This window comes from Synechococcus sp. M16.1, from assembly GCF_014279895.1.
Lineage (GTDB): Bacteria > Cyanobacteriota > Cyanobacteriia > PCC-6307 > Cyanobiaceae > Parasynechococcus.
Map to the genome: position 1 here is coordinate 653,064 of NZ_CP047954.1, position 54,168 is coordinate 707,231.

Sequence of the window (54,168 nt, forward strand, 5' to 3'; positions counted from 1 at the left end):
CCCGTCGCCAGGGGCCGTTGTCGAGCAAGCCGTGCAGGTAGGTGCCCACCACGCTCGAACCCTTGGGCCCGGGAGCCCACCACCCCAAGCCAGGGTCGCTGCTTAGCGGCTGAAGACCGGGATCAGGGGTGGTGGTGCCGTAGTGCAGTTCAAAACCGTTCAGCGGTGTTTCCATGGGCCAGAGGCCATCGATGCTGCGCTGGCTCAGCCTTTTCGTGCCGCTGAAGGTGGTTTCCAGGGGCAGGAGGCCCAAGCCGCTCTGGGGTCCCCGCTGATCGGTGCCCTCCAGTCCCTCCGGATCGTCCAACGTTTTGCCCAGCATCTGCATGCCGCCGCAGATGCCCAGGACGGACCCCCCAGCCTGGGCATAGGCCCTGAGTTGATCGGCCAGTCCACAGCTGTTCAACGCTTCGAGATCCCGCAGCGTCTGCTTGCTTCCCGGAAGAATCACCGCATCCGGCTCACCCAGGGGTTCCCCGGGTTGAATCCAGCGCAGCTTCAGGCTGGCTTCGGCTTCGAGCGGATCGAGATCGGAGAAGTTGCTCAAGGAGGGCAACCGCAGCACAGCGATCTCCAGATCGGTGGCCCCGCGGGTGGGTTTGCGTTCCAGCAGATCGAGGGAATCTTCGGGTGGAAACAGCTCGTTGAGCCAGGGCATCACCCCCAGCACCGGTACCCCGGTGTTGGCTTCCAGCCATTGGCGACCCTCATCAAACAGCTCCCGACGGCCGCGGAAGCGGTTGATCAGGATGCCTTTGATCAGCGGGCGCTCCACCGGGCGCAGCAAAGCGAGCGTCCCAACGATCTGGGCGAAGACACCGCCGCGCTCAATGTCGGCCACCAGCAGGCAGTTGGCCCGCAGGTACTGGGCCAGGCGCAGGTTGGTGAGGTCGCGGCGTTGCAGGTTCACTTCCACCGGGCTTCCCGCCCCCTCCAGCACCAGCCGGCCTTGGGGCCATTGCTGCTGGAGCTGCATCAGGCCGGTGCGGATCGCCTGCCAACCGGGGCGGAACCAGTCGCGGTAGTAGTGCTCGGCGCGGGCGATCCCCACGCTCTGGCCCCCATGGATCACCTCACTGGTGCTGTCTCCCCGGGGTTTCAGCAGCACGGGATTCATGGCGCAGCAGGGCTCAAGGCCCGCCGCCCAGGCCTGCATGGCCTGGGAGTAGGCCATCTCGCCGCCATCGGCATCCACCCAGGCGTTGTTGCTCATGTTCTGCCCCTTGAAGGGCAGCGCCTGTTCCCCACGGCGTTGGAGAACCCGGCACAGCGCCGCCGTCATCAGCGATTTGCCGGCACCGCTGGAGGTGCCCAGCACCATCAGCGGTCGCGGCGTGGTGCCGGTCACAGCGGCCAGTGCCGACGCAGGCCGTGACGCAGACGCTCCAACACCGGAATCGAACGCTGCAGGAGTGCGGGGTCGTCATCGAGCAGCTGGCGACCCAGGGGCGTGAGCCTGAAGCGGCTGGTCAGCCCTTGCCCATCCACTTCCCGGCGCAGCACGCCCACGCTGATCAGCCAACGCAGGTCGTCTTCGAGGGCTTCGCTGTTGCGGAACCAGCGTGTTTTGCGGCCGTAGCGGCTGGGTTCGCTCCAGAGGTCGCCGGCATCCAAGCCTTGCTGCTGAAGATCCCGATAGAGCGCTTCAGAGAAGGGCAGGCATCCCATGGCCCGGCAGGCCCGGTCACGGCTGCGTCGATCCAGCAGGTCGGTGGGGTGAGCGATGGCGAAGCCTTCCGTCCCTGGCAGCCTACGGAGCGTTGTTCTGCGGTGTGTTCCCGTGCTCATGCTTGCTTCCGCCTCGCCGGCGCGTCGCCGTTTGCTGGAGCAAGCGGGAATCCCGCATCAGGTGCGCGTCAGCGGTGTGGATGAAGATCAGATCCAGCATGCGGAGCCCGCCGAGCTGGTGAAACTGCTGGCTCAGGCCAAGGCCACAGCTGTCGCCCAGACGCTTGATCGGGTGGGCGATGCCGAGATCACTGCTGTGCTGGGCTGTGATTCGGTGCTTAGTGTTGAAGGGCAGGTGTTCGGCAAGCCCTCAGGGCCAGCCGAAGCGATCGAGCGTTGGCAGCGGATGGCTGGCGGCTGCGGATCTCTGCTGACGGGCCATTGCCTGATCCGTCGCGGACAACCTGAGCTGTTGGCTTGCGTGGAAACGGTGGTGCGCTTTGCCCCGCTCAGCCAGGCCGAGATCGAGGCCTATGTGGCCAGTGGAGAACCGCTGCAATGCGCTGGTGGTTTTGCCCTCGAGGGCCGCGGCGGCCTCTGCATCGATGGCTTGGATGGCTGTTATTCCAACGTGATCGGCCTGAGCCTTCCCTGGTTGCGTCAGCAGCTTTCAGCGTTGGCTTAGTGCAGCAGCAGATTTCGCGTTCCCGAGATCGCTTGCATGGCCAGCAGCAAAGCCACCAGCAGATTGCTGCTGATGTGAATGCGCCTGGCCTGCACGGAATGACCAATCAAGGGCTGCAGCGCCGTTGAGCTCAGCAACAGGGCGGTGAGCAACAGTCCCATCCAGAAATGGGACTGCCAGAACAGGGGGCTCCAGGGAACATCGCTGAACCGCTCCACGGCCGGATGCAGCCCCAGCAGAAGCAGGCCGCAGGCACTGGCGATAGCCCAGAGAAAGCGCTGCCAGACCAGCCGGGTCGTTAGCAGGCGCCCGAAGCTGAACAGCACAGCGCTGCCGGTAACGATCAGACCCAGGGGATGGCTGCTCCAGAGGCTGTGGCCTAGGCCGATCAGCACCGCCACCAGCACTCCGCCGGTCACCCAGGCCCCATGCTGCGCATGCTCCACCGGCACCGTGTCGGCGATTGGGTTGATCTTGAGCCGCTTTTCCCGCGCCAGGATTCCCAGCCGGATCGTGGCGCCCACCACCGGGTAGACGAACAAGATCATCAGCACGGGGTGGATCAATCCCAGCCAGTCGTGGCCGGTGAGCGACTGCAGTGCCTGGGGATCAGCCAAAAAAAACGCAACCCTGAACCCAGGGTTGCGCATCGTGGGGTTGTGAACTGCGGATCTGGATCAGACCTTGCGGGAGTAGTACTCCACCACCAGCAGTTCGTTGATCTCCAGGGCAACCCACTCGCGTTCGCAACGGGCGGTGACCTTGGCGCTCAGCTTGGACTTGTCCAGCTCGAGGTGGCTGGGCACGTTGGCCAGACCGGGGAACTCGAGGTTGGCTTCAGCCAGCTTCTTGCTGCACTTGCGCTCGCGGATGGCGATCACATCGCCAGGCTTGCACTGGTAGCTGGCGATGTCGGTCACACGACCGTTCACGGTGACGTGGCCGTGGTTCACCAGTTGACGGGCGCCGGGCACGGTGGGACCGAAGCCGAGGCGGAAACAAACATTGTCGAGACGGTTCTCGAGCAGCTTGAGCAGGTTGGTTCCGGTGGAACCTTCCTGGGCGCGCGCTTTCTTCACGTAGCGCACGAGCTGACGCTCGGAGACGCCGTAGTTGAAGCGAAGCTTCTGCTTCTCTTCGAGACGGATCGCGTATTCAGAGCGCTTGCGACGGGCTTGGCCGTGCTGACCGGGGGGATAGGACCGTTTGGCGGCCTTCCGGGTGAGACCGGGGAGGTCTCCCAAGCGCCGCGTGATCCTCAGGCGAGGGCCGCGGTAACGAGACATAGGTGGGAAGGTGTGTGTTGAGTTCGTGCTGTTGTTGGCCATGCTGGAACCGAAACAGCTCCAGGCATCTGCAGCGATGCACGAATCTGCCATTGTATCTGGCGGCCCGATGGCCAAGCTGCGACAGGCGTTGAACCAGGCTCTGGCGGCTGTTCTCCTGGCAGGGATTGGGTTTTATCGGCGTTTCATCTCCCCGATGATCGGGCCTCGCTGCCGCTTCACGCCCACCTGCAGCGCCTATGGCCTGGAGGCCATCCAGAAGCATGGACCGTGGAAAGGGGGCTGGCTCACCGTGAAACGGCTGCTGCGCTGTCATCCCTTCACGCCCTGCGGATGTGACCCGGTGCCCGATTGATGAAGCAGCTCACCCTCTACAGCCGCTCTGGTTGCTGCCTCTGTGAAGGTTTGGAATCCCGCTTGCGCGACCTCGATCTGTTGGGGCTTTCGATCGAGCTGGCGGTGATTGATATCGATGCGCAAGGCACCCCCCAGGAGCTGAAGGCGCGCTACGACCTCGAGGTGCCCGTACTCGCGCTCGATGGGTCTGAGCTTCCGCGGGTTTCCCCGCGTCTCACGGGTGAGGGACTGTTGAATTGGTTGCAACGCTGTCTGTCCGCGGCGCTCTGAACGGCTTAAAACTCCCCCAAGCACAGGGGTGATGGGATGACGCAGGCGTTGCATGCCCTGTTGATTGACGCAGGCATCGCAGTGCCGCCGGGCCTGGTGAACCCTGGGTTGGAGGCCATCACCACCGATTCCCGTCGCGTCGGCCCTGGAACCTTGTTTCTCGGTCTCCCGGGCGAACGGGTGGATGGAGGCAGCTTCTGGTCTCAAGCCCTTGAGGCTGGGGCCGCCGCTGCCGTGATTGGAGCTGAAGCCGCAGCTGCGCTACCGCCAGCTGCTGACGACCCCGTGGTGGTGATCCAAGAGCCGGTGGCGCGTCGGATTGGTGAGATCGCAGCGGCGTACTGGGATCACCCCTGCAGGCGCATGGCCCTGATTGGTGTGACCGGCACCAATGGCAAAACCACCACCACCCATTTGATCGAGCATCTGGCCGCTTCGGCCGGCCAATCGGTGGGCTTGTTCGGCACGTTGGTGAACCGCTGGCCGGGCCACAGCATCACGGCCACCCACACCACGGCCTTTGCTGATCTCCTGCAGGGCCAACTCGCTGAGGCTGCCTCCGCAGGTTGCGGCCTGGCGGCGATGGAGGTGAGTTCCCACGCCCTGGCGCAGCAGCGGGTGGCGGGCTGCCGCTTCGCAGGGGCCGTGTTCACCAACCTCACCCAGGACCACCTCGATTACCACGCCTCAATGGAGGACTACTTCGAGGCCAAGGCGTCGCTGTTTTCAGATCCTCTGTTGCTTGCTGACGGCGTGCGATCGGTGGTCAACAGCGATGACCCCTGGGGGGTGCGCCTGGCCGAACGGCTTGGGGCCGCCTGTTGGCGCAGCTCCCTTGAGGATCCCTCGGCCGAGTTGCACATGAGCGACCTGCAGATGACGGCTGCTGGGGTGGAGGGTCGCTTGATCAGTCCTGTGGGCGAGGGTCGTTTCCGTTCGCCCCTGTTGGGTCGCTTCAACCTGATGAACCTGCTGCAGGCGGTGGGGGTGCTGCTTCAGCAGCAGCTGCCTTTGCCGGTGTTGCTGGAGGCCATCGGCCGTTTCGGTGGCGTGCCCGGCCGCATGGAGCGGGTGATCCTGAACGGGGTGGATGCAGCGAATTTGCCCCCGGTGCTGGTGGATTACGCCCACACTCCCGATGGTCTGGACAATGCGCTTTCGGCAGCGCGTCCGTTCTGCACCGGGCGGCTGATCTGCGTGTTCGGTTGCGGTGGTGATCGGGATCGGGGCAAGCGTCCGCAGATGGCGGCGATTGCGGCACGCCTGGCGGACCGCGTGGTGGTCACCTCCGACAACCCCCGAACCGAGGATCCTCAGCAGATCCTGGATGACGTGGTGGCGGGGATCCCTGCCGATAGCGATTTGCTTGTGGAGGGTGATCGAGCCAAGGCGATTGCCTCAGCCATTGCCGAAGCAGAGCCGAACGATCTGGTGCTGGTGGCCGGTAAGGGGCACGAGGATTACCAGATTCTGGGAACTGAAAAGGTCCACTTCGACGATCGCGAGGAAGCGGAACGTGCCCTGCGTTTGAGGTTGTCTTGAAGCAAGGTGCTCTGAAGCGGTTGATATGAGCCTCAAAGGATGCTGATCGCGGCCACCAAAGCGCTGATGTCGTCGTCTGTGGTGGTGAGGTGTGTGCAGGCCCTCAAGCAACTGGGGTCTGCCAGGTTGCGAATCCACAGCCCCTGGGTCCCCAGCTGCTTCACATGCTCTGCAGGGGACACATCGCCAATGATCTGAAAACTCACCAGTCCGCTGGCGGGCGGCACATCCAGCAGGGGCTTGACGGCCTCCAGCCCCTGGAGTGCTTGCCAGAGCTTGCCGCTGAGGGCTCGGATGTGGTCCCAGCGTTGCTGGGCCGATCCCGCGTTCTCCAGCAGTTGCAGTGAACAGCGCAGGCCGGCCATCAGGGGAACGCAGCTGGTGGCCACTTCGAAGCGGCGGCTGTCGTGATGAAACAGATCAGTGCTGCTCAGATCCACCTTGCTTTCATCACGCAGGCTGCGCCAACCGATCACTGTTGGAGACGCCTCGGCCACCACACGCTCTGAAAGCGCCACGCCCCCCAGGCCTTCCGGTCCACAGGCCCACTTGTGCCCAGTGAAGGCGTAGATGTCTGCCGCGGCAGCGGCTTCGTCGACGGGGATCTGCCCGAAGCTTTGGGCGGCATCCACCAACAGAAAAGGTTGTTGGGGGTGCTGATGGAGTTGCTTGGCGACGGCGGCTATCGGCATCACCTGGCCGGTGTTCCAGAGCAGATGGCTCAGCACCACCAGACGGGTTCGGGGGGTGAGGGTTCGCTCAATCGCCTCGACCACGGCGGCATCGCATTGGGTCTGATCACCCCGCAAGTGCTTCACCGGCAGCACATCGATGGCGAGGTTCTGGCGCCGGGCCAGTTCCACACAGGCACTCACAACACCGGGGTGTTCGCAGTCGCCGATCAGCAGCCGCTCCCCTTCGGTAAAGGGCAACCCCCAGAGCGGCAGCACGCAGCCGCTGGTGACGTTTTCAGTGAGGGCAAGCCGATGGGGCGGAACACCGCAACACTGGGCCAGAAGGCGGCGGGTGCTGTTCACCTCCTTGGCGATGTAGGGCCAAACATCTGCTGTGAATGGCCCCAACTCCTGAATGCGCGCCCAGCTTGCGGTGATCGCCTCCAGGGAAGGATTGGGCAAAGGCCCTTGGCCGCCGTAATTGAAGTAGGTCTTGTTCTGTAGGGCAGGACACAGTGATCGCAACTTGTTTGTGTCCATCTGGCTTTTGGCTGACTAGGGTGTGACTAAAGCTGTGACTAAAGGTGCCGTTTCGGAAGCATCCGACATACGTGCGTAAGGCCCGTAATGGGTACCAGTTGCAGCGTGGCGTTCCTAAAGACGTTCAGCCAGTCATAGGCAAAACGATTTGGGTGGAAGGTGCGGGTGCGACTTATCGCGTCGCCCAGCGTCTCTCGCCAGCTTTTGCGGCCAAGACCGACCGGCTCATTGCTGAGGCTCGAAATGAGGTGTTGCTCACGGGGGATGAGCTGATTGATTCGCTGCCTCAACGGTTTGACCTCAAAAATTTTGAAATTGTCGATCTGTTGCTTGAAGGCTCTGGTGTCGCCGTCGAGGAAGGTCTGATCACTCCCCAGCAAGAGAGCAGGTACAGAGCTGTTCTGAGGGGAGAGGAGCCGCCTCGACAACATCTCTCGAAGGACGAGTTGATCCAGCAGGCCAAAGCCCTTAAGTCGCCTGCAGCGCGGACCGAGATGAGTTGGAGGAGTGCTTTAGACGGTTTCTTGGAACACGCAGGAGTCACTCACCCAACCACTGCCACTAAGCAACATGCCATTGCCTATCGATCCTGGTTGCTGGAACGCCTCAATCCTTCAACTGTCAAAACGCAACTCGCCTTTTTGGGCGGTCTTTGGTCAGTTCTTTGTGAGTTGCAGCCTGATTCCACTCATATCTTCCGAGGACTTAATAAACGAATCAAGGTCGTCAAGGCCAGAAAGCCTGATATCACCATCATCGATCCATCGCAGTGGAAGGGAGCAGGAGAGCGGATTGAGATTTTTCAGTTCCTGTTTTTCACAGGTGCACGTCTTGCCGAAATTGCTGGCTTGCAAGCGGAGGACTTGCTGGAAGACCGGATTCTTATCCGGCCTAATGAGTTAAGGCCTCTTAAAACCTCATCCTCTGAGCGGTCTATTCCGATTCATCCAAGGCTTAAGTCTTTGGCTGTAGAGCTACGCGAGAAGGAGGGACTTTTATGGCCAGCTCAGTATCAGGAGTCCAATCAGCGTTGGGGTGTCAACCTTTCAAAGCCATGCAGGAAAATAGTTGGAATTACTCCTAAAGTATTTAGAGACCGTGCTGCAACGGTATTACGGTCCAATAATATGAATGAAGCTGTTGTCGTTGCATTGCTTGGGCATACACCCAATTCAATTTCAATGTTGTATGGCGCTGTGCCATGGAATGAGCTGAAACGTGCCGTAAAGCTCCTCTAAGGTCTGCGTTTCTGGCTAAATGATTAATCCATCACGCAGCACTTATCTCCTGTTGTAGCGTCTTCTAGATGCTTCTGGGTAATGGTGCAGTAAAACAGGGGGACAGCCAAAGGCTTCCCACCATCATCAAAGAAAAGATGATCAAAAACTCGTGGTTTGGAAGCCACGTAAAAGAAAGGGGTGACTCTGAATGCCTTCGGGAGTAGGTCGTCATCCGCGTTGTCAGACGCCAGGGAGAACAAGCCTTCAGGCAGCTTGTAGTAGTACCCGTTATCTGATCCCGTCAGCGTGACGCCCTAACACAGCGGCACCACCATGAACTCAAGTGAAATCGTCCTCTACGGGGTATTCATTTGATTAGTGTTTGCGGAGTGAGTGCTACAGGCGGAGCCTGCGGCAACACCTCCCAAACCGATTCTAAGTGAATTCATAGATCAATATTGTTATGGATACTTGGAAGTGGGAGGCTAATCTTTTTTTTCAGGTAGACAACTTAAGTTGCTCATCAAAGATCAAGTAAGCCCCGACAAAGATCATTTGAGAGCAGCTTTACTCAGACCATGGGTCCGATTTGGATTCCTCTTGGGCTGCCTCACGTGCCGCGATGATTTCCTTTGCCTCTTGCTTCCAGGCCAATCCAATCGGATCGCCTTCCATTTTCAGGAGATATTCAGCCTGGCTAGCGAAGTAATCCTCTTTCGTGATCCGTCCAGCCTTGATCAGGATTAAGGCTCGGACGACATGGCCGTGGCAGTCATAAGGAGCTCCTTCCTCGATGAAGCCCCCTCCATTTTTTCGGCTGAACTCGCGGGAGTCGGAAATCAAGTCGATGGTCTTGCCTGCAATTACCTCTGCAGCACGCGCACGTAACCAACGGTCAGCCCCGTCGGGCATGTTCCCTTTCTGGAGCCACTCATCCCAGACGTAGTCGCGGTATGCATCAATCTGCTGTTCGCGCGTCCACTCTGGTTTCTTTTTCTCGAAGAAGTTGCCTACAGGTGATTGTTCACGGCTGATGAAGTAGCGCCGTGCCAGATCGGGCCGCTGGGGCGATCTTGTTCCACGGTTTCCTTTTGGTGTAGTTGCACCAACCCAGTCAGAGCGAGTATCCGTTCTCCCCATAACTGCGATGGGGTCAATCTCGTCGTCATCAGTTTCATCCCACGCTGATGAACTACCAACGACAGCCTCGGCAATCCAGGACAGCATTTCTTTGCTGTTCGTTCGCCAGTCCCATTTTTTGGCCCTACTACTCGTCATCGGCGTTTTCGGATCACTTTGTCATAACTCATTCTGGACCTCCTCTTGGCCAGCAGGATCAATTGGTTCTGTAGAAGCGCCCATTTCTCCATCTATTGATTGATCTTCTCTGGCTTGCGGATGCAGAGCTGCGTCTCCGGCCAGTGTTGTAGACGCGATTCACGATTCATTGCTATGAATGCAAGTGAGACGAGATGGCCAGGAAAATGGCGGTCTTGGCTCAGGTGATCTGCTCTATGAGCTGCAGCGGATCACCTTGACATGAATTGGGCGGGACAGAATCAGGCTGTAGACCCTGATGTCTATCCATTGCTCGTACACCGTTGCTGTGTTCGACACAAGGTGACATAGCTTTTTCTTATACTCGGAGTTCAGCCGCTCTTCACCCCTTGGCATTGAATGGCGCTTAGTGAAAGTTGCGATCCTTTTTCGGCCTAGGATATTGCAAGCCATATTGAACTGTGGTTCGAGGGTTTTACGTGAAACGACTGCCGGTTCTCCTTTCTGTTCTGCTCATTTCGGCTCCCTCAGCTTTTGCTTGGGAGAGGTTTGACAGCGACGAAGGATATAAAAACTGCGTCGATGTGGCTTTAAGAGAATGGTTAGACCAGGGGAGATGGAGATCATTGAGCAGGGTCGAGAAGAGCGCCTACAAGTCTTTGGCGCATCAGCGCTGCAGTTCGCCAGCCCAGCAACATCACTTGAGTGATGTGGTGAAATAATATTTAATCCCGTTTGGGTTTAGTAGTCGAGATCTGAAGGTTGATGAGAAAGGCGCTCGGCAGCTTTCTTCACTTGGCTCATTGGCGTTCCATAACTTCCCATTTCGGTGTCTTCCAATCAGCTGCGCTTGGCGTCTCTATGGGAGTAGCTTTTCAATAGAGGAACAATCACGATGCCCTCGCTCCAACCTTTCCTTGTGTCCCTGCTGATTGGCACAGCGGCTACGCCTCTCGTTGGCGTTTTAGGTGTAGAAGCCCAAACCGTTTCCCAGCCTGGTTATTCGCGTAGTACGAAGTGTTTTCGGGACGAGTACAGGGAGGAATACGTACCTGGTACAAAAGACAGGCCTGGATACGTACGGAATTGGACTGAAAAGGTAGAGATTGCCTGCTCTGGCAGCTCGACTCAGGCCTCTACGCAGAAATCCCAAGAAGTCGATATCGACAACAACGACTGCAGCCAAGGGAGTGTGATTGGTGGATTGCTTGGAGCAGGATTAGGCGCGGCTCTTTCCAGGGACAAAGGCCGTTGGGTGGGAGTCCCTGTTGGAGCTGCAGCAGGAGCAATGGTCGGCTGTCAGGTAGATGGTGGTTAATGCTCTCTGAACACGCATGAGTCCTCTTCTCCTGCTGGTCGGATAGGGCTCGGCGGTTATCTCGCCGTATGGCGCAACAAGCGAGCCTTAAAAGCCAAAGTGCGACGCAGGCCTTAGCTGTCCTCAGCCAGCTCAATCACGTGCCGCAGCGTCACCCACTGCATGTTGAATCCCAGCTTTTGACAAGCGAAACCACCGCCTACACAGAGGTGATATCGCCGCTCTCAGAGGTGCAAATCAACTGGAGCACCTAAGTCATAACTTTGGAGACCCAGCACCCTGCGTATCACTTGCTACTTAAATTGAGTTTTGCTCTTCTCAATGACCGCTTAAGTGAATGGGGTAGAGGTAGCACCGCGTAAAAGCCACTAATCCCGACCAAACAGATTTCAAACGGTCGTGCCTAGGCAAACAACGCGACTTCGGGTGACCCGAAAGCATTTCTATGCAAAGGACCCCTTATAAGCCTTCAGAACGTCTTTTAACTGATTTTTGAATAGATTTAGTGACTGCATTGCTGTCCCCATCAGTAGCAAAAAGATAGTTAGGAGCATTCAGAGATGCGCATCCAGCCCTATCAAGCTCTTTGCGAAAAGAAGCCACAAAAGAGCTGCCCAAGCTTTGACCTTTCCAATCAATTCCTGGATCCCATGAATCCATCTCGACATTGTATGCGACAAGATATTCATTAAATATCAAATCTAGAGCTTGATCTACCTCAATCATTCCTTTCTTATATGCGTGACAAATCACTCCTGCACCGGCTTGCGAAGCCCCAGACCAAAACGAATTGAAAGTATCGTTTTCACTTGTTTTTTGTTCTGATTGAACTGATATGGGTGTGAATGCTGAAATCCCAAATACGGCAAATAAAGTTAGAAAAATTTTCATCGCAACAACATGGCTTTCTAGTCTCAGTGGAAGGTAGCGATTCAGGGCACGAAGGTAAAGCCCGAGGGGTCTGCATCCCCCCGGCTCCATCTGCACCAGAGCTGGCACAGGTCGCGGTTATGTGATTTCGTCATGCATCGCAGCAAAGAGGACAAGGAGGGAGGCCGCCCCTCCCAGGTGTATGAGATGTGGATGGTTTGCGAAAAGCACGAGCAAGCTGGTCATAAGGGTCACCACGAATTCACTCGCGTAGTGGGCTACGCCCGTGAGGCGAGCCCACGAAGGAGAAGTACAAGCTCTGGGCTCCGTCGTAGCAAAAGCAGATGGGCTGGGTTCCTGAGGTGGGATGAGCCCTCGCAATAAAAAGGCAGGGATCTCACCCCCTGCCTCATCCGTCTTTTTCTCCTGATGATGCAGTCCAGAGAATCCGCAGCTCTGCTGGACAAGACCCTAGTGATGTCTGATTAATTGCGTGATGTCAGTCCCCTCTATCGGCGGGGCTGACTTCCAACAGCCGTTGCCGAATTAAAGATGCGGGACTACGGAACCGCGAGGAGAAAGATGTTCGCCCCGAGCGATGCGATCCGTTCCCTAACGCTGGCGAGCAGTTGTGCAATCAAGTGCAATGCACTGAATCTTTCCCGTTATTGGAAGACGGGGTTAAGCGCAGAAAGCCAGCCCCATCCACAGTTGCCGTGGGATGGGGGCTGGATTGTCTGCCAGCCACGGGTCGCTCTCCCGTGCTGCTGCGATGGCTCACTCAGCCGTAAGAGGAGATGTCGCAGGAACCATTGATAGGGAGTCTCCAGTGGAGTTGCACACCATTTTTCGGAGAGCTTTGGGATCAAGGATTTCTTCCGTGAAGGTCTGATAAGCAGGTCGCGATGGCTACAGAAAGTCGTCGTATGTCCTTCTAACGCCTACTGGCCCAATGCCACACGCGAAACTGAGATAAGGAATCAGCTTTGTATGGAAGACCGCTTGAAGGTCGCAATGAGTGCGGTGCTCATTGCGGCAATGTTTGTAACCGCTGCTGGCGGTAACTGGTTGACGTTCCTTTTCTTCGCTGCCATGGCTGTCATCGTGACTTGGGAGACTAGCTAAACAGGCTTCATTAACTGGGTTAACACTGACCTCGTTACCCGCATTGTTCCAAGAGCCTGAACTCTGGGCTCCTCTGGCGGGTTGACGTCAAAATTGAGATTGAGGTGATGTACGGGGCGAGGTTGAGTCAGAAGCTGGAGACTGTTCTGAAGGGCTCTCCTCAGTACTTGTCTCAGAGGCCATATCCTCAACCTCTGAGACCGGTTTATCCGTCGCTTGACTTACTGAAGACTCAGGTTGAGTTGAAGGGGCTGTGACCCGAGTGGCGCAGTCGCGTCTGATTTTTTGGACATCCAATGCGAATTGATTGGCTGCTCCTCCTGCCAGTAAGGCTTGCTCCATATCTCCTAGTTCATCCATCAGGACTGCAAACGCTCGGTATCGAGGAACAAGCAAGTCCATCCCTGCAGTGATCCTTCCGCTGTTGGCGCACCGCCCATCTAGGTCAAGGTCTGCCACCTTCTCGAGGTTCTTGTCCACCTCTTCGAGAAGCTCGTTGATCTGCGCTTGAACTTTTTCTGCTACCTGAGCGGCTGTCGGTTCCGCGGGTTTACAAGCAGCTAGCAACAGCAGTGGCAGAAGCAGCAGAAGTCTTTTCATACCTCTGATTGTGCCTTGATCTCGCTTCTGGCGCCCAGCCCATTTGCTTTTGTACTACGCAGCGGGGAAGGAAGTGGGTCGCCAGAGCAGTTGGAGTGCGTAATGCCCAACTTGATCGACGTTGGATCACAATTGGTAGCTGCAGGTTGTTTGCCACTGATCAAGACCGCCATAACCGTCGTTTTCCAAGTAGGTCACACGAACATCGACACCGTTGATGTCGTTGGCGACGTACAGGTGATCTACGAAGACATAGCTCCCTGGATCCCACAGAGCTGCTTTGATTGCCCGCGCACAGTTTCGAACCAAGTCCTGACGCGAAGCAGCCTTCAACCTTTCAGCAGGCTCCACATAAGCCTTGAGCTCTTCGCATTTGAAATGTTTGTCTCCTATTCCCGGTTCAGCCTTGTTGAGTTGGACACGAGTCCAGTCGCACCTCTTGAAGTCAGAGATGATCCCTGCACTTTTGAAATCAAAGTGGTCTTTCCCCTGCTTGTCGGTTAAAGCAGACGAAACATCACTGTCAGCCGACTTTGTTGAGAGAAACGCGTCTGCATGGCTGAAGTAACCCCGAGCTCCTAGGCCACCCGCGACAACAAGCAGAGCCGAGGGAATCCAGTGTCGCCTTCTCATTGACCTATGAGAGCCGGAGCCAAGGATGTAAGCGGTAGCAATTCAGACCCTTAGCAGAATCAGGCTCAGTGGTGGCCCTTTGCAGCTGCTGCTTCTGCTGACTGGCTTCGAAGGCAGTCTCCAGCGTTGGCGCCGCCAACGAATACAGCAAGGAACATGAACGCGACGATCACGCCGCCACCTAAGTAGGCAATCGGGAGTTTCATGTCAACGAAACTAACGGCGTTTTCAGCCCCTGGGCACGTCATTTGATACGAGGTCAGCGTCCATATCAGACCTAAGCAGGCTTAGGGCAACGCGCCTCAGCGGAAGCTGCGGAATATTCCAGATACTCCTCTAAGGGCTTAGCTGCATAGAGGCAGTGCCGGTAATGCTCAACCTTCCGGAATAGGAAATCCATCTCCCTCTTCAGGTCACTCACGTTCTGCTCATACGCCTCTTCTGCATCCCGCAGCTTGTGCTGCGGTGCGAACGAGTCAAAGCTCTTCCGGAGTGACATTTGACCAAACCGTTGTGGCAATGATGCCAGCGGTTCAGATCCTCGTGCAGATGTGAGTCATGAGATCAGCGTTTACCCAGTTGAAGACGCCTCAATCGTCTCGCCACCCCGTCCAAACTCCAGCAGAAATTTCTGAGGCCCGTCTACGTACTGGCATGGACCTGGAAGCCCCCCATGCCCCTGCTGTTTTTGAAATTTCGCAGGACTGGGTAGTGGCTCAGTCGCTGTACCAGCATTCCTCCAAGCCAACCCAGCTTCGATGGCAGTGCCAGCTGCCTGCTGCACAAGGGGCATAGAGGAGGGCTGCCCCTCCCAGTAGAAGAGACGGCCTATCTCGCTTGTTCAGGATTTGTCGATCAATTGTTGATCAGCCTCCAGTGGCTATTCCCACAACAACCGTCGCAATAGAAACCACGATGCCTCCCCACTTCACCCATTCCGTGCCGTGATCATGAGTGTTGGCGAAAAGAAGAGCGCCAAGCTGAATGACAACAAGCTTTTCGAACATGACAGAAGAGCCAATAGCAGCCTCTTTGTAACCCAGAGAACGTGTTCGTGCGGTTACATTGTCTCTCGAATTATGTATTGCTTGTTACTTTCGTTTGTCATGGCTCAGGGTGTTATCGGCTGACTGTGCCGACCAAATTTCGTGACTAAAGGTGTGACTAAAGCTTTCTTGTCTACTCTTTGAAAGCCGTTGTGCTGCATGCGATCTGAGCTTGTGCAAAGAGTAGTGCGTCCTAGTTGAAGTAGGTCTTGTTCTGCAGGGCAGGGCAGAGGTCGCGCATGGTCACGGCAATGGCGTGAGCCAAAGGATCGGTGTCACCACGTTGGCAGTGGCGTCGTCGCTCTTCAGGGTCTTTGCTTCTTGCTCAACGACTCAGGCCCACCTTTTTCTGAACTGTTTTTCAGCGGTTCGTTCCATCTGCCAGCCCGACCAACGTCGCCATTCGATTTCTGCGGCCGTCAGACATTGATCTGCAAGCGATTCTTTTTGATTGTTCGCTGTGCCAAAGCGGATGGGGCAAGCAGGACCAGCGTTCATCTCGAGCTCCCCATTTGATTCAACCTTGTCGTACAGGTTCAACCGATGGTGGTTGTGATTGCTACCGAACCAAATTGATCCGTATTTCAACTCAGTTTGTCGTCCAATCTGTCGGTTTGGACAACATCAGCTGGCTTTGAGGTAGACCTTGCGGCCATTGGCATCCACCTTGTAGCGACCACCCCGTGGACCGATGTGAATTACATCGGTGCTTGATGTGTTGATGGGGGTTGGTGGCTCCAGAGATTCCGGCTCAACCTCTATGGGGGCTGGAATCTCAGGTGTTTGTGTCCTCAGGTGTGGTGCTGCCTTGAAGATATTCAGCCCGAGCTTGCGATACAGAAAATCTGCAATTCGCATGACGCATTACTGGAACTACCTTTTATTTTCCGGCGATGTCAAGTCTGTGATGGCGCTGATCCAAACGCCCGGTTCCAATTGCCTTACCGCTGATTGTTCGACGACTCTTCTCGATTGCTTTGCACGTCGGGGAAGTGCTCGTTCATGCAGTCCGGGCAGATGCCATGGCTGAAATTCAGCGTGCTGTGCTGCATTAGGAATCGTTCGATCGGTTGCCAGAACCCTTCGCTGTCGCGGATCGATTTGCAGTAGCTGCAGGTGCTGATTAAGCCTTGAGCGTGATGCATTTGGCAGAACTCATCCATCAGAGCCAGGGATCGGCGTCTGAGTTCCAACAGAGTGGTGGCCTGTTCCGCCAGGCCTTCCATCACCTTGTACTGCGAATTCGTGAGCGATTTGGGAATGCGATCAATCACGCAAAGCGTTCCAATGCGGTGGTTGATGTCTGTTTTCAGGGGGAAGCCTGCGTAGAGCCGAATGTGGGGTTCTTCCTGAACGAGGGGGTTGTCGCGGAATTTCTCATCAAACAGCGCGTCCTCCACCACCAGAGGCTTGGAATCGAGAATCGTGTGGGCGCAAAAGGAAATATCCCTGTCGGTTTCGCTGGCTTCAAGGCCCACCTTTGATTTGAACCATTGACGCTTTTCATCCACCAGAGAGATCAGGGCAATCGGTGACTGGCAGATCTCTGATGCCATCCGAGTGATGTTGTCAAAGGCCTGTTCGGGCTTTGTTCCCAGAATCCGATATTCACTGAGGGACCTCAGCCTGGCTGCTTCGTTGATCGGTTTGGGTGCTGCCTGCATCGGCCCACCTCACTTGGTATGTCAATGGTCTAAGTCATCATTTTTTTATTTTCTGTAAATGTGCAGTGCGAAAAATTTAGCTTTGTGGATTTTGCTTTCTTCGATTAATTAATTCTTGGGGCTGCTTCATAGAGCCACGCGCTGCGGCCATCCCTGAGGGTCACGCTGCTGCGTTGGTACACCTCAGGCACCTCCTCCCAATTATCCAAATCGGTCCAGCAAGGCTCGGGAACCCAGTACACCTCACCTGAGATAGCCCCGTCTCCCCGCCGCAGCATCGGGTAGCCCCGGTGCTGAATCTCGATGAAGCCGTCAACGATGCCGTCGCGGTCTCGTTTGGCGCCCTCCAGCAAGTGATGGGCGCTGCCGTTGCTTTTGAGTGATCCGTAGACGAAGAGGCGCTTCAGAGCACCTGCACCACTTCACTCACTTCGGGGATCGACTCGCGCATCTTGCGTTCAATACCCATCTTCAAGGTCATCGTGCTGCTGGGGCAGCTGCCGCAGGCTCCCTGCAGTCTCACCTTCACGATTGGTCCGTCCAGTTCCACCACTTCAACGTTGCCGCCGTCGGCCATCAGGAAGGGGCGCAGCTCATCCAGCACCTTCTCCACGTTCTCAAGCGTGAGGGCCATGGTTTCAGTGCTCATCGGGATGAACCAGACATCAAGTCCCCAAGGTTACGGAGTGGCCCCATAGGGTGACGAGAGCGGTTAACCCTCCAGCTCCGGTGCAGCACGACGGTTCGTTCAACCCAGAGGCCCGTTATGACGCCGTGCTGGTGGGCGCCGGAATCATGAGCGCCACTCTGGCGGCGCTGCTGCATGAACTCGACCCGCAGCTGCGGATTCTTCTGGTTGAGCGCCTTGAAGCGCCTGCCCTGGAGAGCAGCGCAGCAGTGAACAATGCCGGCACCGGCCATGCCGCCAACTGCGAGCTGAACTACACCCCGATCCAGGCGGATGGCACCGTCGCGACGGCCAAAGCGGTGGCCATCAACGCCTCGTTTGAACGCAGCCTGGAGTTCTGGAGCTCGCTGCAGGAGCGGGGCGATCTCGACACCAGCAGCTTTCTCCACCAGGCGGCTCACATCAGCGCCGTGTGGACGCCGGAGAACATCGCCTTTCTGCGTCAGCGCTTCAGCCAACTGAAGGACCTACCGGCCTTTGCGCGGATGCGCTGGAGCGAAGACCAGAGCGAGCTCACCGAATGGATGCCCCTGGTGATGGCGGGCCGCGATCTCAAGCAGCCCGTGGCGGCCACGCGCATAGATCGGGGTACGGACGTGGATTTCGGCACCCTCACCCGGGCCTATCTGATGCCGTTGCAGCAGAGCGGAGCGCTCAGCGTGGAGTACGGCACCCAGGTTCAAGACCTCAAACGTCTGCGCCACAGCGACATGACTGAGGCCGACTGGCGCGTGCTGCTCAAGGGGCCCTCCGGCAAAAAAGAAGTGCGGACCCCCTTTGTCTTTCTTGGTGCCGGGGGTGGTGCCCTGCCGCTGCTGCAACGCTCCGGGATTCCGGAGGCGGCTGATTTCGCGGGCTTCCCGGTGAGTGGCCTCTGGTTGGTCTGCGGTGATGCCCAACTGGCGGATCGTCAGCGGGCCAAGGTCTACGGCAAGGCGGCGGTGGGAGCCCCACCGATGTCGGTGCCCCACCTCGACACCCGCTGGATCGATGGCAAGCGGTCGCTGCTGTTCGGCCCCTTTGCTGGCTTCAGCAGCAAGTTCCTCAAGCAGGGTTCCCTGTTGGACCTCCCTGCTTCCGTAAGGGCCACCAATTTGGTGCCGATGCTGCAGGTGGGGGCCACCAATTTCGAACTGGTGCAGTACTTGATCAATCAGCTGCGTCAGAGCCCGGCGGAGCGCCACGAGGCGCTGCAGCAGTTCATGCCCACCGCCCGCGCTGAAGACTGGACCCTCTCGGTGGCGGGCCAGCGGGTGCAGATCATCAAACGCAGCAAGCAGGGCGGACGGCTGCAGCTGGGAACGGAAGTGGTGGCCTCCGGTGATGGCTCCCTGGCGGCGCTGCTGGGGGCCTCCCCGGGAGCGAGCACAGCGGTGACGATCATGTTGGAGGTGTTGCAGCGCTGCTTCAAGCAACGGCTCGACAGCGACGCCTGGCAGCAGCGGTTGCAGGCGCTGTTGCCGAGCATCCATGAAGACCCACAGCAGGATCCGCAGGTGCTAAACCGGATGCGGGAACGCAGCGATGCCCTGCTGGGACTCAGCGCCTGAGCGTCATTCCCCCAGGTTCACCAAAACAACGCCGGCCGTGATCAAAGCGATGCCGATCAATTGGGCGGGCTGCAGCATCTGGCTGTAGGCGAAGCGCCCCACCAGCACGATCACAACAGTGCCGATGCCGCTCCAGAGGGCATACGTAATCCCCAGGGGGATGCTCAGCACCACCTTGGAGAGCAGGGCCATCGCAAGGGCATAGGCGCTGAACACCAGCAGTGTGGGCAGCGGTCGTGTCATGCCTTCCGAAAGCCGCAGGCAGGAGGTGCCGATCACCTCAGCGCTGATCGCCAGCAGCAGCAGGGTCCAGGGATTGCTCATGACCACTGGTGCCGCTCCTTAGGATTGTGGCAACGACGCTTTCTGGACCCGAGACGGGATTCCGCCGCTGCATGACCGACGCCCCCGTCTCACGGATCCGCAACTTCTGCATCATTGCCCACATCGACCACGGCAAGTCGACCCTGGCCGACCGCTTGCTGCAGGACACGGGTACCGTGGCCAACCGGGACATGCAGGACCAGTTCCTGGACAACATGGACCTGGAGCGGGAGCGGGGGATCACCATCAAGCTCCAGGCCGCCCGGATGAACTACACGGCGGCCGATGGGGAGGAGTACGTCCTCAACCTGATCGATACTCCTGGCCACGTGGATTTCTCCTATGAGGTGAGCCGCAGCCTTCAGGCCTGTGAGGGGGCGCTGCTGGTGGTGGATGCCAGCCAGGGCGTCGAAGCCCAGACCTTGGCCAACGTGTATCTGGCGCTGGACAACGATCTCGAGATCATCCCGGTGCTCAACAAGATCGACCTGCCCGGTGCGGATCCGGATCGGATCAAGGAAGAAGTGGAGGCGATCATCGGCCTCGATTGCGATAACGCCATCCCCTGCTCGGCCAAGACCGGCATGGGTGTGCCCGAGATCCTGCAGGCCGTGGTGGACCGCGTGCCCCCGCCGAAGGATGCGGTAGAGGAACCCACCAAGGCCCTGATTTTCGACTCCTATTACGACCCTTACCGGGGCGTGATCGTTTACTTCCGGGTGATGAGCGGCCGGATCAACTGCAAAGACAAGGTGCTGTTGATGGCCAGCAAGAAGACCTATGAGCTCGATGAAATCGGGATCATGGCGCCGGATCAGAAGAAGGTTGATGAGCTCCACGCCGGCGAGGTGGGCTACCTAGCGGCATCGATCAAGGCCGTGGCTGATGCCCGTGTGGGCGACACGATCACCCTGGTGAATGCACCCGCGGATGAGCCTTTGCCCGGTTACACCGAGGCCAAGCCGATGGTGTTCTGCGGCCTGTTCCCCACCGAGGCTGACCAGTATCCGGATCTGCGCGATGCCCTCGACAAGCTGCAGCTTTCCGATGCCGCGTTGAAGTATGAGCCGGAAACCAGCAGCGCCATGGGCTTTGGCTTCCGCTGTGGCTTCCTTGGCCTGCTGCACATGGAGATCGTGCAGGAGCGGCTCGAGCGCGAGTACGACCTCGATCTGATCGTCACTGCCCCATCGGTGATCTACAAGGTGAACATGATCGATGGCTCCGAGGTAATGGTGGACAACCCCGCCACCCTTCCGGATCCGCAGAAGCGTGAGTCGATTGAAGAGCCCTACGTGCGCATGGAGATCTATGCGCCGAACGACTACAACGGCGCCTTGATGGGCCTCTGCCAGGAACGGCGCGGTGACTACATCGACATGAAGTACATCACCACCGATCGGGTGACGTTGATCTACGAATTACCGCTGGCAGAGGTGGTGACCGACTTCTTCGATCAGATGAAGACGCGAACCCAGGGCTATGCATCCATGGAATACAGCCTGATCGGCTACCGCAAGAACCAGTTGGTGCGTCTCGATGTGCTGATCAACGGTGAGCGAGCCGATGCTCTCACCACGATCGTCCATCAAGACAAGGCCTACAACGTGGGCAAGGCGTTGGTGGAGAAACTCAAGGAACTCATTCCACGCCAGCAGTTCAAGATTCCGATTCAGGCTTCGATCGGCAGCCGGATTATTGCCTCCACCAGTATCAGCGCCATCCGCAAAGATGTGCTCGCCAAGTGCTACGGCGGTGACATTTCCCGCAAGAAGAAACTGTTGAAGAAACAGGCCAAGGGCAAGAAGCGGATGAAGGCGATGGGCAAGGTGGATGTGCCTCAGGAGGCCTTCATGGCGGTGCTGAAGCTCAATGATGGTGGGGGGAATTAACCCTCTTCCGCAGTTCGGGAGACAATGCATCTGCCTGAGGCCAACCTGCCCGTGACCCGCAGCCTCTCCACCCGCATGGCCCGCTGGGGCCTGGTGATTGTGGGGATCTACCTGCTGGTGGCCTTGATCACACCGTTGTTGGTGAGTGCTGGCGTCCTTCCGGACGCCAATGCCGGCCTGGAGAACCCGATCTATTCCGCTCCCAGCTGGACCCATTGGTGCGGCACCGACCGGCTCGGCCGGGATGTGTGTGTGCGCACCATGGCCGGCAGTGGAGTGGCTCTTCAGGTGGTGTTGCTGGCGGTGGGTGTGGCCCTGCTGGTGGGTGTGCCCCTGGGCATGGTGAGTGGTTATTTCGGCGGCGCTGTCGATCGCCTGATGGTGCTGCTGATGGACACGCTCTACACGCTGCCGGTGTTGTTGCTTTCGGTGGTATTGGCCTTTCTGCTGGGCAAGGGCATTCCCAATGCCGCCGCCGCCCTTTGTGTGGTGTACGTGCCGCAGTATTTCCGCGTGGTGCGCAATCAAACCGCCCAGGTGAAGAGCGAGCTCTTTGTGGAGGCGGCCCAGAGCCTCGGGGCGGGCCCGCTCTGGATCCTGCGGCGCTATCTGTTCCGCAACGTGATCACCTCCGTGCCGGTGCTGCTCACCCTCAATGCCGCCGATGCAGTGCTGGTGCTGGGCGGATTGGGATTTCTCGGCCTGGGTCTGCCGGAGACCGTGCCTGAATGGGGTGGTGATCTCAACCTGGCTCTTGCCGCAGTGCCCACAGGGGTGTGGTGGACCGCGCTGTTCCCTGGCTTGGCGATGTTTGTGCTGGTGCTGGGGCTGTCCTTCCTTGGGGAAGGCATTGAGGCCTGGGTGAGCGGCGCAGAAGCCCGACCCGCGTCAGACTGATCCCATCGGCACGGGTGTGATGGCCTGGTGGATCAGCTTGCTGTTGCTGAGCATGGCCGCGCTGCTCTGGAAAAAAAGCTGCGACAGCACCGATGACGTGATCGCCTTGCTCGAGCGGATCCTGGCCACCACCTTGATGTTGGTGGTGGTGCTGGTCAGCCGCAATCTGCTGCTGGAAACGGCGGTGTTGATCGCCGCGGTTCAGTTGCCTGGAGTGCCGCGGCGACCGCGCTGATCTCAGGCTGGTTTCGGTGCCTTCACCTCACGGATCGAAATCCGGCAGGAGCTGGGGAAGATGGCGTGGGCCGCTTCCACGGCATGGCTGAGATCGTCGGATTGGAGCATTTCTTCGCCCCATTCGTTGCCGCAGTGGTAGGTGACCGCGTACTGGTGCAGCTGTTTGTTGTCCATTGCTGACAATCCGCTGCTTTGGTTATGGCCCAGGGTTCACGGAGATACAAGTCTTCCCTTGGATCAGCAGCGCAGCTTCACAGTTCTCGGCAACTCCTCCATCAGCTCTCCTTCCTCACTTAAGGCGGGGTATGACCGTTCCTGCTCCCGGCACCAGCGGGCCACCTCGGGGTAGGACCACTCAAACAGCAACTGCTGGTACTGCTCTGGCTTCAGGCCTTCGCCCTGGGTTGGAGCCAGTCCGGCCACCTGGCGTTGGCGCAGCGCTTCAAATAGCAGGGTTGCGGTGGCGACTGAAACGTTCAGGGACTGCACCATGCCTCGCATCGGGATGAACAGCGCTTCATCCATCAGGTCCCGGGCTTGATCGGTCAGCCCCCATTTCTCGGCCCCGAGCACGAAGGCGGTGGGCCCGGTGAAGTCGCACTCCCTGTAGTCCTTGGCATCCACCCCGAGATGGGTTCCGTAGAGCCGGAACCCTTTCGCTTTGAGATGACGGATGGCTGTTTCGGTGTCGGGATGGTCGTGCAGAGGCACCCATTTCTGACTGCCCTGGGCCGTGCTGTTGAACGTGCGTGGTCGCCCGTCAAAACTCACCGCGTGGGCCTCCAGGGCCCCGACGGCATCACAGCTGCGCAGGATGGCGGAGAGGTTGTGCGGTTTCTCCACGTGTTCGAGCAGCACCGTGAGATCCGCCATGCGGTGGTTGAGCACGGATTTCAGCCGCTCAAACCGTCGCGGCAGCAGGGGCATGGGCGGTCAGTCGGGAGAGAGCAACAGGTGGGGTCCTTCCATGCTTTGGGGTCTGGAACGACAATCAAGAAGTCAGCGCTTCCGTCGCCATCCAGATCCCGCCCAAGGATCCCACCGTTGAACCGTACGTCTCCGGCGGCACGTTTGATCAGCGTGTCTGGAGCCAGGTGGCTCGTATTCCCCACGGTCGGTTGGCGACCTACGGCCAGATCGCTGATTTGATCGGTGCCTTTGGTTGTGCGCGTCAGGTGGGTTGGGCCTTGCGGCGGCTCAAGCTCCCATCCAGCGTTCCCTGGCACCGCGTGGTAAACGCTCAGGGCCGGATTTCGATGAGCCTCAGCCGTGAGGGCAGTGACTGGATCCAGCGGGATTTTCTGCTGGCTGAGGGCATTCCGGTGGATGAGGAAGGACGCTTGCCGCTGCGTCAGTTCCTCTGGCACCCGGACGCCCATGCTGGGGACTGATGCGTGTCGCTTTTGTCTGATTCTGCTCCGATTGGACTGCTGCCGCGCCGTCTCGCCTGGGATGTGTTGCAGGCGGTTGCGGCTGGGGCCTATGCCGATGTGGCGCTGGAGCGGGTGCTGCGGGAGCGGGACCTCAAGCCTTCGGATCGGGGATTGGTGACCGAGCTGGCCTATGGCGCGATCCGCCAACGGCGCACCCTCGATGCCTGGTTGGATCGGTTGGGCAAGGTGCCGGCCGAGAAGCAACCGCCCAAGCTGCGCTGGCTGTTGCATGTGGGGCTCTATCAACTGCTGTTGATGGAGCGGATTCCAGATTCAGCAGCGGTGAACACCGCTGTGGAATTGGCCAAAACCAGCAAGGGATTGGCCCGGCTGGCCCCTGTGGTGAACGGGGTTCTTCGGGCGGCGCTGCGGACGCGTGAGGCCGGCGAAACCCTGCCATTGACCAACGATTTGCCGGCTCAGCTCGCCCAGGCCCATTCCCTGCCGGATTGGTTCACCCAGTTGTTGGTCGAGTGGCGCGGGGCGGAGGGGGGCGCGGCGGTGGCCAGCGCCTGCAACCGCGTACCGGATCTGGATTTGCGGGTGAACCGGTTGCGATCGAGTCCTCCGCAGGTGCAGAAGGATCTCGCCGCGGCTGGCATCAACAGCGAGCCCATCGTTGGTTGTCCCGATGGCCTGCGCATCTCAGGCCACAGCGGCGATCTGCGCCACTGGCCTGGTTATGCCGAGGGCCATTGGTGTGTGCAGGATTGTTCGGCGCAATCGATTGCGCCTCTGCTCGATCCCCAGCCGGGAGATCGCATCCTGGATGCCTGTGCGGCTCCGGGGGGCAAATCCACCCATGTGGCGGAGTTGGTGGGAGATCAGGCGGAGATCTGGGCTGTGGACCGTTCAGCCGGACGGCTGAAGCGCGTTGCAGCCAATGCCGCCCGGCTTGGCCTCGCCTCCATCAATGCCCTGGCTGCGGATGCTGCCAATCTTTTGGAGCAGCGCCCCCAATGGCGTGAATCCTTTCAGCGGATCCTGATCGATGCCCCCTGCTCAGGGCTGGGAACCCTGGCCCGTCACCCCGATGCCCGTTGGCGGGTGACGCCCCAATCCATTCGTGGTCTTTTGCCCCAACAGCAAGCTCTCCTGGATGGGCTTTTGCCGTTGTTGGCTCCCCAAGGCGTGTTGGTGTACGCCACCTGCACCATTCATCCCGATGAAAATCAGCAACAGATCCAGGCGTTGTTGAAGCGACATCCATCGCTCTGCCTGGAGCAGGAGAGCCAGCTCTGGCCGGATCAAGCCAGCGGAGGAGATGGCTTCTATTCGGCTGTGCTGAAGCGGGCTTAAGGCCTTGGATCAATCCCGGTTCCAGCGACGTCCCTGGCGATCAACGCTCCTGCCAGACCCCCTATCTCTCCAGAGATAGGGGGTCTGGCGAGGCGGAGGCGCCAAGGGCGTGAGATCGGGCAGGCCGGTCTGCCCCGTCGGTTGAGCTCCATCAGGATCGCCGCTGCCATTCCCCTTCTCCTGCTCTGGTTTGGTCTTCGGTGGCTTGGCGATCGTTTTCGGGTCAACAGCCAAACGCACTTTGCGTTTCAGCTTGGGTTTGTCGGGGAAGTTGCGGACGGGGATCTCGTCCTTGATCTGGAGCATGAACTGCTTCCAAGCCCATGCCGCCTCGCCGCTGGTGCTCTTGGTGGCGCGGTCGTCGTCGTATCCGAACCAGACGCCCGTTGTGAGCTGAGGAATCGAGCCGATGAACCAAAGATCACGGGTGTTCTCTGACGTTCCCGTTTTGCCGGCCACCTGGCGATCATCGAGTTTTGCGGCGATGCCGGTGCCGCCGGTCACCACCCGCTGCAGCATCCAGTTCATGGTGTCCGCCACATCACTATCAATCGCTCGCTTGCCTCGGTTGTCGCTGAGGCGTCGGCTCCAAAGCAGCTCATTCTTCGGTCCTCGGATTTCCTCAAAGGGGCTGGGTGAGAAGAACACGCCGCGGTTGGCCATGCCGGCATAGGCGGCGGTCATGTCGAGGATGGTTTGCTCGTAGGCCCCGATGGCCATGGGGTAGTACTTGCCGAGAGGCCGATCGGTGCCGATGTTGAAGTTGTTGGCAACCTCAATGACGGCATCAAATCCAACGATGTCCTGCAGTTGAACCGCCACCGTGTTCAGTGAGTTCTTCAGGGCATCGGCCAGGGAGATGTTGCCGTAGTACTTGTTGCCAAAGTTTTTTGGGCAGTAGCCGTTCCAGCACCGCTTGGCATCAAACACTTTGGTTTCGGGCTTCATTCCCCGATCAATGGCCGCGGCGTAGGGAAACAGCTTGAAGGTGGAGCCCGGAGAGCGCAGCGCCAGGATGGTGCGGTTGAACTGGCTCTTGGAGAAATCCTTGCCGCCCACCATTACCCGCACCAGTCCGTTGCCTGGATCGATCGAAACCATCGCGCCTTCCGTGTCGAAGGGGGCATTGGCTCGAATCACCTGCTGAGCCTTCTTCTGCCAGTCGAGATTCAGGCTGGTGCGCACCTTGACCCCGCCCACCTCCAGTTGCTCTGGCGTCAAGAATTTGGGCAGCTCCTGGGCAATCCAGGTGGTGAAGTAGGGCGCTGAACTGTTGAAGTACTTGGGTGTTGCTGGCTTCAGGCCGAGGGGGCTGTTGCGACCGCGCTCTGCCTCGCTGGCGGAGATGAATCCGGCCTGGGCCATGCGAGCCAGAACGATCGAGCGCCGTTCCTTGGCCAGATCTGGGTTCACCAGGGGTGAATAAATCGATGGAGCTGGCGGCAGCCCAGCGATCATGGCTGCTTCAGGAACCGTGAGCTGCTCCGGGGTTTTGGAGTAGTAGATCCAGGCCGCATCGGCAACGCCATAGGCGCCGGAGCCCAGGTAGACGTAATTGAGGTACTGCTCGAGGATCTGCTGCTTGCTCAGCTGGCGCTCCAGCTTCATGGCCAGAGCCGCTTCCTTGAGTTTGCGGGTGATGGTGCGGTCTTGGCTCAAAAAGACGGTTCGAGCCAGCTGCTGGGTGATGGTGCTTGCCCCTTCCCGAACCGCCCCTTGGCGGACATTGGTGACGATGGCCCTGGCGATGCCCCAGCCATCAACACCGTCGTGCTGATAAAAGCGACGGTCTTCGGCAGCGATGAACGCCTCAGCCACCGTTGGCGGCATCGCACCGGGTTTCACCTTCTCCCGCGTGGCTGGCCCCAGCTTCTGGATCACCTTGCCGTTGGTGGAGAGCAGGGTGATCGTTCCCGGCCGATTGAAGCTGGCAATACCCCGGGCATCAGGCAGCGTGGCATCCACCAGTTCCGTCAGGGCGCGCATGCTTAGAGCAGCGCCCACGCCCACTGCAGCTGCTGTGCCAGCGATCATTGCCCAGTGCAGGCGGGAACGGTTCACATCACCTGGGTCAAGGGGCTATGGCCCACGGCCAGAGCGGTCACCAGCATGCCGAGCACCAGGAAGGGCTGGGCACTGGCCTGATATTTCACGTCAAAGGCCACGGGGTCTCTCAGCAGCCAGATGTCCTGGAAGGTGATCTGGGGAACGATCAACAGAACCAGCAGAACCGCTGCAAAATGCTGGCCGATCCCGATCAAGACGGCAACCATCGCCAGCTGAAAAACATCGATCATCGCGGCGCTGATCCAACTGGCGCGTTTGATGCCGAACACCACTGGCAACGATTGAAGTCCGAGTTCACGGTCGCCCTCAACGCTCTTGAAGTCGTTGACGACAGCGATGCCGAGGCCCGCAAGGCTGTAGGCCAGGGTGAGCAGTGCAGTGCCCCAGGTCAGCTGCCCAAACAGGGCCTGGCCGGCCCACCAGGGCAGGGCGATGTAGCTGGCGCCGAGGGCGTAGTTCCCCAGCCAACCGTTCTGCTTCAGCTTCAGCGGAGGTGCTGAATAGATGTAGCTCACAAACGAGCCACCCAACGCCAGCAGAAAAACCACGGGCGTGGTGTGGCCGGCCCAGCGGTCGAGTCCGTAAGACACGCCTAAACCGGCGAGCAGCAGCACCCAGATCTGCAGCTTCACTTGGCCCAGTGGAATCGCTCCCGACGGGATTGGCCGATACGGCTCGTTGATCGCGTCGATCTCACGGTCGTAGTAGTCGTTGATGGTTTGGGTGAAACCCGCCAGCAGGGGGCCGCTCATCAACATGCAGGCGAAGGCGGCAAGCACGTGATCCACACGCCACTCGTAGTTGCCGCTGGCTGCAGCACCACAGACCACCCCCCAGATCAAGGGGATCCAGGTGACCGGTTTCATCAGCTGCAGCCGCAGCTTCCAGATGTTGGTGGTGCCTGAGGCACCTTTCATCCCAAGCAGCTGACGCGCGTCGCTCACAGAGATAGTCCTCAGGCGGCGGCGATTTCGTCTTCGAAGAACCAGCTGGTGGAGCCATCGCTGAGCTCAACAACCACACCGATTCCTTTGCCGTCGACGGTGCGGAAATCCTTCACCGTGCCGTTGGCGTCCTTCTTCAGAAGGTCAACCATGGCCTGGGGAATGCGATCACGCACGCGGGTCACGCGAACCTTGGAGCCGATCGAAATGGCGTCAGCCTGGGACATGGCCTGCGAGGCTTGGAGAGTGGCGCAACCCTAACAGTCGCTTTTGCGCCGAATCGATGGTTGCTCTGCGTCTGATTCCTTGCCTGGATGTCGCCCGGGGACGGGTGGTGAAAGGTGTCAATTTCGTTGGCCTGCGCGATGCCGGCGATCCAGTGGAGCTGGCTTGCCGTTACAGCCGGGCAGGGGCGGATGAACTCGTTTTCCTCGACATCGCAGCCAGCCATGAGGGGCGCGGCACCCTGATCGACATGGTGCGTCGAACGGCTGAATCGGTCACGATTCCTTTCACGGTTGGCGGCGGCATCAGCACCGTTGAAGGGATTACCGAGTTGTTGCGGGCCGGTGCCGACAAGGTGAGCCTCAACTCCTCGGCGGTGCGGCGGCCTGAGCTGGTGCGAGAGGGGGCCGATCAGTTCGGCTGCCAGTGCATCGTCGTGGCCATTGATGCCCGTCGTCGCGATGCCGGCGGCTGGGATGTGTACGTGAAGGGAGGCCGCGAGAACACGGGCCTCGATGTTGTGGAGTGGGCCCAGCGGGTGGCTGGCCTCGGGGCTGGAGAGATCCTGCTCACCTCCATGGATGGTGATGGCACCCAGGCTGGTTATGACCTCGCCCTGACCAGGGCCGTGGCCGATGCGGTCCCCATCCCGGTAATCGCCTCCGGTGGTGCGGGTTGCCTGGATCACATCGCTGAGGCGTTGGACGTGGGCCCCGAGGGAGGCCATGCTTCCGCAGCCTTGCTGGCCTCGTTGCTGCACGACGGTGTTCTCACCGTGGAACAGATCAAGCAAGATCTGCTTTCCCGTGGCCTGACGATCCGTCCATGAAGCCTGGTGATCCCGCGGCGGTGGAACAGCTGTTTGACGCTGTCGCTCCTCGCTACGACCGCCTCAACGATGTGCTCAGTTTCGGGTTGCATCGCCAGTGGAAACGTCAGTTGGTGCGCGCCCTCAAGCCGGTGGCTGGTGAGCACTGGCTGGATCTGTGCTGCGGAACGGGGGACCTGGCCTTGGAATTGGGGCGATGTGTTCGCCCCGCTGGTGCTGTCACTGGTCTCGATGCCGCCGCTGCTCCGCTTGAGCGCGCCCGCCAGCGCCAGCGCCAGCAGCCCTGGTTGCCGGTGACCTTCCAGCAAGGGGATGCTCTGCAAACCGGCTTGCCCACTGCCTGCGTGGATGGTGCGGTGATGGCCTACGGATTGCGCAATCTGGCTGACCCCCTGCAGGGGCTGAAGGAACTGCGCCGGCTGTTGAAGCCCGGCGGGCGTGCCGGGGTGCTGGACTTCAACCGTTTGCCCCAAAGCGGCGCGGCGGCTGCCTTTCAGCGCTTCTATCTGCGTCGCCTGGTGGTGCCCGCTGCCTCCTCTGTGGGTTTACGGGAGGAATACGCCTACTTGGAGAAAAGCCTGGAGCGCTTTCCTGCGGGGCCTGAACAGGAGCGGCTGGCACGGCAGGCGGGATTTGCCGAAGCGAACCACCGCTCGCTCGTGGCCGGGCAGATGGGCGTTTTGATCCTTAGGGCATGAATCTTCGCCTGCGTCGCTTGCGACACACCCCGCTGCTGACGTAGGAAAGCTGAAGAGAACGTTAAGGGGAGGTTCCGGTTTGGCGTTTCCGCGGCCGAAGCTGCTGCCCCGCATTGAAGAGCTGCTTCAGGAAGTGCAGTGGCTGGATGGCCTGATCCTGATCACCGACTCCGACCGCGCCTGTTTCGTCTCCTTCTCGCAGGTGGATCCACTGTTGCGTCGCCTGCGCCAGCGCCCCAAGGGCCCTGAGGTCGCTGAAAAGCTGTGCATGTCCTTGCTGGATTGCCATGGCAAGGGCGGTGCAAAGCCCGTCCTGGTTTTTCAGGGGGATGGCAGTTTCTGGCTCGGAATGATTGGTCCCAGCGGCAACAATCCGCATCGCCATCACGCCATCGCGCACCTGCACCGTTGCCTGGCTTTGGAGGGCTGACCGGCCACTGGGCAGAATCGGAACCCAGGACGCCCCGGCCCAGTGCATTTTCAGGACATCATCAGCACGCTCAACCGGTTCTGGGCAGACCAGGGATGTCTGTTGCTGCAGCCCTACGACACCGAAAAGGGTGCCGGCACCATGAGCCCCCACACGGTGCTCCGGGCCATTGGCCCAGAGCCCTGGGCCGTGGCCTATCCCGAACCCTGCCGTCGCCCCACCGATGGCCGTTATGGCGACAACCCCAACCGGGCCCAGCACTATTTCCAGTACCAGGTGCTGATCAAGCCATCCCCAGATGGCATCCAGGAGACCTACCTGGCGTCATTGGAGGAGTTGGGCATCAAGGCCGCTGACCACGACATCCGTTTCGTCGAAGACAACTGGGAGTCCCCAACCCTCGGCGCCTGGGGTGTGGGCTGGGAAGTGTGGCTCGACGGCATGGAGGTGACCCAGTTCACCTATTTCCAGCAATGCGGCGGCATCGATTGCAAGCCCGTTTCGATTGAGATCACCTACGGGCTCGAGCGGCTGGCGATGTATCTCCAAGACGTGGAAAGCATCTGGGACCTCAGCTGGAACAGCGAGCGCAGTTACGGCGAGATCTGGCTGCCGTTTGAAAAGGGGCAGTGCCACTTCAACTTTGAGGCCTCCAATCCCGAGCGGCTCAAGCAGTTGTTCGCCATCTATGAAGCGGAAGCGGCAGATCTGATCGAGAAGCAGCTGCCGGCACCGGCCTTGGATTTCGTTCTGAAGTGCAGCCACACCTTCAACCTGCTGGAGGCCCGTGGCGTGATTTCCGTGACGGAGCGCACCGCCACCATCGGTCGGATCCGCAACCTGGCCCGCAAGGTGGCCGAGGCCTGGCTGGCGGAACGGGAGGCCCTTGGTTTCCCGCTCTTGAAAGGGGGAACTCTCGAGACAGCGGCCTGATGGTTTCTGCGTCGACGTCGTTCTGCTGATGCCATTGCCCTCTGTCTCCTGGCGCTCCTTGTGCTTCGAGGGGTGTTGTGGGGAGCGCCACCGCCGAGCCGATCCGATCCATCTCGCCTGATCCAGACGCCACCGGCGGCCGTGGCGATCAGCGGGCGCTTGCTTGCCGATGTGCGCCGTTTTCCCTCGGGGTGTTCCGGTCTGTTGGAGGTGGATCGGATCGATGCTCGTCGGGTCGACGGGCGAACCGAGCTGCAGTTGCCTGAGTGCCCTGCACCCCTGCTGCAGGGCTGGCGTGTCGAGGCCACGGGGGTGTTGAGGCGTCCGCTGCCAGCGGTACACCCACTGTTGCCGGGATCGGCAGAACGTCTAGCCCGCCAAGGCAGTTGGAGTCAGCTGCGGGCCGAGAGCATCGAAGTGCTGCAGCGTCCATGGACGCCGTTGGCTGATCTGCGGCGCGATGTTGCTCAACGGCTGCAACAGGCCGTGGGGCCGCGGCGGGGCGGTTTCCTGGCTGCTCTGGTGCTGGGCAGCGCCCTGGTGCAGCTCCCGGAAGACATCCGAGCGGCGTTCCGCATGGCCGGCTTGTCCCATGCCCTGGCGGCATCGGGTTTTCACCTCTCCGTACTGCTCGGCAGTGTGCTGATGCTGGCCCGCCGCTGGCCTCCTGGCCTGCGGCTTCCCCTGGCGGCCACGGCGCTGCTGCTGTTTCTCTGCCTTGCCGGAGCCCAGCCATCGGTGGTGCGGGCGGTGCTGATGGCTGCGATGGCCTTGCTGATTCGTGAGGCAGGTCATCACAGCCGTCCAGTCGGTGTGTTGTTGTTGACGCTCAGCGGCATGTTGCTGTTGCGCCCGGCCTGGGCCCTATCGATTGGTTTTCAACTCAGTGCGGCGGCCACCGCTGGGCTGATCCTGACGGCTCCTCGTCTCGAGAAGGCTGTTCAAGCGTGGTTGCCGGATCGCTGCCAGGGCCTGGCAGCAGCGTTGTCCATCCCCGTGGCGGCCTTGCTCTGGACGCTGCCGCTGCAGTTGCTCCATTTCGGTGCCATGCCGTTGTACGCGCTGGTTGCGAATCTGCTTGTTGCCCCGCTGCTGGCGCCGCTCACGCTGCTGGCCATGCTCTCGGCACTGTTGGTTCTCGTGGGGCCTACGGCTGTGCTGCCCCTGCTGCTGTGGCCTATTCATCAGTTGGCGGGCCTGGTGATCACCATGGCCAGCTGGATCAGCCACTGGCCTGGGTCACAACTGCTCACCGGACGTCCCCAGATGTGGGTGGTTGCCCTGCTGGTACTGGGCTTGCTGCCTTGGTTGCTGGGGGCAGGGCCCTGTCGCCGCTGCTGGGCTTGCTGCCTTGGTTGCTGGGGGCAGGGCCCTGTCGCCGCTGCTGGTCGTTGATCCCCCTGGTAACCGCCCTGCTCGTCCACGGCCTCGTGCAGTTGGGCGATGGTTTGTTGACGGTGGAGCGGTTTGATCGTCACTGGTTGCTTGGTCGCCATCGTGGGCGTGCCGCTCTGGTGAGCACCCATGGCGATGCGCGCAGTTGCCGGATGGCCAAGAAGCTCGCCGCTGTGCACGGCCACGCCCGTTTGGACTGGGTGCTGCTTTTGGATCCTGTGGCGACAGACGTGCTGGCCTGCTGGCAAGCGCTGACCCACCGCGTTGAGGCTCCCCAGCAAGGCCAAGCTCCCATCGCCATCGGCCAGGTGCTTCGGAGTGATGGCCTATCGGTGCAGCGCCTGCAGTCTCGCTCCGGAGCACTGGTGATGCGGGTGGGGCATCAGCGCTGGCAGCTGGTCCCAAGCCCTCAGGCCTTGTGGGCACTGCAGCAGCTGCAGCGATCAGAACCCCGGCAGCAGATCACCGGAACCTGGCTGGGGTTTAAGCCTTCCGCCCCCCAGCGCCGTTGGCTTCGGAAGAATGGAGCAGGTGCCCGGTTCGTCGGCCTTTAAACTGCGGGAACGCCTGAGGGCGTGTGGAGAGGTGGCAGAGTCCGGTTGATCGCGCACGACTCGAAATCGTGTAGGGGTAACACCCTCGTGGGTTCGAATCCCACCCTCTCCGTTTTTGTTGATCGTTGAATAGGTCGGACGTGGCGATTGCTTGATTAAGAGTTCATGAATCAAGGTCTCTAGCGGCTTATTGCAAATGCTTGATCTTTGAACTTATTGATTGGGTTTTTAGAGGGTATTTCTGAGCTGTTTTTATGAATGAAATAGCAGAACAAGCCCCTGCTCCACTTGATGAAATTCTCGTTCCTCTCGGCTGAGGTCGAGCCCCACATTGAGCCCTTCTTTGAGTGCGTCCTCAAAGGGCGGTGTTGATGGCGGAGCGCTGTCAATCCAAAGTGCCGCTATCCCCACCGCTGTGGCATGCCAACGGAATCGGCTCGTTTTGCCGATGTCCGGTTCATTCAACGCCTCCTCCAGGAGGATGTTGATGGTGATGTTCGTGCTGGACATGTGCACCAGCATCGTGATCTTGGCCTGCTCCTGCAATGAGCTGAGAGACTTCGTAGTGTTCGCTTCACTCCAGAGGGATGGCCTCGGCTTCGGATCACCTCCCGCAGCGCATCGCTCTGGTTCATGAGTGGTTCTCGCCTCGTTCTGTCGGTGGAGCAGAACAGGTTGTTCAAGAGGTTGATTCCCTTCTGCGCAGCCTCGGCTGCGAGCCGCAGATGGCGGCCCTGATCGACGCCGAATCTCGACGGCCGGGCAGTTGGTTGCACGGACGCTCCATCCTCACCAGCCCGATTCAGCGCCTGCCGTGGGGGCGCAGCCATGTGCAGCAGTACCTGCCGCTGCTGCCCTTTGCGATCGAACAGATCGATCTTGGTGCTGCAGAGCTGGTGATCAGCAGCAGCCACCTGGTTGCCAAGGGTCTGCTGACGTCTCCGGACCAGCTGCACATCAGTTATGTGCACACACCCGTGCGTTACGCCTGGGACCAGATGCACGCTTATATGCAGCGTTCGGCGCTGGCTCGGCGTGGTCTGGGCCCTTTGATTCGCTGGCAGTTGCATGCTCTGCGGCAATGGGACCAACTCAGTGCTCAGCGGGTGGACCACCTCATTGCCAACTCCCGTTTCACGGCGCGTCGAATTCGCAAGTACTGGGGGCGGGAGGCCCGCGTGATCCATCCCCCCGTGGAGGTGGAGCGCTTTCGCTGGAATGCCGATCGAGACGACGTCTACCTCTGTCTGTGTCGTTTGGTCCCCTACAAGCGGGTGGATCTTGTGGTGGAAGCCTTCAATCGCCTGGGCCTACCCCTGCTTGTGGTGGGGGATGGTCCGGAGAAGGCGCGATTGGAGGCTCTGGCTGGTCCCACGGTCACCTTGCTCGGCCGTCAGTCCCAGCAGCAGGTGGAAGCGCTCATGGCCCGTTGTCGGGCATTTGTCTACGCCGGCCTAGAGGACTTCGGCATTGCTCCGGTGGAAGCAATGGCGTCCGGAGCTCCGGTGATTGGGTTGGGGCGGGGTGGTTTGTTGGACACGGTGCGTTGTGCGGCTGCAGGGATTCCTGAGCCCACTGGGGTGCTGTTCCCTGAACAAAGTGTCGAGTCGTTGGTGCAGGCCGTGGAGTGGTTTGAACAAGAATGCATTTGGCGTTCTCTGGATGCAGAAGCCATTCGTGCGTGGGCCGAGCGCTTCAGGCCGGAAGCCTTCGCTGCGCGCTTTGAATCGGCTCTGCGAACAGCTTGGAGTGCTCATCAGCGGGGCTGTGCCGTTGCAGCGAGTGACCCTGCGGAGATGCCTGTGCTGCACCTGTGACGTTGAGTGTGGTGAGTCCCAAGTTGAGCCTTTGACCTCGGCCTCCCGGCCATCCTTGATTCAGTCCGCAGGGCGTGCAGCTCGCCGTGGCAAGTACAAGCCTCACCTTGCGCTGATCTCAGCCCCGCCATCGGATCTTTCGACCGGCACTCTTATCCGCCATCAGAACCGTTGGGGCAGAGTCTTTAAGCGCAGCGGAGACATTGTTTTTTCTCTCGCCGTACTCAGCATCGGTTCTCCGTTGTTGCTGCTTCTGGCGGGATTGGTGAAGCTCAGTTCACCGGGGCCTGTGTTTTACGTACAGCGTCGGGTGGGCCGGAACTACCAGCGTTTTGGCTGTATCAAGTTCCGCACCATGCGGGCCGATGCGGATGCCGTTCTTGCGCGTGTTCTGGAGGCAGATTCCTCGCTGCGTGCTGAGTTCGAGCGTGACTTCAAATTGAAACGTGATCCCCGAATCACTCCCCTGGGCCGTTTCCTGCGCCGCTCGAGTCTTGATGAGCTACCACAGTTCTTGAATGTTCTTCGTGGCGAAATGAGCGTGGTCGGTCCACGCCCAATCGTCGAGAAAGAACTCGTTCGTTATGGCCCTTACATGGATGAAGTTGCCTCAGTCCGCCCTGGGTTGACCGGCCTTTGGCAAGTGAGTGGCAGAAATAACTTGAGTTACAAGAAACGGGTCAAGCTTGATCTGGCCTATGCCCGTGGTCGTTCGTTCGGCCTGGACTTTGCCATCATCCTGCGCACATTTGGTGTGTTGATCCTGCCGATGGATCGCGGTGCTTACTGACTTGTGCTCAGCGGCTTATCGCCCATTGGATGATCCCAAGACCACTGAGCCAGACGATCTCCAGTCGGCTTGATGCCTTTAGAACCTCTCTAACCAGAGGCCCGTTTGCCGTTGGTTGGCCGGCCCCAAGCACAGGTTTCTGCACCAAGCGCTCTCCATACTTGTTCTCGCCGCCAAGTTGGATTCCGATGCAGTGGGCGTAGATCGCTTCTGCACGACCTGCATTGGGGGATGGATCCGCAGAGCCATCCCGCTCTGCCGCCTGCACCCGTTGCGCCCATTGTGTCCAGGGTGGGCAGACCAGGGGCAGCGTAAGCATGACCAGACGGCAGGGCAGCCAGGTGAGCAGATCATCGAGGCGAGCGCCGGCTGTCCCCAACCAGCGCAGCCGGCCGCTGCGGTAACCGAGCATGGAATCCAGCGTGCTGCTGGCCTTGAAGACCCAGGCCAGCGCCAGCGGACCAGGGCCAGAGGGCAGGACCATCCACAGCAGGGAACCGATCCCCATCCAGAACAGTGGTGCGAACACGCCATCCACAGCATTTTCTGAGGCTGTTTCAGCTGCGGCCCTGAGCAGTCCCGTGCGATCCAGACTCTGAACGTCGCGTCCAACGATCCAGCTCAAGTTCCGGCGGGCTGGCTCGAGATCCCCCTCCGTTGCTGAGGGCAGTGCATCCACCACGGCGAGCACACTGTCCTTGAGGCTGCGAGCCGCCAGGGCGCTGGCGAGGCTCAGGGTCAGTACCGGAATGCTGAGCCATCCCCATGGGGAGGGAAGCCACAGCAGCCGCTCCAGACACCAGCCCGTCAAAACGCTGCCAAGCACAAGGATCAGGCTGATCAAGCCTCCCCCGATCCGCAGCTTGATCGGATGGTCCCCCGCCCATCGCTCGACCCAATGGCGCAACTGCTGAATGCTCCACCCCATCACCACCACGGGGTGGAGCCACCGGCGCGGGTCACCGATCAGCCGATCAAGCACGGCTGCCCCGATCACCAGCAGGCCTCCCAGCGCTTCTGAACTCATGGGAGGGGCGTGGCCAGAAACCAACAAAAATCCCCGCTCTGCACCGTTAGGGCAACAGAGCGGGGGGTGAGCTGAGGGATGGTGTCTGATGCCACCGGCTGTTCAGCGCTTGCGCAGGATCAGGCGTCCTTCAGCCAGCTGAACATCGAGCGCAGGCCTTTGCCCACTTTCTCGATCGGATGCTGGGAATCACGGTCGCGCACCTTTTTCATCTCTGGCTTGCCGGCTTCGCATTCGGCCACGAAATTCCTGGCGAAGGTGCCGTCCTGGATGTCTGCCAGAACGCGCTTCATCTCGGCCTTGGTGTCGGCGGTGATCAGACGGGGGCCGCTGACGTAGTCGCCGTACTCCGCGGTGTTGGAGATCGAATCGCGCATGGAGGTCAGTCCTCCCTTCACCATCAGATCCACAATCAGCTTCACCTCGTGCAGGCACTCGAAGTAAGCCAATTCGGGCTGGTAGCCAGCTTCCACCAGGGTCTCGAAACCAGCCTTCACGAGTTCAGACAGACCGCCACACAGCACAGCCTGCTCACCGAACAGGTCGGTTTCGGTCTCTTCCTTGAAGTTGGTCTCCAGGATGCCGGCACGGGTGCCACCGATTCCCTTGGCATAGGCCATTGCCATGCCGCGGGCGTTGCCGGAGGCGTCCTGTTCGATGGCGAACAAAGCGGGCACACCCTGGCCGTTCTGGTACTCCCAACGCACGGTGTGGCCAGGGCCTTTCGGGGCGATCATCACCACATCCACATCGGCGGGGGGCTTGATCAGCTCGAAACGGATGTTGAAGCCGTGGGCGAAGCTGAGCACCTTGCCTGAGCTCAGGTGGGGTGCGATTTCCTTCTCGTAAACGTCCTTCTGGAATTCGTCGGGGAGCAAGACCATGATCCAGTCGGCCTTGGCTGAGGCATCGGCCACGCTCAGCACTTCAAGGCCGTCCGCCTTGGCTTTCTCGGCGGAGCGGCTGCCGTCGTAGAGGCCCACCACCACGTTCACGCCTGAATCCTTCAGGTTCAGAGCGTGGGCATGACCCTGGGAGCCATAACCAATGATGGCCACGGTCTTGCCGTTCAGCAGACCGAGATCGGCGTCGGAGTCGTAAAAGAGCTGGGCCATCCGGGGCGGGCTTGCGGAACACTGCAGTGGACGAGCTTACGCAGCGGCCTGCCCCGTTCGGTTCAGGCCTCGTTCGGATGGGAGATGACGCGGTCGATCAGGCCGTATTCCTTGGCTTCTTCGGCGCTGAGGAAGTAGTCCCGGTCGGTGTCCTTCTCGATCTTCTCGAAGCTCTGGCCACTCATGTCGGCCAGGGAGCGGTTGAGCATCTCCTTCATCCGCAGGATCTCCCGTGCTTCGATCTCGATGTCACTGGCCTGGCGACGGCTGGTGCCTCCGAGGGGCTGGTGAATCATGATCCGGCTGTGGGGCAGGGCGACCCGCTTGCCTTTGGTGCCAGCCGCGAGAAGGAAGGCACCCATGGATGCAGCAAGGCCAACGCAGATGGTCACCACCTCGCTCTTGACATATTGGATGGTGTCGTAAATCGCCAGTCCAGCCGTGACGGAGCCGCCGGGGGAGTTGATGTAGAGGTAGATCGGCTTGCTGCTGTCTTCCGAGTCCAGATAGAGCATCTGGGCCACCAGGCTGTTGGCGATGCCGTCATTGACCTCAGAGCCAAGGAAGAGGATCCTCTCCACCCCGAGACGGGTGTAGATGTCGACCCAGCGCTCCATCTGGCTGCCGGGCAGGCGGTAGGGAACGCTGGGGGTACCGATCGGCATGGTTCAGAACGTTGATGAAGGAAGGGCAGGAGGGTTGGGTCTGATGCCGTCGGTCAGACGGGGGGATTGCCAGGCAGGTCCTTGCGGCTGCTGAGCACGCGGTCGATCAGTCCGTACTCAACGGCTTGTTGAGGAGTGAGGTAGCTCATCCGGTCGGAGTCCTTGCTCAGCTCCTCTACAGAACGACCTGTGTTGGTGGAGAGGATCTCGAGCATTGCCTGCTTGTTGTGCAGCACTTCTTTGGCCCGGATCTGGATGTCCGTCGCCTGGCCGCGGGCGCCGCTGCGGGGCTGGTGCAGAACGATGGAGGAGTGAGGCAACGCGGCCCGTTGACCTTTGGTCCCTGCCGAAAGAATCACTGCCGCCGTGCCCATGGCCTGGCCGATGCAGATGGTGTGCACCGGAGGCTTCACATAGCGGAGGGTGTCGCAGATGGCGAAGGCTTCGGTCTCGAATCCGATCGCATCACCCGAGTACCAGCTGGTGCCAGTGGAGTTGATATAGAAGTAAATCGGCTTCTCTGGGTTGTCGAACTCCAGATAAAGCAGCTGAGCAATGATCAGCTCAGTCACATCGATGCCCATCTGACGCTTGGCGTCGTCGTCAGAGAACAGGGGCAAGCCCAGGTAAACGATTCGCTCCTTGAGCAGGAGTGAGGGAAGGTCTGGAGGTGGTGTGCGCATCACGGCGCTGTCGCCGTAGTACGGGGCCGAAGTTGTCATCTCCACCATCGCGGTGGGGCGAGCCTAGCCGGGGTCAGCGGGCTTGCGGTTGCTGGTTTTGGCCGGTTTTCCCTGACTTTTCGATTTGGATGAGGGCTTGGTGTCGGTTGATGCATCGTTCTCGTCCAACCGTGCAAACACCATGCGCCCGGTTGGGGTTTGCAGGGCACCGGTCACCACCACAGGTTTGCGTTGGCCGATCAGCGATTTCGCCTCGTTGACCACCACCATCGTTCCGTCATCGAGGTAGCCGACACCCTGGCTGTCCTCCTTGCCCTCTCGCACGATCTTGAGTTTGAGCTCATCGCCGGGTTGCACTTCAGGCCGCAACGCGATCACCAGCTCACTCAGATTCATCACCTTCAGGTCTTTGACCTGGGCCACCTGCGCCAGGTTGAAGTCTGCGGTCACCAGCGTGCCGCCGGTGTCAGATGCCAACTGCAGCAATCGGTCGTCCGTTCCCTTGCCGTCGTAACGGGTGCTGTTGATCACCAACCGCCGCCCGTAGGTTTCCCGCAGATCCTTCAGAAGCTTCAGGCCACGTCGGCCCTTGGCCCGCTTTTCGATGTTGGTGGAATCCGACAGCTGCTGCATCTCATCGATCACCGATTCGGCAACGATCACCTGCCCTTCCAGCAATCCGCAGGCGAGCATGCCGCGGATCCGGCCATCGATGATCACGCTGGTGTCCAGGATCTTGGCCGTGGCGGGGGTCAGCACCCCATCAGCCACCAGCAGCGCCTCCGTGCTCGCGGGATTGAACAGGCGCAGCAGCGTGCGGCCGTGAACTTCCGCCAGGTTGCTTCCGAGAATGCCAAAAAAGACATTGCTCACCACCGCCAGAAGGGGTTTGAGCAGAACAATTCCTCCGGAGAACGGAAGCAGCAGAACAGGCAGCAGCAGCAGGTTGGCCACCAGCAACCCCAGGATCAGGCCGACAGCCCGGCTCACCAGCAGATCGGTGGGCATGGTGCGCACCTGTTGCATCAGGCGCACCCGCAGCTTTTTGAACACCAGGCCTGCGATCAAGCCAATGCCACCGCCAGCTCCGCTGAGCTGGAGACGCAACTGTTCAGCATTGGTGGTTGCACTCACCAGGCCGTCGGGCAGCAAGTGAATCCCCATCCACCCGGCAGCTGCACCGGAAACCACAAACAGAAGCAGGATGAGCGGATCCACCATGGGTTCAGGTCGTGGCAGCTCGATCCGGATGCCAGAAGCATGCCTTATCCCATCCCGCCCCGCAGCGCCTACCTCCACATTCCCTTCTGCCACCGGCGCTGTTACTACTGCGATTTCGCCGTGGTTCCCCTGGGGGACCAGGCTCGAGCCGACAACGGGCCTGGCAGTCGCTCGATCCGTGAGTACCTCAGCCTGCTGCATCGGGAAATCGCCTCTGCCCCAGGGGGTCCTCCCTTATCCACCGTGTACATCGGCGGGGGAACGCCATCGCTGTTGTGCCCCGATCAGATCGGAGCACTGATCGATGCCTTGGCCAACAAATTCGGTCTTCAACCGGGTGCGGAAATCACCCTGGAGATGGATCCGGCCACCTTTGATGCCGCGCAGTTGGCCTCCGTTCTGGCCCATGGCGTGAACCGCATCAGCCTGGGGGGGCAGAGCTTTGATGATGCGGTGCTCGAGCAGCTGGGGCGTCGGCATCGCCAGAGCGACCTCCATGCGGCGATCGACTGGCTGGTTCAGGCCTGGCGCGATGGCGCGCTTCGGTCCTGGAGTCTCGATCTCATCCAGAACCTCCCGGGCCAGACCCTGGCCGGGTGGGATGCGCAGTTGGATCAGGCCATTGCCAGTCAGGCTCCCCATCTCTCGATTTACGACCTCTCGGTGGAGCCGGGCACGGTGTTTGATCGCCAACGAACGCTTGGCCTGTTGCAGCTGCCGGAGGACGACCTGGCCGTTGCCTTGATGGAGCGGACCACACAACGGCTGTCGGCTGCTGGACTCAGCCGCTACGAGATTTCCAACCACGCCCGTCCGGGCCATGCCTCCCGTCACAACCGGGTGTACTGGAGCGGTGCCGGCTGGTGGGGTTTTGGCATGGGAGCGACATCAGCACCCTGGGGGGTGCGTTTGGCGCGACCCCGCACCCGCGCCGCCTACGCGGAATGGCTGGATCATCCTCCTGAGGAATCAGTCGCCGAGGCTGGGCTCCCTCTGGATGATCAATTGCTGGTGGGTCTGCGGCGCCGGGAAGGGGTGACCCTTCAAGGTCTTGATGCCGATGCCCTAGTGCGCCGCTGGCAACCTTTCGTTGAGCGTGGATGGCTGCAGCAACGGGCAGGCCGTTGGTGCCTCACCGACCCCGAGGGCATGGCCCTCAGCAATCAGGTGCTGATTGAGGTGATTCTGTGGTGGGAAGAGTGTTGTTCCGGGTCTGCTGGACCCAACCCTTCAACGCGTCGATGAACAGGCGGCGGCCATCCACCAGCGCTGGGCTGAAGGGAGGTTGTTTGGCGGTGAGCCCCAGCAGGTCTGCGGTGACGCGCACCTGGCCGTCGCAGCTGTCACCTGCCCCGATGCCGATCACCGGGATGGTCAGGGCCTGCTGCACCCGGCGCGCCAGCTCGGCAGGAACATGTTCCAGCACCAGGGAGAAGCAGCCCTTCTGCTCGAGGGTGTGCGCCTGATCAACCAGGCGTTCCTGGCTGATGGCGTCCGTGGCCTGGCGCCTGTACCCCAGGCGATGCACGGCCTGCGGGGTGAGGCCCAGATGCCCCATCACGGGAATGCCCATGCGCACAAGACGGTCGATTACGGCGACAACCTCGGGTTCCGCCCCCTCCAATTTCACCGCCGCTGCGCTGGACTCCTTCAACAAACGCCCTGCAGCCGCCACGGCGCGGTCTTCGCCGCACTGGTAGCTGAGAAAGGGCAGGTCACAGACCAGCAGGGGCTGATCGGCCGGCATGGCCGTCAATCCCCGGGCGACTGCCTGGGTGTGATGGAGCATCTGGTCCAGGCTCACCGGGAGTGTTGTGGCATGGCCCAGCGCCACCATCGCCAGTGAATCACCGATCAGCAGCACGTCTGCACCGGCGGCCTCGGCCAGAGCTGCAGAGAGGCTGTCCCAAGCGGTGAGCACGGCGATGGGTTGGCCCTTCTGCTTGAAGCGGGTCAGATCAGAAGGACGCATGCAGCTTCAGAACCCCTCGGGGGCTCATTGCTAGCATTCGGCCGATTCGGGCCCATGCGGCTCTGACGCCCAAATCTGGTCAGGACCGGAAGGGAGCAGCCACACGGGATGCTCAGGGCAGGCGTGGGTTCCGGGTCACCACAATCAATTGAGCTGTCAGACCGTGGGGTCTGACAGCAATCTCACAAGCTTCCGTTGTCCTGTTGCTGACGGCGACGCAGGAACTCAGGAATGCGGGCGCCGTTCTCTTCGGGTTCCCCACGATTCAGCATTCCGGGCACGGAGCGGCTGCGCTCGCTGCGGTACGGCTGCTTGTTCTCGAAGCCTGTAGCGATCACCGTCACGTGGATCTCCCCTTCGAGGGCCTCATCCACCACAGCGCCCACGATGATGTTGGCTTCGGGATCGACAACGTCGTAAATCACCTCGGAAGCAGTGGTCATGTCCTCCAGGGTCATGTCTTTACCACCGCTGATGTTGATCACACAGCCCTTGGCGCCATCGATGCGCTCGGTTTCCAGCAGCGGGCTTGCAATCGCGGCTTGGGCTGCTTCCACGGCTCTTGAGCGACCGGAACCGATGCCGATGCCCAGCAGTGCTGTGCCTGCTTCGGTCATCACGGAGCGAACGTCAGCAAAGTCAACGTTCACCAGGCCCGGGCAGGTGATGATGTCGCTGATGCCTTTGACGCCCATGCGCAGGACGTCGTCCGCACTCCGGAAGGCTTCCTGAAGGGGAGCTCCGCCGATGGCATCACGCAGGCGGTCGTTGGGGATCACGATCAGGGTGTCCACGTGTTCCGCCAACCGAGCGATGCCTTCGTCGGCCTGACGCATGCGACGACGGCCCTCGAAGCTGAACGGCTTGGTCACGATGCCCACCGTGAGAGCACCGACTTCACGGGCGACTTCGGCCACCACTGGTGCTGCACCAGTTCCCGTTCCACCGCCCATGCCAGCGGCAATGAACACCAGATCGGAGCCCTGCAGTGCATCGTGCAGATCCGTGCGGGATTCTTCGGCTGCCTTCTGGCCGATGGTGGGGTTGCCGCCGGCACCCAGTCCGCGGGTCAGGGTCTGCCCCAACTGCAGCCGTTGCTGGGCCTGCGACTGGATCAGGGCCTGGGCATCGGTGTTCAGAACGCGGTATCCAACCCCCTCAAGATCGCTGAGGATCATGCGGTTGACGGCATTGCTCCCGCCACCCCCAACGCCGATGACCTCGATGCGGGCGGACTGGCTGGGCTGGATACCAGCTGCCGTGAAAGACCCTGAGCCGCTCACCATCTCCATCGTCGAGGCAGAACCGTGTGGTTGCGTTGCATTATGTCCCTGAAGCCTTGTCTCGGCTTCAACAGATCACAAACCAGGAGCTGAGGTTGTGGTCTCCAGATTTTCCACCCGAAGGTTTCAGGGTTCAGTTTTGGGCTGCTTGGGGGCGGGTGGCGCCGGCAGTTGCAGTTCCGGGCGGTCCGGATTGCTGAGATCAAGGCTGCTGTGATGGGCCCCGCGCAGGTGCTTTGGCAACGTCCGGTTCAGATGGAGGATCGTTTCGATCTGGGTGTTTAAGAGGGCCGGTTCGCCACCGAGATCAATCCGGCCAAGCTCGGTGGTGATCAGACTGATGTTGCCGTCGGGATCAAGCACGATGGCTTTCAGCATCCCGGCGAAGCGATTCCGTTCTTGCAGCAGCGCAGCGACCTGACCGCGTTGCGGGCCATTCCAGCCGCGCACCATGATCTCCGTGAGCGGATCTGCTACGGCGTCGCTCAGGGGAATCCATTCACCTGCGGCGTTGAGCAGACCCCGTTCCCGTCCAGCGGGTCCCCGACGCTCAGCGCGTGCGATGGGAATCTCCGGCTTCAGGCTGATGACGAGGCGAGCGGGGAACATCCGGCGCTGCACGTGAGCGCTGTGAACCGGTAAGACCCCGACCAGCTGTTGTTCCAGCTCCCTCGGACTGACCTCCAGCAGGGGTGAGGGAAAGCGCAGCTTGCCCGCCTCGATCACCTGATTGGTCTCAAGGGCAGCACCGCCGGTCAGGATGACAGCCTCAGGGCTCCGCAGCGTCCAGCCATGGCGCAGCAAGATCCAGCTGAATCCGCCACTGAGCAGCAGCAAGGCCACAAAGCGCCAGAGCTGCAGCAACAGGGTCTGGCGGCGCTGCCGGCGTAAGTCCCGCCGCCGGGCAACCTGCGCGGAAACCGGCCGTTGGGAGGATTTGTTGTTGGTCGAGACCCGGCTCACAGGTCGCATCGGGCCCGTGCCATCAGCTGCTCACCCCAGCTGCGCGCGCGGTCGGCATCAGAGAAGGGCACATCCATCTGCAGATCTTTCCCGATGAGGCGCAGCCGACAACGCCCCTGGGATTCGTCGGTGAGGGGCGCATCACCGGACGCCAGCGACATCAGCTCCACAAGCTCGAGTTTGCAGACGTCAAACGAGCCCTGATCCTGAAAACTTCCCGCCTCGAAGCTGCTCCAGTGCAGTTCACCGTCTTTCAGACGGGCACCACCACAACCATCGAGCTTGGCGAGTTCGGAGCCTTCGGCCCAGGTGCAAAACAGGTTTTGGCGCCGCCGTTCCAGCCATCCGAGCGATGCCAGCAGCACAAAGGCCAGCAGCAGAGGAAACCAGAGCAGTCCGTGGCTCATGGGTTAGGCGAAGGACGCTGCGTTCATTCTCCTGCGGTTTGGATCAGTTTGTGCACCAACTGTTCGAGTGTTACGCCGCTGGCCGCCCAGAGCATCGGGAACATGCTCTGGGCCGTGAAACCAGGCAGGGTGTTGATTTCGTTGATCCAGAGCTGATCGTTGGCGTCGTCGTAGAAGAAATCCACCCGACCCATGCCGTTGACGCCCACGGCAGCGCAGGCCTGTAGGGCCTGGGCGCGGATGCGGTCAGCCACTTCATCCGTCAGAGGAGCAGGAATCAACGTGGTGCTGCGCCCTGCGGTGTATTTCGTCTCGTAGTCGTACCAGTCCGCATCAAAACGAACTTCACCGATCACCGACGCTTCGAGCATGTGTCCCCCCAGGACGGCGCATTCCACCTCTCGGGCGTTGACGCCCTGCTCCACCACCAGCCTTGGATCGAGCGCTGCAGCCTGATTGAGGCCTGCTTCCAGTTCTTGGCGGGAACGCACCTTGCTGATGCCCACCGAGGAGCCGAGATTGGCGGGCTTCACAAAGCAGGGGTAGTTCAGTTCGCGTTCAATCCGATCCATGAGGGCCGATCGGCTGATCGCGTTCTCGAGTTCGGATGCGTGCAGGGCCACATAGGGCACCTGGGACAGCCCGGCGCTGGCGAAAGCAGATTTCATCGCCTGCTTGTCCATGCTGACGGCTGAGCAGAGCACGCCGGCACCAACGAACGGTTTGCCGGTCAGCTGGAACAACCCCTGAATGGTGCCGTCCTCTCCATTGGGACCATGCAGCACCGGGTACCAGAGTTCGACCGCATCACATCCCTCCGGAAACCCCTGGAATCCTGATGGGGGCAGAGGTGGGTTGAGCTCCGGTGCGGTTTCGGAGGCCAGGGTTGCTTCGGACAGATCTGTTCCCCACCAGCGACCAGCACGGTCGATGTAGATCGGCTGCACCGTGTATCGCTCTCGGTTCTCCCCGCTGCGCAGGCCTCGGACGACGGTCGCCGCAGATCGGATCGACACGTCGTGCTCTCCAGAGCGGCCTCCAAAGACGAGCCCGACCGTGATGGGACTGGACGGCATGAATGCGGCGACCCCTGAGCGGTGGGAGCGCCAAAGGTATCAGCGTTGTGCTCAGTGGGGCAGGGGGCTGCCGCTGAGTGAAAAGGAGCGCACCGCATCGATGCGCACCGGCACGAGATCGCCCGCTTCGTAGGCACGACCATCCGCTCCGGTGGAGCTGAAGAAGGTCAGGCGATTGGTGCGGGTTCGCCCCATCAGCTGCGATGGGTCCTTGGGGTTGATGCCCTCCGCCAGCACTTCTTCCGTGCGCCCCTCGTAGCGGGCATTGGCCTTGCGGGCGCAGCGTTCCACCAGGGCATTGATTTCGCGCAGGCGTTCCACCTTCACCTCCTCCGGCAGCTGGTTGTCCCAATGGGCTGCAGGGGTATTGGGCCGGGGTGAATAGGCCGCTGTGTTCACCTGATCGAAACCGATCTCTTCGATCAGATCGAGGGTGCGGCGGTACTGCGCATCGGTTTCGCCAGGGAAGGCAACGATCACATCGGCACTGAGTGAGGCATCGGGCATGCGCTCACGGATGCGGTCGATGATCCGCCGGTAGCGCTCAACGGTGTAGCCCCGGGCCATGGCCTGCAACACGTCGTTGTCCCCGCTCTGAAACGGAATGTGGAAGTGTTCGCAGAGCTTGGGCAGGTCGGCACAGGCATCGATCAGCCGCTCGGTGAAGTAGCGCGGATGGCTGGTGGCAAAACGGATCCGTTCAATGCCCTCCACGTCGTGGACGTGATGGAGCAGATCCGTGAGGGTGTGTTGGCGGCGACCCTCCGGCGTGATGCCCGGCAGATCGCGGCCGTAGGCATCAATGTTCTGGCCGAGCAGAGTGATCTCCTTGTAGCCCTGGGCGGCAAGACCCTCCATTTCCAGCTTGATCGCCTGGGGCAGCCGTGATTGTTCCTTGCCGCGCACGGAGGGCACCACGCAGTAGGTGCAACGTTCGTTGCAGCCGTAGATCACATTCACCCAGCCACAGATGCTGCTGTCCCGGCGGGCCGTGGTGATGTCTTCAAGGATGTGGTGGTCTTCGGTGGCGACCACCTGCTGACCGCTGTCCACCTGCAGCAGAAGGGTTTCAAGCCGATTGGCGTGTTGCGGTCCCATCACCAGATCCAGCTCCGGCACCCGCCGGAGCAGGGACTCGCCCTCCTGCTGAGCAACGCAGCCCGCCACCACCAGGGTGAGATTGGGGTTGCTGCGTTTCCTCTGGGCCTGTCTGCCGAGGTAGCTGTAAACCTTCTGCTCGGCGTTGTCCCGGATGGTGCAGGTGTTGTAGAGCACCAGATCGGCATCCAGTTCGGCTGACGCCTCCCGATAGCCCATGGCCTCCAGGATTCCCGCCATCCGTTCGGAGTCCGCCTTGTTCATCTGGCAGCCGAACGTGGTGATCCAGTAGCTGCCGCGCTGGGGGTTGGCGGTGGCGTCAGTGGCGAGGGGGGCGGAGGCGACCAAATCTCTGGCTCAAGCCTTCTCAGTGTGAGTCACAGCGGTGTTGTGTCAGTTTGGAGATTGACAGCCGGATGGCGATGGGCTGGGCCCTCACACGGTTTTCGCTCACCAAGGCCGTGCCCCTCATGATCAGCAGGGGCACCACAGCTGCCGCGGTGCGGTTGGAGCTCAGGTTGGAACGTGATGGGCTGGTGGGCCGCGGCGAGACCGGGGGATTTGAGACCGGCCACCGAGCCTTCGCCCTTGAGGCTGTGGAACAGGAACTGCTGGGGCTTTTGCCGCAACTGGAAGCTCTGGATCCCCACCGTCCGCAACGGTTTGAGCCCCTGCTTGCATCCCTGAGTCCCTTGGCCCGTTGTGCCATCGACCTGGCCTTGTGGGACTGGCATGGGCAACGGCTCGGCCATCCGCTGTGGCGGCTCTGGGGATTGGACCCAGCCGAGGGTGTGGCCACCACAGAATCCCAGGCGAGCTGGGCGCGGCCTGATGGGGCTGCTGAGCCAGCCAAGGTGGCCGCTGTCGCCCTCAACACCTCCCGCCTTGATGAGGCTCAGGCTCGAGACGAGGTGGAGCGCATCCGCCAGACGCTGGGTCTGCCCTGCACAGATCCGATCCGCTGGGGAGCAGAACCGCTTCTCAGGGGCTTTGTTGAATTGTTGAGAGGGCGAGCGAGGGGATTCGAACCCCCGAATAGCGGCGCCACAAGCCGCTGCCTTAACCACTTGGCGACGCCCGCCGCGTCCGTGAGAATCTACCAACACGAGCTGCAGCCTGCCTGGTGTCCCCTTCATCGCGTCCGCAAGGTCGGTCTGCTCTGGCGATGTTGGCGGGGGGGATTGCAGCGGTCGGGGTGATCTCGCTGGTGGTGTCCAACCCGTCGTTGGAGGACTATCAAGCTCACGCCGGTGATCAGCTGGTCCGGTTGGGCACCAAGGAACTGTGCGACGAGCCGACCCTGCCGATGGTGCTGCGTCTCTGGATTCGCAATTGCCCTGAGCTGATTGCCTCCCAGCGGGATGCACTGGCGGCGTTGGCGGGTCAGTTCACCACCCGTCGAAACTTATTGGTGGCCAGTCTGTATTCCACCCGGATGGAAAGGAAGGAGATGCTGCCCGGTCTGCGCCTGCCTGGGTTTGAAGTGCTCAGCCTTGGTGTGGCCGGTCGTTTCGTGGTCCTCAGCACCGATGCCAGCAACGGTGCTGAGCGGTGATGGACGTCCCGTCGCTTGAGTCCAAGCCGGGGAGTGGCGTCCTTGAGGCCTGGGCGCCCCTGGGACTGCTGGATTTCGCCCCTTCAACGCCCTTGCCGGAGGTTGAGAAGCAAGGGCTGACGCCCGTGCGCTTGGCCTGGGAGCAGGGGCGTCTGCGGGAGCCCCAGCCCCTGTCTGCCGAACGCGTGCCACCGTCTCGAATGGTGTTGCCGCGCTTGGTCGACTGCCATGTCCATCTGGACAAGGCCTACACCTGGCAGGAGCATCCCAACCTCAGCGGCAGCTACGGGGGTGCCCTGGAGGCCAACCTGCGGGAGCACAGCTCCCGAACCGTGGCCTGCGTGCTTCAACGCGGAGAACGCGCCATGGAGAGAGCATTCGCCCATGGGCTGCGGGCCATGCGCAGCCATGTGGACAGTGGTGGCCCTGGCGCTGAGCCCAGCTGGGATGCCTTGCTCACCCTGCAGCAGCGCTGGCGCCGCCGCATCGACTTGCAGCTGGTGGCGCTGGTGCCCTTGGAATTCTGGTGTTCAGCTGAAGCGGATGCTCTGGCGCGTCGTGTGGCCGCCAGTGGCGGCTGCCTTGGTGGTGTTCTGACACCTCCTTGTGGATCGGCCGTGGTCACGGAGCAGTTGGAGGTGTTTTTGCGCCTGGCTGATCGCCACAACTGCGGCGTCGATCTCCACATCGATGAGGCGGATCACGGTGCGGCGCAGGGCATGGTTCAGCTGTTGAAGGCCCTGCAGCGCGTGCCGGTGCAGGTTCCCGTCACCTGCAGCCATGCCAGCAGTCTTTCCCTTCTGCCGGCGTCCTCTCTGGCGCGGTTGGCAGAGCGCATGGCAGCAGCGCAGCTGAGTGTGATTGCCCTGCCCCTGACCAATGCCTGGTTGCTCTCACGGGCGGACGATGCCACCCCCCTTCAGCGTCCGCAGGCTCCGATCCGTCAGTTGCAACGTTCCGGTGTTCCGGTGGCGGTGGCGGGTGACAACGTGGCCGATCCCTGGTTCCCGGGAGGTGACTTCGACCCCTTGGCCCTGCTGGCCGCATCGATTCCGTTGACTCAGTTGTTGCCCTGGCAGCGTCTGGGCCTGGCCCCTTTCACCACGGCACCGCCCGCCATTATTCAACTGGAATGGGATGGGGTGCTGCGGGCCGGCGCTCCTGCCGATCTGATCAGCATGGAGGGCCAGGGATGGTCGGACCTGATCCGTTCTGCTCCGCAGCGTCAGGTTCTAGTGGACGGCCACTGGCAGTCGTCGCCAGGCGCTAGACCCTGACCAGTGTTCCGCCACGCCATGGGTCGCGCCGAAGCCTTGATTGCCCTGCGGCAAGCCCTCAGCGTTGATCCGGAACTGGAGTTGTTGGATGAACCGGGGGAGCTGCAGCGCCATTCCCGGGACGCTTTTGAGTACTCCCCCGTGCTGACGCCGCGGCTGGAGGCCTGCCGTGCTGAGTTGGTGGTGCGTCCGCGCACGGTGGATGCCGTTGAACGGCTGGCTTCGGCCTGCGCCGAGCACCAGGTTCCCTTAACCCTGCGCGGCTCTGGGACAGGGAACTACGGCCAGTGTGTGCCTCTGCAGGGCGGCGTGGTGATGCTCACCACGGCCCTGCGGCAGATCCGCTCGATTGATCCGATCACCGGGGTGGTGACCGTGGAACCGGGCTGTGTGATGCGCGATCTGGATCAAGAGTTGCGCCGCCATGGACGCCAGCTGCGCTTGATGCCCAGCACCTGGCGCAGCGCCACCATTGGCGGCTTTGTGGCAGGGGGCTCTGGGGGCATCGGTTCCCTGCGCTGGGGCTTCCTGCGGGATCCAGGTCATCTGCTCGGGTTGGAGATCGTGCCGCTACGCCCCGATGCCCGGCGCCATCAACTCGGCGAGATGGATGCGGAGGCTTTGAATCACGCCTACGGCACCAACGGCATCATCACGGCCCTCAGCCTGGCCACAGCTCCAGCGGTCAACTGGCACCAGGTGAGCGTGGACTGCGAGCACTGGGAGCAGGCGATTGAGCTGATGCAACGGATCGCTGCCTCGGCCTTGGATCTCCATTTGGCGAGCCTGCTTGAACAGCCGCTGTTGCCCCGGATGCCCAGCTGGGGTGGTCCTGCCGTCTCGGCGCACCGGCTGCTGTTGCTCGTTGCCCCCGATGGGCTCAACAGCCTGCAACGGATGGCGCAGTCAGCTGGCGCCATCCTGCGGGATCTCGGCCCTGAGGATCTCTCCGGGGGCAATGGCTTGCGCGAGCTGAGCTGGAACCACACCACCCTGCATGTGCGGGCTTCAGAGCCGGGATGGACCTACCTGCAGATGTTGTTGCCGCAACCGGAGGCCCCAGCGATGGCGGCCTTGAAGCAGCGCTGGGGTGATGCCCTGCTCTGGCATCTCGAGCTTGTGCGTCAGCAGGGCTGTCCTCGGCTGGCGGCTCTGCCGCTCGTGCGTTGGCAGGGGGCAGATCAGCTGAACCGGTTGATGGACGACTGCAGGGCCGCGGGTGCCGTGTTGTTCAACCCCCACGTGATCACGGTTGAAGACGGCGGCCTTGGCGTCATCGATGCCGATCAGGTGGCGGCCAAGCAGCGCTTTGATCCCGAGGGCCTGCTCAATCCCGGCAAGCTTCGAGGTTGGGAGGAGCGCTCCTGAGGATCAGCAGCCCAAGCTGTCGAAGGTGGAAACTCCGGTGCTGGGGTTGATGCCATCGGCCTCGCTGCACAGCCGGCGTTGATCATCACGATCGAGCAGGGCATCCGTGAAATCGGCCCCCTCGATCTGAGCGTTGCTGAAGCTGCTGCCCGACGCAATGATCCCCGTCAGCACGGCATTGCGTAGATCGGTGGCGACGAAGTCGGCGCGATCCATCAGGGCGTCGGAGAGGTCAGCTCCCTGGAAATCAGCTTCGGCGAAGGCCCCTTGGGTGAGGATCGCGCCATGCAGGTTGGCGCCTCGGAAATTCGCTCGGCGGCCCACGGCTCCGGCGAAGGATGTGTTGGCCAGGTTCTGCCCCTCGAAGTCGCCGTTGCTCTGGTTGGTGAGCGTGTAGTCCACCTTTTCCTGGAACAGGGCACGATCCTGCAGTCCCACCTCAGCTGAGGTGTCCAGGGCCGGGGCCGGCGTTGCCATGAGCAGGAGGGGCATGAGAAGGCCCAGCAACCGGGAGATTCGCAGCACAGTTCACGCCCAAGCTGTGCTCACTCTGCCGTTACAACGCCGCGAGCGAACAGGTCACCGATCAGATAAAGCGATCCGGCAACAATCGGCATCGGTGTCGGCCATCCATTGCTGCTGAGCTGGTGCAGCACGCTTTCGAGGCCGTCGGCCTCCTGCAGCTGGTGCTCGAACTGGGGCAGATCCTGGAGGAGGGCCGACCGGCTCCAGCTCCTGTGGCTCGGCACCGGAATGATCCAGGCCTGGTCCTGGGGCTGCAGCAGCGTCTGGAGCATGGCGATAGCGTCCTTATGGGCTTGAATCGCCAGGATCCAAACAACACCGTTGCAGGCACCACTCCACTGGCTGCGTTCTTCGGCCAGCTGCACTGCGGCTGGTGGATTGTGGGCTCCATCGAGGCGAAGCGTGTGGACGCCCCAATGCACGGTTTGCAGGCGACCGGGCCAGTGGGCTTTGGCGAAGCTCTCCTGAATCACCGCCTCAGGCAACGACCAGCCCAAGCCCGAGAGGGCTTGCAAGGCACCGAGGGCCACAGCGGCGTTGCTGCGCTGAATGGCGCCGGGCAAGCCCAGTTGCCAGCTTGAATTCAGCGGCTTCACCCAGTGGAGCGTGGCCTGCTGAGTGCGGCAGGTTGTTTCCAGGACCTCCTGCACTTCAGGGGCTTGGGCGCCACTGATCACGGTGGCCTGAGGCGGGATCGCTGCCGCTTTTTCGGTTGCGATGGCGGTGAGGCTGTGGCCCAGGTGCTCGCAGTGGTCCATCCCAATGCTGGCGACGGCCACCACAGGACGGCAGGGATGGGCCGTGGTGGCATCAAGCCGTCCCCCCAGCCCCACTTCCAGCACCAGCAGGTCGCAGGCGTGCCGGTGGAACTCCAGCAGGGCGGCGGTCACCAGCAGTTCAAACGGGGTGAGCCGATGCCGTTCGTTCAGGGGCTGGAGCGCCTGCAACCGGCTGCGCAGGGTTTCAATCGCAATGGGGCTCCCCTGGATCCGGATGCGTTCACACCAGCTCACCAGGTGAGGGGAGGTGGTGACCCCGCAGCGGAGGCCGGCGGCACAGAGGGCTGATTCCAGAAAGCTGACGATGGATCCCTTCCCGTTGGTGCCCAGCACCTGAATCGCGGGAATCGTCCGACAGGGATGGTTGAGCTCGTGCAGGGCCGCATCCATGCGATCCAACTGCAGATCCATGCCACGCAGGTCGAAGCGTGGGATCAGATCAGACAGATCGTCCACTCAGCTGAGGCTGGAGAGGGTCGCCGCAAGACGGCGCAGCAGCTCGCGCACCTCGCGCTTGTTGATGCTCAGTGGGGGCACCATGCGCAGCACCGAGGGGCCGGCCGCTACCAGCAGCAGACCGTGGTCGATGGCGGCTTTCGCCAGCGCGGGGGCCGTCCAACTGCTGCCCTCCCGGATCACGATGCCCTGCAGCAGGCCCCAGCCCCGCACGCCTTGCAGGTGCTCGGGGAAACAGTTCACAAGCTCCTGGAGCCCGTCGCGCAGTTGTTCGCCTCGGGCTGTGACGTTGGTCAGCAGATCTCGTCGTTCGATTTCGGTAGCCACCGTCAACCCCGCCCGGCAGGCAAAGGGATTGCCGCCGAAGGTGCTGGCATGGTCGCCGGGTTCAAACACATCAGCTGACGCGTTCACCAGCAGGGCACCAATGGCATGACCACCGCCTAGGCCCTTGGCCAGGGTGAAGGCGTCAGGGGTGATGCCCAGTTGCTCATAACCCCAGAGGCGGCCACTCCGCCCCATGCCGACCTGCACCTCATCAAGGATCAGCAGGATGTTTCGCTCCGTGCAGATCTCGCGCAGGCGTGAGAAGAAAGTGCGGTCTCCAGGGTTGACGCCACCCTCTCCTTGCAGGGGTTCAACCAGAACGGCCGCGATCGAGGGACCGGACTGTTCGTAGCGGTTGATCAGGGCTTCGAGGGCCTTCAGATCGTTGTAGGGGAAATAATCAAACCCGGTCACCATGGGCTCAAAACCCTTGTGGTACTTAGGTTGACCGGTGGCGGTGACCGCCGCGAGCGTGCGGCCATGGAAGCTGGCTGCTGCCGTGAGGATCACCGGCTGTTCGATGCCGCGCCGTTGATGGCCGTGCTTTCGCGCCAGCTTGATCGCGGCCTCATTGGCTTCGGCGCCGGAATTGC

At 60.9% G+C, this 54,168-nt stretch carries 59 protein-coding genes, 2 tRNA genes, 1 other RNA gene and 2 pseudogenes (2 of these 64 running past the window's edge); 28 read left to right on the plus strand and 36 right to left on the minus strand.

Annotation, left to right across the window (positions count from 1 at the left end):
* Both SynM161_RS03620 and SynM161_RS03625 read right to left on the minus strand, forming a co-directional pair.
* Positions 1-1,321, minus strand: the 5' portion of a protein-coding gene (locus tag SynM161_RS03620) for a cobyric acid synthase (protein ID WP_186542470.1). The gene continues 149 nt to the left of window position 1, outside the view; 1,321 of the gene's 1,470 nt are visible here — the first part of the coding sequence; the start codon lies at positions 1,319-1,321; the stop codon falls past the left edge of the window.
* 23 nt (positions 1,322-1,344) lie between these two features.
* The gene (locus SynM161_RS03625; RefSeq protein ID WP_115008711.1) at positions 1,345-1,788 is read right to left on the minus strand and encodes an Npun_F0494 family protein; all 444 of its coding nucleotides are present in this window, start codon (positions 1,786-1,788) and stop codon (positions 1,345-1,347) included.
* On the opposite strand from SynM161_RS03625, the gene SynM161_RS03630 reads away from it, so the two are divergent.
* A complete protein-coding gene (locus SynM161_RS03630; RefSeq protein ID WP_186542001.1) occupies positions 1,787-2,353 on the plus strand; it encodes a nucleoside triphosphate pyrophosphatase in 567 nt (188 codons plus the stop codon). The two genes, SynM161_RS03625 and SynM161_RS03630, sit on opposite strands and share 2 nt — an antisense overlap.
* Here the strand turns inward: SynM161_RS03630 and SynM161_RS03635 are convergent.
* Both SynM161_RS03635 and rpsD read right to left on the minus strand, forming a co-directional pair.
* A complete protein-coding gene (locus SynM161_RS03635; protein ID WP_186542002.1) occupies positions 2,350-3,003 on the minus strand; it encodes a DUF4079 domain-containing protein in 654 nt (217 codons plus the stop codon). The two genes, SynM161_RS03630 and SynM161_RS03635, sit on opposite strands and share 4 nt — an antisense overlap.
* A 27-nt stretch (positions 3,004-3,030) precedes the next feature.
* Complete coding sequence (rpsD, locus tag SynM161_RS03640) at positions 3,031-3,639, minus strand: 30S ribosomal protein S4 (RefSeq protein WP_011363781.1); 609 nt, start codon at positions 3,637-3,639, stop codon at positions 3,031-3,033.
* Positions 3,640-3,715: 76 nt separating this feature from the next.
* On the opposite strand from rpsD, the gene yidD reads away from it, so the two are divergent.
* From yidD to SynM161_RS03655, 3 genes are read left to right on the plus strand one after another with little or no spacing between them, the layout of a single operon-like run.
* Complete coding sequence (yidD, locus tag SynM161_RS03645; RefSeq protein WP_186542003.1) at positions 3,716-3,994, plus strand: membrane protein insertion efficiency factor YidD; 279 nt, start codon at positions 3,716-3,718, stop codon at positions 3,992-3,994.
* Positions 3,994-4,266, plus strand: coding sequence for a glutaredoxin family protein (locus SynM161_RS03650; RefSeq protein ID WP_186542004.1), 273 nt, complete (start codon positions 3,994-3,996; stop codon positions 4,264-4,266). Before yidD ends, SynM161_RS03650 begins: the two co-directional genes overlap by 1 nt.
* A gap of 36 nt (positions 4,267-4,302) precedes the next feature.
* Positions 4,303-5,808 carry a UDP-N-acetylmuramoyl-L-alanyl-D-glutamate--2,6-diaminopimelate ligase gene (locus tag SynM161_RS03655; protein WP_186542005.1) on the plus strand — a complete coding sequence of 502 codons (1,506 nt, stop codon included), beginning with the start codon at positions 4,303-4,305 and terminating at the stop codon, positions 5,806-5,808.
* A 32-nt stretch (positions 5,809-5,840) separates the two neighbouring features.
* Here SynM161_RS03655 and SynM161_RS03660 read toward each other — a convergent pair whose 3' ends face one another.
* A complete protein-coding gene (locus SynM161_RS03660; RefSeq protein ID WP_186542006.1) occupies positions 5,841-7,022 on the minus strand; it encodes an aminotransferase class V-fold PLP-dependent enzyme in 1,182 nt (393 codons plus the stop codon).
* A gap of 71 nt (positions 7,023-7,093) precedes the next feature.
* Here SynM161_RS03660 and SynM161_RS03665 point away from each other — a divergent pair, with 71 nt between their 5' ends.
* The gene (locus SynM161_RS03665) at positions 7,094-8,260 is read left to right on the plus strand and encodes a hypothetical protein (protein WP_186542007.1); all 1,167 of its coding nucleotides are present in this window, start codon (positions 7,094-7,096) and stop codon (positions 8,258-8,260) included.
* Positions 8,261-8,809: 549 nt separating this feature from the next.
* Here SynM161_RS03665 and SynM161_RS03670 read toward each other — a convergent pair.
* Positions 8,810-9,469: a hypothetical protein gene (locus SynM161_RS03670; RefSeq protein WP_186542008.1), complete on the minus strand. Its 660-nt coding sequence runs from the start codon at positions 9,467-9,469 to the stop codon at positions 8,810-8,812.
* A gap of 946 nt (positions 9,470-10,415) precedes the next feature.
* Between SynM161_RS03670 and SynM161_RS03675 the strand changes: the two genes are divergently transcribed.
* Entirely contained in the window at positions 10,416-10,838 is a 423-nt protein-coding gene (locus SynM161_RS03675; RefSeq protein ID WP_186542009.1) for a glycine zipper 2TM domain-containing protein, read from the plus strand.
* A gap of 459 nt (positions 10,839-11,297) precedes the next feature.
* Here the strand turns inward: SynM161_RS03675 and SynM161_RS03680 are convergent, their stop codons facing one another.
* From SynM161_RS03680 to SynM161_RS03715, 8 genes are all read right to left on the minus strand, one after another.
* Positions 11,298-11,825: a hypothetical protein gene (locus tag SynM161_RS03680; RefSeq protein WP_186542010.1), complete on the minus strand. Its 528-nt coding sequence runs from the start codon at positions 11,823-11,825 to the stop codon at positions 11,298-11,300.
* A 1,095-nt stretch (positions 11,826-12,920) separates the two neighbouring features.
* Positions 12,921-13,433 (minus strand): hypothetical protein, encoded by a 513-nt coding sequence (locus SynM161_RS03685; protein ID WP_186542011.1) that lies wholly within the window; start codon positions 13,431-13,433, stop codon positions 12,921-12,923.
* A 126-nt stretch (positions 13,434-13,559) separates the two neighbouring features.
* Entirely contained in the window at positions 13,560-14,066 is a 507-nt protein-coding gene (locus tag SynM161_RS03690; protein ID WP_186542012.1) for a hypothetical protein, read from the minus strand.
* 866 nt (positions 14,067-14,932) lie between these two features.
* Positions 14,933-15,073, minus strand: a complete 141-nt coding sequence (locus tag SynM161_RS03695; RefSeq protein ID WP_186542013.1) for a hypothetical protein — start codon at positions 15,071-15,073, stop codon at positions 14,933-14,935.
* 372 nt (positions 15,074-15,445) lie between these two features.
* Entirely contained in the window at positions 15,446-15,652 is a 207-nt protein-coding gene (locus SynM161_RS03700) for a hypothetical protein (protein ID WP_186542014.1), read from the minus strand.
* Between the two features lie 401 nt (positions 15,653-16,053).
* On the minus strand, positions 16,054-16,776 hold the full coding sequence (locus SynM161_RS03705) for a GAF domain-containing protein (RefSeq protein ID WP_186542015.1): 723 nt from the start codon (positions 16,774-16,776) through the stop codon (positions 16,054-16,056).
* Between the two features lie 104 nt (positions 16,777-16,880).
* Positions 16,881-17,183, minus strand: a complete 303-nt coding sequence (locus SynM161_RS03710; RefSeq protein ID WP_186542472.1) for a gamma-glutamylcyclotransferase — start codon at positions 17,181-17,183, stop codon at positions 16,881-16,883.
* Complete coding sequence (locus SynM161_RS03715; protein WP_011128549.1) at positions 17,180-17,425, minus strand: NifU family protein; 246 nt, start codon at positions 17,423-17,425, stop codon at positions 17,180-17,182. Before SynM161_RS03715 ends, SynM161_RS03710 begins: the two co-directional genes overlap by 4 nt.
* A gap of 80 nt (positions 17,426-17,505) precedes the next feature.
* Here SynM161_RS03715 and SynM161_RS03720 point away from each other — a divergent pair, with 80 nt between their 5' ends.
* Positions 17,506-19,014: a malate:quinone oxidoreductase gene (locus SynM161_RS03720; RefSeq protein ID WP_186542474.1), complete on the plus strand. Its 1,509-nt coding sequence runs from the start codon at positions 17,506-17,508 to the stop codon at positions 19,012-19,014.
* A 3-nt stretch (positions 19,015-19,017) separates the two neighbouring features.
* Here the strand turns inward: SynM161_RS03720 and SynM161_RS03725 are convergent, their stop codons facing one another.
* A complete protein-coding gene (locus tag SynM161_RS03725) occupies positions 19,018-19,338 on the minus strand; it encodes a multidrug efflux SMR transporter (RefSeq protein WP_186542016.1) in 321 nt (106 codons plus the stop codon).
* 71 nt (positions 19,339-19,409) lie between these two features.
* Between SynM161_RS03725 and lepA the strand changes: the two genes are divergently transcribed.
* Genes lepA through SynM161_RS03740 form a run of 3 tightly spaced genes read left to right on the plus strand, consistent with a single transcriptional unit; the run spans position 19,410 to position 22,362 of the window.
* Positions 19,410-21,230, plus strand: coding sequence for a translation elongation factor 4 (gene lepA / locus SynM161_RS03730; protein ID WP_186542017.1), 1,821 nt, complete (start codon positions 19,410-19,412; stop codon positions 21,228-21,230).
* A 24-nt stretch (positions 21,231-21,254) separates the two neighbouring features.
* Positions 21,255-22,127, plus strand: coding sequence for an ABC transporter permease (locus SynM161_RS03735; protein ID WP_170950569.1), 873 nt, complete (start codon positions 21,255-21,257; stop codon positions 22,125-22,127).
* Positions 22,128-22,146: 19 nt separating this feature from the next.
* On the plus strand, positions 22,147-22,362 hold the full coding sequence (locus SynM161_RS03740) for a hypothetical protein (RefSeq protein WP_114988483.1): 216 nt from the start codon (positions 22,147-22,149) through the stop codon (positions 22,360-22,362).
* A gap of 2 nt (positions 22,363-22,364) precedes the next feature.
* Here the strand turns inward: SynM161_RS03740 and SynM161_RS03745 are convergent, their stop codons facing one another.
* Both SynM161_RS03745 and trmH read right to left on the minus strand, forming a co-directional pair.
* Complete coding sequence (locus tag SynM161_RS03745; RefSeq protein ID WP_170950570.1) at positions 22,365-22,538, minus strand: hypothetical protein; 174 nt, start codon at positions 22,536-22,538, stop codon at positions 22,365-22,367.
* A gap of 63 nt (positions 22,539-22,601) precedes the next feature.
* Entirely contained in the window at positions 22,602-23,291 is a 690-nt protein-coding gene (trmH, locus tag SynM161_RS03750; protein WP_186542018.1) for a tRNA (guanosine(18)-2'-O)-methyltransferase TrmH, read from the minus strand.
* A 167-nt stretch (positions 23,292-23,458) separates the two neighbouring features.
* On the opposite strand from trmH, the gene SynM161_RS03755 reads away from it, so the two are divergent.
* Positions 23,459-23,755 (plus strand): MGMT family protein, encoded by a 297-nt coding sequence (locus SynM161_RS03755; protein ID WP_370593108.1) that lies wholly within the window; start codon positions 23,459-23,461, stop codon positions 23,753-23,755.
* A gap of 3 nt (positions 23,756-23,758) precedes the next feature.
* Complete coding sequence (locus SynM161_RS03760) at positions 23,759-25,096, plus strand: 16S rRNA (cytosine(967)-C(5))-methyltransferase (RefSeq protein WP_186542019.1); 1,338 nt, start codon at positions 23,759-23,761, stop codon at positions 25,094-25,096.
* A 9-nt stretch (positions 25,097-25,105) separates the two neighbouring features.
* On the opposite strand, the gene SynM161_RS03765 is transcribed toward SynM161_RS03760, so the two are convergent.
* The 3 genes from SynM161_RS03765 to SynM161_RS03775 are packed head-to-tail and all read right to left on the minus strand — an operon-like array spanning position 25,106 to position 28,334.
* Positions 25,106-27,157 carry a transglycosylase domain-containing protein gene (locus SynM161_RS03765; protein ID WP_186542020.1) on the minus strand — a complete coding sequence of 684 codons (2,052 nt, stop codon included), beginning with the start codon at positions 27,155-27,157 and terminating at the stop codon, positions 25,106-25,108.
* Positions 27,154-28,107, minus strand: coding sequence for a chlorophyll synthase ChlG (gene chlG / locus SynM161_RS03770; RefSeq protein ID WP_115081950.1), 954 nt, complete (start codon positions 28,105-28,107; stop codon positions 27,154-27,156). The genes SynM161_RS03765 and chlG overlap by 4 nt, the downstream gene beginning before the upstream one ends.
* Positions 28,108-28,118: 11 nt before the next feature.
* Complete coding sequence (locus tag SynM161_RS03775; protein WP_114988478.1) at positions 28,119-28,334, minus strand: DUF2862 domain-containing protein; 216 nt, start codon at positions 28,332-28,334, stop codon at positions 28,119-28,121.
* 56 nt (positions 28,335-28,390) lie between these two features.
* Between SynM161_RS03775 and hisF the strand changes: the two genes are divergently transcribed.
* The 7 genes from hisF to SynM161_RS03805 all read left to right on the plus strand — a co-directional run bounded on the left by hisF (position 28,391) and on the right by SynM161_RS03805 (position 33,283).
* Positions 28,391-29,161, plus strand: a complete 771-nt coding sequence (gene hisF / locus SynM161_RS03780; RefSeq protein WP_186509032.1) for an imidazole glycerol phosphate synthase subunit HisF — start codon at positions 28,391-28,393, stop codon at positions 29,159-29,161.
* Positions 29,158-29,859, plus strand: coding sequence for a bifunctional demethylmenaquinone methyltransferase/2-methoxy-6-polyprenyl-1,4-benzoquinol methylase UbiE (ubiE, locus tag SynM161_RS03785; protein WP_186542021.1), 702 nt, complete (start codon positions 29,158-29,160; stop codon positions 29,857-29,859). The genes hisF and ubiE overlap by 4 nt, the downstream gene beginning before the upstream one ends.
* Before the next feature lie 79 nt (positions 29,860-29,938).
* Positions 29,939-30,289 carry a hypothetical protein gene (locus SynM161_RS03790; RefSeq protein WP_186542022.1) on the plus strand — a complete coding sequence of 117 codons (351 nt, stop codon included), beginning with the start codon at positions 29,939-29,941 and terminating at the stop codon, positions 30,287-30,289.
* 42 nt (positions 30,290-30,331) lie between these two features.
* Complete coding sequence (gene glyQ, locus SynM161_RS03795; protein WP_186542023.1) at positions 30,332-31,222, plus strand: glycine--tRNA ligase subunit alpha; 891 nt, start codon at positions 30,332-30,334, stop codon at positions 31,220-31,222.
* A 60-nt stretch (positions 31,223-31,282) separates the two neighbouring features.
* A complete protein-coding gene (locus tag SynM161_RS03800) occupies positions 31,283-32,617 on the plus strand; it encodes a ComEC/Rec2 family competence protein (RefSeq protein ID WP_255441912.1) in 1,335 nt (444 codons plus the stop codon).
* A complete protein-coding gene (locus SynM161_RS11990; protein WP_255441913.1) occupies positions 32,614-33,171 on the plus strand; it encodes a hypothetical protein in 558 nt (185 codons plus the stop codon). Before SynM161_RS03800 ends, SynM161_RS11990 begins: the two co-directional genes overlap by 4 nt.
* A gap of 25 nt (positions 33,172-33,196) precedes the next feature.
* A tRNA-Ser gene (locus SynM161_RS03805) sits at positions 33,197-33,283 on the plus strand.
* Positions 33,284-33,423: 140 nt separating this feature from the next.
* Here the strand turns inward: SynM161_RS03805 and SynM161_RS03810 are convergent.
* A complete protein-coding gene (locus SynM161_RS03810; protein ID WP_186542024.1) occupies positions 33,424-33,693 on the minus strand; it encodes a hypothetical protein in 270 nt (89 codons plus the stop codon).
* 65 nt (positions 33,694-33,758) lie between these two features.
* Between SynM161_RS03810 and SynM161_RS03815 the strand changes: the two genes are divergently transcribed.
* Positions 33,759-34,988: a glycosyltransferase gene (locus SynM161_RS03815; protein ID WP_186542025.1), complete on the plus strand. Its 1,230-nt coding sequence runs from the start codon at positions 33,759-33,761 to the stop codon at positions 34,986-34,988.
* A gap of 31 nt (positions 34,989-35,019) precedes the next feature.
* Positions 35,020-35,778, plus strand: coding sequence for a sugar transferase (locus SynM161_RS03820; RefSeq protein ID WP_186542026.1), 759 nt, complete (start codon positions 35,020-35,022; stop codon positions 35,776-35,778).
* Between the two features lie 7 nt (positions 35,779-35,785).
* On the opposite strand, the gene cbiB is transcribed toward SynM161_RS03820, so the two are convergent.
* The 5 genes from cbiB to SynM161_RS03845 form a co-directional block, all read right to left on the minus strand.
* Entirely contained in the window at positions 35,786-36,805 is a 1,020-nt protein-coding gene (gene cbiB / locus SynM161_RS03825; protein WP_186542027.1) for an adenosylcobinamide-phosphate synthase CbiB, read from the minus strand.
* A gap of 119 nt (positions 36,806-36,924) precedes the next feature.
* A complete protein-coding gene (gene ilvC / locus SynM161_RS03830) occupies positions 36,925-37,920 on the minus strand; it encodes a ketol-acid reductoisomerase (protein ID WP_186542028.1) in 996 nt (331 codons plus the stop codon).
* A 62-nt stretch (positions 37,921-37,982) separates the two neighbouring features.
* Entirely contained in the window at positions 37,983-38,585 is a 603-nt protein-coding gene (locus SynM161_RS03835; protein WP_006851781.1) for an ATP-dependent Clp protease proteolytic subunit, read from the minus strand.
* 53 nt (positions 38,586-38,638) lie between these two features.
* Complete coding sequence (locus SynM161_RS03840; protein WP_114988632.1) at positions 38,639-39,307, minus strand: ATP-dependent Clp protease proteolytic subunit; 669 nt, start codon at positions 39,305-39,307, stop codon at positions 38,639-38,641.
* A 24-nt stretch (positions 39,308-39,331) separates the two neighbouring features.
* Positions 39,332-40,489 (minus strand): PIN/TRAM domain-containing protein, encoded by a 1,158-nt coding sequence (locus SynM161_RS03845; protein WP_115008736.1) that lies wholly within the window; start codon positions 40,487-40,489, stop codon positions 39,332-39,334.
* A gap of 39 nt (positions 40,490-40,528) precedes the next feature.
* Here SynM161_RS03845 and hemW point away from each other — a divergent pair, with 39 nt between their 5' ends.
* Complete coding sequence (gene hemW / locus SynM161_RS03850; RefSeq protein ID WP_186542029.1) at positions 40,529-41,734, plus strand: radical SAM family heme chaperone HemW; 1,206 nt, start codon at positions 40,529-40,531, stop codon at positions 41,732-41,734.
* Here the strand turns inward: hemW and panB are convergent.
* Positions 41,646-42,461, minus strand: a complete 816-nt coding sequence (gene panB, locus SynM161_RS03855; RefSeq protein WP_186542030.1) for a 3-methyl-2-oxobutanoate hydroxymethyltransferase — start codon at positions 42,459-42,461, stop codon at positions 41,646-41,648. The genes hemW and panB overlap by 89 nt on opposite strands.
* Positions 42,462-42,504: 43 nt before the next feature.
* Here panB and ffs point away from each other — a divergent pair.
* Positions 42,505-42,602: signal recognition particle sRNA small type (gene ffs / locus SynM161_RS03860), an RNA gene on the plus strand.
* Positions 42,603-42,643: 41 nt separating this feature from the next.
* Here ffs and ftsZ read toward each other — a convergent pair.
* The 5 genes from ftsZ to miaB form a co-directional block, all read right to left on the minus strand.
* Positions 42,644-43,753, minus strand: a complete 1,110-nt coding sequence (ftsZ, locus tag SynM161_RS03865; protein WP_115008739.1) for a cell division protein FtsZ — start codon at positions 43,751-43,753, stop codon at positions 42,644-42,646.
* Between the two features lie 117 nt (positions 43,754-43,870).
* On the minus strand, positions 43,871-44,707 hold the full coding sequence (locus SynM161_RS03870) for a cell division protein FtsQ/DivIB (protein WP_186542031.1): 837 nt from the start codon (positions 44,705-44,707) through the stop codon (positions 43,871-43,873).
* Positions 44,704-45,114, minus strand: a complete 411-nt coding sequence (locus SynM161_RS03875; RefSeq protein WP_186542032.1) for a hypothetical protein — start codon at positions 45,112-45,114, stop codon at positions 44,704-44,706. The genes SynM161_RS03870 and SynM161_RS03875 overlap by 4 nt, the downstream gene beginning before the upstream one ends.
* Before the next feature lie 23 nt (positions 45,115-45,137).
* On the minus strand, positions 45,138-46,190 hold the full coding sequence (locus tag SynM161_RS03880; RefSeq protein WP_186542033.1) for a D-alanine--D-alanine ligase family protein: 1,053 nt from the start codon (positions 46,188-46,190) through the stop codon (positions 45,138-45,140).
* A 51-nt stretch (positions 46,191-46,241) separates the two neighbouring features.
* Positions 46,242-47,636: a tRNA (N6-isopentenyl adenosine(37)-C2)-methylthiotransferase MiaB gene (miaB, locus tag SynM161_RS03885; RefSeq protein WP_186542034.1), complete on the minus strand. Its 1,395-nt coding sequence runs from the start codon at positions 47,634-47,636 to the stop codon at positions 46,242-46,244.
* Between the two features lie 74 nt (positions 47,637-47,710).
* Between miaB and SynM161_RS03890 the strand changes: the two are divergent.
* Together SynM161_RS03890 and SynM161_RS12200 are read left to right on the plus strand one after the other, a co-directional pair.
* Positions 47,711-48,091 (plus strand): annotated as a pseudogene (locus tag SynM161_RS03890) (dipeptide epimerase); the annotation flags it as partial.
* Positions 48,092-48,142: 51 nt separating this feature from the next.
* Positions 48,143-48,211 (plus strand): annotated as a pseudogene (locus tag SynM161_RS12200) (hypothetical protein); the annotation flags it as partial.
* An 85-nt stretch (positions 48,212-48,296) separates the two neighbouring features.
* On the opposite strand, the gene SynM161_RS03900 reads toward SynM161_RS12200, so the two are convergent.
* Positions 48,297-48,369, minus strand: a tRNA-His gene (locus tag SynM161_RS03900).
* Positions 48,370-48,453: 84 nt separating this feature from the next.
* Here SynM161_RS03900 and SynM161_RS03905 point away from each other — a divergent pair.
* From SynM161_RS03905 to SynM161_RS03915, 3 genes are read left to right on the plus strand one after another with little or no spacing between them, the layout of a single operon-like run.
* Positions 48,454-48,843 (plus strand): DUF4359 domain-containing protein, encoded by a 390-nt coding sequence (locus SynM161_RS03905; protein ID WP_186542477.1) that lies wholly within the window; start codon positions 48,454-48,456, stop codon positions 48,841-48,843.
* Positions 48,843-50,120 (plus strand): amidohydrolase family protein, encoded by a 1,278-nt coding sequence (locus SynM161_RS03910; protein WP_186542035.1) that lies wholly within the window; start codon positions 48,843-48,845, stop codon positions 50,118-50,120. Before SynM161_RS03905 ends, SynM161_RS03910 begins: the two co-directional genes overlap by 1 nt.
* Positions 50,121-50,138: 18 nt before the next feature.
* A complete protein-coding gene (locus SynM161_RS03915; protein WP_186542036.1) occupies positions 50,139-51,488 on the plus strand; it encodes an FAD-binding oxidoreductase in 1,350 nt (449 codons plus the stop codon).
* 3 nt (positions 51,489-51,491) lie between these two features.
* On the opposite strand, the gene SynM161_RS03920 is transcribed toward SynM161_RS03915, so the two are convergent.
* The 3 genes in view from SynM161_RS03920 to SynM161_RS03930 are tightly spaced (at most 53 nt apart) and all read right to left on the minus strand, a layout consistent with a single transcriptional unit that may run on beyond the window.
* Entirely contained in the window at positions 51,492-51,980 is a 489-nt protein-coding gene (locus SynM161_RS03920; RefSeq protein ID WP_186542037.1) for a pentapeptide repeat-containing protein, read from the minus strand.
* A 53-nt stretch (positions 51,981-52,033) separates the two neighbouring features.
* Positions 52,034-53,248: a folylpolyglutamate synthase/dihydrofolate synthase family protein gene (locus SynM161_RS03925; RefSeq protein ID WP_186542038.1), complete on the minus strand. Its 1,215-nt coding sequence runs from the start codon at positions 53,246-53,248 to the stop codon at positions 52,034-52,036.
* Positions 53,249-54,168 carry the 3' portion of an aspartate aminotransferase family protein gene (locus SynM161_RS03930; RefSeq protein ID WP_186542039.1) on the minus strand. It continues 262 nt past the right edge of the window, so only the last 920 of its 1,182 coding nucleotides appear in the window; the start codon falls outside the window, past its right edge; its stop codon occupies positions 53,249-53,251.

Coding starts and splice junctions, on each gene's coding strand:
- SynM161_RS03630 (WP_186542001.1), top strand. CDS start 1,787: ATGCTTGCTTCCGCCTCGCCGGCGCGTCGCCGTTTGCTGGAGCAAGCG.
- SynM161_RS03625 (WP_115008711.1), bottom strand. CDS start 1,788: ATGAGCACGGGAACACACCGCAGAACAACGCTCCGTAGGCTGCCAGGG.
- SynM161_RS03635 (WP_186542002.1), bottom strand. CDS start 3,003: ATGCGCAACCCTGGGTTCAGGGTTGCGTTTTTTTTGGCTGATCCCCAG.
- rpsD (WP_011363781.1), bottom strand. CDS start 3,639: ATGTCTCGTTACCGCGGCCCTCGCCTGAGGATCACGCGGCGCTTGGGA.
- yidD (WP_186542003.1), top strand. CDS start 3,716: ATGCACGAATCTGCCATTGTATCTGGCGGCCCGATGGCCAAGCTGCGA.
- SynM161_RS03650 (WP_186542004.1), top strand. CDS start 3,994: ATGAAGCAGCTCACCCTCTACAGCCGCTCTGGTTGCTGCCTCTGTGAA.
- SynM161_RS03655 (WP_186542005.1), top strand. CDS start 4,303: ATGACGCAGGCGTTGCATGCCCTGTTGATTGACGCAGGCATCGCAGTG.
- SynM161_RS03660 (WP_186542006.1), bottom strand. CDS start 7,022: ATGGACACAAACAAGTTGCGATCACTGTGTCCTGCCCTACAGAACAAG.
- SynM161_RS03670 (WP_186542008.1), bottom strand. CDS start 9,469: ATGCTGTCCTGGATTGCCGAGGCTGTCGTTGGTAGTTCATCAGCGTGG.
- SynM161_RS03675 (WP_186542009.1), top strand. CDS start 10,416: ATGCCCTCGCTCCAACCTTTCCTTGTGTCCCTGCTGATTGGCACAGCG.
- SynM161_RS03685 (WP_186542011.1), bottom strand. CDS start 13,433: ATGAAAAGACTTCTGCTGCTTCTGCCACTGCTGTTGCTAGCTGCTTGT.
- SynM161_RS03690 (WP_186542012.1), bottom strand. CDS start 14,066: ATGAGAAGGCGACACTGGATTCCCTCGGCTCTGCTTGTTGTCGCGGGT.
- SynM161_RS03695 (WP_186542013.1), bottom strand. CDS start 15,073: ATGTTCGAAAAGCTTGTTGTCATTCAGCTTGGCGCTCTTCTTTTCGCC.
- SynM161_RS03705 (WP_186542015.1), bottom strand. CDS start 16,776: ATGCAGGCAGCACCCAAACCGATCAACGAAGCAGCCAGGCTGAGGTCC.
- SynM161_RS03715 (WP_011128549.1), bottom strand. CDS start 17,425: ATGAGCACTGAAACCATGGCCCTCACGCTTGAGAACGTGGAGAAGGTG.
- SynM161_RS03725 (WP_186542016.1), bottom strand. CDS start 19,338: ATGAGCAATCCCTGGACCCTGCTGCTGCTGGCGATCAGCGCTGAGGTG.
- lepA (WP_186542017.1), top strand. CDS start 19,410: ATGACCGACGCCCCCGTCTCACGGATCCGCAACTTCTGCATCATTGCC.
- SynM161_RS03735 (WP_170950569.1), top strand. CDS start 21,255: ATGCATCTGCCTGAGGCCAACCTGCCCGTGACCCGCAGCCTCTCCACC.
- SynM161_RS03740 (WP_114988483.1), top strand. CDS start 22,147: ATGGCCTGGTGGATCAGCTTGCTGTTGCTGAGCATGGCCGCGCTGCTC.
- SynM161_RS03745 (WP_170950570.1), bottom strand. CDS start 22,538: ATGGACAACAAACAGCTGCACCAGTACGCGGTCACCTACCACTGCGGC.
- trmH (WP_186542018.1), bottom strand. CDS start 23,291: ATGCCCCTGCTGCCGCGACGGTTTGAGCGGCTGAAATCCGTGCTCAAC.
- SynM161_RS03775 (WP_114988478.1), bottom strand. CDS start 28,334: ATGTCCCAGGCTGACGCCATTTCGATCGGCTCCAAGGTTCGCGTGACC.
- hisF (WP_186509032.1), top strand. CDS start 28,391: ATGGTTGCTCTGCGTCTGATTCCTTGCCTGGATGTCGCCCGGGGACGG.
- ubiE (WP_186542021.1), top strand. CDS start 29,158: ATGAAGCCTGGTGATCCCGCGGCGGTGGAACAGCTGTTTGACGCTGTC.
- SynM161_RS03810 (WP_186542024.1), bottom strand. CDS start 33,693: ATGCTGGTGCACATGTCCAGCACGAACATCACCATCAACATCCTCCTG.
- SynM161_RS03815 (WP_186542025.1), top strand. CDS start 33,759: ATGGCCTCGGCTTCGGATCACCTCCCGCAGCGCATCGCTCTGGTTCAT.
- cbiB (WP_186542027.1), bottom strand. CDS start 36,805: ATGAGTTCAGAAGCGCTGGGAGGCCTGCTGGTGATCGGGGCAGCCGTG.
- ilvC (WP_186542028.1), bottom strand. CDS start 37,920: ATGGCCCAGCTCTTTTACGACTCCGACGCCGATCTCGGTCTGCTGAAC.
- SynM161_RS03835 (WP_006851781.1), bottom strand. CDS start 38,585: ATGCCGATCGGTACCCCCAGCGTTCCCTACCGCCTGCCCGGCAGCCAG.
- SynM161_RS03840 (WP_114988632.1), bottom strand. CDS start 39,307: ATGACAACTTCGGCCCCGTACTACGGCGACAGCGCCGTGATGCGCACA.
- SynM161_RS03845 (WP_115008736.1), bottom strand. CDS start 40,489: ATGGTGGATCCGCTCATCCTGCTTCTGTTTGTGGTTTCCGGTGCAGCT.
- hemW (WP_186542029.1), top strand. CDS start 40,529: ATGCCTTATCCCATCCCGCCCCGCAGCGCCTACCTCCACATTCCCTTC.
- panB (WP_186542030.1), bottom strand. CDS start 42,461: ATGCGTCCTTCTGATCTGACCCGCTTCAAGCAGAAGGGCCAACCCATC.
- ftsZ (WP_115008739.1), bottom strand. CDS start 43,753: ATGGAGATGGTGAGCGGCTCAGGGTCTTTCACGGCAGCTGGTATCCAG.
- SynM161_RS03875 (WP_186542032.1), bottom strand. CDS start 45,114: ATGAGCCACGGACTGCTCTGGTTTCCTCTGCTGCTGGCCTTTGTGCTG.
- SynM161_RS03880 (WP_186542033.1), bottom strand. CDS start 46,190: ATGCCGTCCAGTCCCATCACGGTCGGGCTCGTCTTTGGAGGCCGCTCT.
- SynM161_RS03905 (WP_186542477.1), top strand. CDS start 48,454: ATGTTGGCGGGGGGGATTGCAGCGGTCGGGGTGATCTCGCTGGTGGTG.
- SynM161_RS03910 (WP_186542035.1), top strand. CDS start 48,843: ATGGACGTCCCGTCGCTTGAGTCCAAGCCGGGGAGTGGCGTCCTTGAG.
- SynM161_RS03915 (WP_186542036.1), top strand. CDS start 50,139: ATGGGTCGCGCCGAAGCCTTGATTGCCCTGCGGCAAGCCCTCAGCGTT.
- SynM161_RS03920 (WP_186542037.1), bottom strand. CDS start 51,980: ATGCCCCTCCTGCTCATGGCAACGCCGGCCCCGGCCCTGGACACCTCA.